The organism is Mesosutterella porci (assembly GCF_022134585.1).
GTDB classification, from domain to species: domain Bacteria; phylum Pseudomonadota; class Gammaproteobacteria; order Burkholderiales; family Burkholderiaceae_F; genus Mesosutterella; species Mesosutterella porci.
Window position 1 is genome coordinate 281,320 of sequence record NZ_JAKNCT010000001.1, and the last position, 57,671, is coordinate 338,990.

Sequence of the window (57,671 nt, forward strand, 5' to 3'; positions counted from 1 at the left end):
AGTCGGACGCCTATTTCGACGAGCCCGCGGCCTGGGACGAGAACGACGCGGAACGCGCGCTCGAGGCGGAGAAGGAATACAGCGAGGAGGACTGAAGCCATGGAAAAAGGAAAGGATCACAGCAAACCGGGCGACTTTCAGCTCGCCTACGCGCGCGAGACCGCGCGGCAGCTCATCGCCCAGCTTGAGCGGGGCACCTCGCCCTACCAGAAGAGCTGGGCCGGGGAGAGCCTGCGCCTGCCCTACAACCCGAAGACCGGCACGCGCTACCAGGGCATCAACGCGCTCAAGCTCCTGATGCAGGGCCGCTCCGACTGCCGCTGGCTCACGCTGCGGCAGATCAACGAGCTCGGGGGCCGGGTGCGCCGCGGCGAGCACGGCGTGCGCTGCTTTTACTTCGCGCAGAAGATGGTCCCGCGCGGGGAGTGGCTCCGCGCCCGCGGCAGGGACGAGGAGGCGGCCGCGGCCGACCGCTCGGAACGGGTGCGGGTGCTGATCCCCTGCCCCTTCACGGTCTTCAACGCCGAGCAGGCCGAGTCTCTCGAGCTGGGCGGCGCGGAGGAGGAAGAGCGCGCGGGCTGGACCCCGGTCGAGCGGGCCGAGCAGCTGCTTCGCAACTCCGGCGCGGTGTTTCGCTGCGAAAAAGGTGACCGCGCCTGCTACAACGCTTCCGAAGACGTCATCGTGCTGCCGCTTCGCAGTCAGTTCGCGGCGCCCTCCGAGTTCTACGACGCGGCGCTGCACGAGCTCGGGCACTGGACGGGGCACGAGAGCAGGCTCAACCGCTTCATGGACGGCAAACCGATCGTCTTCGGCTCGCCCGAATACGCAAAGGAGGAGCTGCGGGCCGAAACCGCCTCGCTCATGGTGGCCGCGCAGATAGGGCTGCCGCACCACCTGAAGAACCACGCCTCCTACATCGCCGGCTGGGTGGGGGTGCTGCGAGACGACCCGAAGGAGCTGCTGCGCGCCTGCTCGGACGCCCAGCGCATCACCGACTACCTGCTGCAGTACGACCGCGAGCAGGTCTGGGTCGTGAACTACGACCGCAGGAGCGCCTTCCGCGAGGACGCCGACCAGGCGATCCGGCGCTGCGAGGCCTTCATCAACGAGCACGCGCTGCTGCCCGAGCGCTTCCGCGCCTCGGTCGTGCGCCTGATGGGCGAAAAGTCGATTGTGAAGCGCGACGCGGAGTGGGAGGTGGCCCGACAGGCGCTCTCGCCCGACACGAACGGCCCGATCCTCGAGCGCGCGGGGCTCAAGGGGATCGCGCTCCTTCGCGAGCCCCACCGCTTCATTTCGTGCGCGAGGGCGGCGGACGCGGAGCTGGGCGAGTACGCGCTGAGGCAGGTGCGCCGCGCGCTCGGCCCCCGGAAGGCCGAGTCGGCCCTGAGGCGCTCGATGCTCCCGGAGGCGAGGACCGCGGAGGCGGGGCTCTCTGCCCGGCTGCGGCTGCACTTCGCGCGGGCCGGGCAGAACTCCCGCGACGCGCTCTCAAAGCTTCGCGAGGCACCGTCCGGGCAACAGCGCGAGGCGCTCGGGAAGGCGCGTGAAGAAGCAGGACGAAGCTTCGGGCTCGCGCTGAGAAAAGAGCGCCAGAAGGCGCCCGAAGCGCCCCGGAAGAAGGCGCCGCAGAAGGAGATTTCAAGATGAGGACCTATATCGCGGACAACGCCGCGGCCGCCGCCGCGATCGGCCGGCGGCTCGGCATCAGGGAAGAGAGGGACGGGCTACTTCTTTGCGAAGGGGGCGAGGCTGTGGGCTGGTGCGCGGGCCCCCTTTTCAGGATCGCCCCGCCCGAGCGCTTCCTCGAAGCGGGCGAACCCGAGGCGGTCCCGGGCACGGGGATCGTCTTTCCGCACCACTGGATCCTTGAGCCCGTGGAGGGCCGGGGAAGAAACATCCTGCGCGAGGCGCTCCGGTGGGCGCTCGAGCGCTCGGATGAGGCGGTCGTCGCGACCTCCTCCGGGCGCGAGGGCGCGAGAAAGGGCTGGGAGATCCTCGAGGCGTTCGGGTTCAGGGGCCGGAGGCTGAGGCTCCTGCCCGAAGAGATCGAGGCCAGCCCCGGCCCCGGGCTTCCTGCGGCCCGTCCCCTGACGGAGTCAGACCCAGAGCTTGCCGCAGGGCTCGCCCGTGCCCGCTCCGACTGGATTCTAGGCTCGGGGCTGAGCCGCGCCGCGGGGCTTGCAGCCCGGAGCTCCGACCCGGTCTTTCCCGGCCGGATCGCGGCCGGGCGGCTCACCGCACCGGTCCTCCAGGCGGTTGCAGGCCGCGACGAGGACGTCGCGCGGCAGCGCGAACATCCGCGGATCATCGTCACCGTCGCGATCAGACACGCGCGCGGCGAGTGGACGGCGGAGCTCCTCCCTCCGGGCGGAGGTTTTTCAATCGGCAGCGTGAACGACATTGAGCTGCTCTGCAGACGTGTTGAGCTGCACACGGGCGAGGTGACCGAATGGTTTTCCTGCGAGCGGGAAACCCCTCCCCCGCCTCCCGCGACCGCGGCCGAGGCCGCCCTCTGGTCGGAGAAAAAACTGCGGCTGATGCCGCAGGAGTCCCTGCGGGCGCTCTCATCCCTCGAAAAGAAGGGACTGATCACGAGGGGCAGTCCGCCCGGGAACAGGGCCCCGCGCTGGGAGGCTGCGCAGGCCGCTCTTTCGGCCGCCTCGGGGTTCGAGCCTCGGCTGCGGCCGCTCCTTGCCCTGGCCGCTTTCAGCCGCAGGCGCGCGGACTTCGCCTCCTTTCCCTGGTGCGAGGGCGGCCTTTTCCCCACGGGATTCGCTCCCGAAGAGCCGCTACCGGAGCCTGAAAAGAGCCTTTTTTTCTTCATTTCGAGGCTCGTGCTCGCGCAGTTCTGCACGGACTGCCGCTACCGCGAGAGCCGCGCTCGAGCGGTGATCCGGGGCTTCGCGTTCGAGGGGCGGACGAGGACTCTTGTCCGGGCCGGCTGGACCTCGCTTTTCGATCAGGGGCGCCTCCGCTCCGACGACCGTGGACTGCCTCCCATGGAGCGGGGCGACCGCGTCACCGCGCGGCGACTCTCGGCCCGCTTCACCCGCGGCCGGCCTTTCTACAGCTCGGCCGCCTCGGTCGCCAGAACGCTTCTCGAAACCTCGGGCGAACCCCGGCTTGCCTTCTGCGAGGCTAACCGGGCGGCCCTGCTTCTCGAGTTGCTTCGGGAGAAAAAGCTGGTCCTCAGGCTCGCTTCGGGCCGCTACCGGGCGACCGACAGAGGCCGGGCGCTCCTTGCAGCGCTCCCCGAGGAGTTCCGCGAACCCCGCTTCTGCGCGCGCTTTGAAGCGACACTGCACGGGATCGAGTCGGGAAGGCAAAGCGAAACGGAGCTCGAGCAGGAAGCAAAGGAGATGGTCCTCCTGGCCGCCGGGCAGCTTCCCCGACCCGCTCCGGCGCTTTCCTGATCCCCCTCGGGAAAAAGCCTTTTCCCGAGGGGCTCCGGACTTTCCGCTTCCGGCTTTTGCACAAGGTCTTCCCGACCCGTCGATTTTCGAGTCCGAATCAATAAGGGTTTCCCCTCCATTCTTTCGGTTACAATTTTCTTTTGCAATACCTTTTATGCCTACGATATTTCACCTAAGATATTTTATCTATTCATAATCAAATATTAAAAGAAAACAAACCGTAGCCTGAACCGCATACGTCATAAAAAATCAACTAAGGAAAACACTGTAGGCATTTATACTTAAGAATGTTGACCTAGTTCCTGGAGTCGGGAAAACTGCGCCCGGGTACCTCCACCGATGCACCCGGAGGGTTCCCCTGCTTCTTTTGTCAAACCAAAAGGAAATACTCCAATGAATAAAATCTACAAGACCATCTGGAGCGACGCCCGTCGCTGCTTCATGGTTGTGAACGAAACACAAAAGGCGCATGTCAAAACCACGAGATCGGCGGTGTTCGCGGCGGTCGCTTCCGCCGTCCTCCTTCTGCCGGGAGCGGCAACAGCCGCCTATACGGAGCCCGGGCAAGTCGCCTCAAGCGCCCAGGCCGTGAGCGAGGCCGTCGCCTCCTGGGAAACCGACGAATACAAAAAGGACTGGGGCCTTGCGGCCATGCACGCCTCCAAGGCTTATGCGCTCGGCTTCCACGGCCAGGGCACGACCGTTGGAATCATGGACTCCGGGGCACTCATCCAGATTCACCCGCAGCTCACGGGTGACCGTTTTCACGCCTCGACGGCCGACGCCGAGTACGGCTCGAGCGGCGAGCGCTATCCGCAGCACTCCGAGGAGGATGGCCGCGGGGAGTACACGCCTGGCCTGGGCGCAGGCACGACCATCAGCGGCAGCTGGGTGAAGGGCGTGAACGACAGCCACGGCACCCATGTGACGGGCACGGTGGGCGCTAACCGCGACGGCGAGGAATTCCACGGCGTCGCCTGGGGCGCCGACCTCTGGATAGGCAACACCGGCGGCACCGACGACACAAACTACGGGCCGTTCCAGGACTATAAATTCTTCAAGTCGGGCTGGAGCGCCCTGGCCGACAACGTTGTGAAGGCAAACGGCGAGGAACGCGGGGGCTTCATCAACAACTCCTTCGGAACCAACACCCGCAGGGTCGTGACTGATCCCAACGCCAAAGGCCCGGACGGCGGCAACATTGCGGCCCATAACCCGACCAACACTGTGTCGGAAACCGAATACGAGTATTTCCTCTTCAACAACCGCTACGTCGGCACGGGCGGCACGGTAAGCTGGAACCAGTCCTTCGTCGACGCGGCCTATGAGGCGGTGAAGGACAAGAACGTCGTACAGGTGATCACCACAGGCAACCGCGACTTTGACAACCCGTTCTACCGTCCGCTCTACCCCTACTTCAACCCGGACGCGGAAAGCCGCTGGGTGGCCGTGGCCGGTCTGCAGCAAAGCCAGGAGGGAGGCTACGAGCTCATCGGCCGCTTCAACGAAGCGGGCAACGCCAAGTGGTGGACCGTGGCAGCTCCCGGCAGCAAGATTTACAGCTCAACGGTGTCCGATGACGGCGAGGCAGGCTATGCGAGCTGGGGCGGCACTTCAATGGCTGCGCCCCACGTCACGGGCGCACTCACGGTGCTCATGTCGCGCTACCAGGACATGAACGCGCTGCAGGTCCGCGACGTCATGTTCACGACTGCAAACCACAAGAACCCCGATGGCTCGAACATGAAGGGATGGGACAACCATGACGGGACCACGCCCGCGGACGGGCAGGTCTCCGACCGCATGGGCTGGGGCGTTCCGGACCTTGACAAGGGCATGTACGGCCCCGGGCAGTTCCTCGGGCACTTCGACTACAACATGGCCCGCACCCCGCTCGATGTCTGGACCAATGACATTACGCAGGCAGCCCTTGATCAAAGGAAAACCGAGGACGCCGCCTGGAAGGCTGCGGCCGAGAAGTGGTTGGCCAACCCGACTCTCACTCTGGGCGAAGAATACTCCGACGCTGAAAGAAGGCTCCTTGGCGACATTCTCCTCGAGACCGATGACGACATCGTGGGCATCAGCGATGAAAACGAGAAGATTGACAAGTCCGACGCCATTGCCTGGCGCAAGGCCTACTACGGCAAGCGGCTCGAGGCAATCAAGGCGAAGATCGAGCAGGGGCTCTACAACGGCTCGCTCACGAAGCGCGGCGAGGGCACGCTGGTCATGACCGGCAACAACACCTATCGCGGCGGCACGGTCATCGAGGCGGGCACGCTGCTCGGCTTCAATGACTCGTTCGGCGTCACCGAGCTCGAGTCTGGCGCGGCAGCCGGAAGCGCCGCGGCGCCCGCGGCAGCCGCCCCCGGCTACGGCAACGGCAAAGTCACGGTCAACGGCGGCACCTTCGGTCTGCTCAGCTCCTATGACGACGGCTTCACGAAGACCGGCGTGAACACCGACACGAACAGCGACCACTCCGTCGACGTCACCGTGAACAACGGCGGCACGCTGGGCGTGGCGGCCGGCCAGAGCGTCGAGGCGGGCAGCCTCACCTTTAATAAAGGCGCCAAGGTCTCTGTTATCTCCACGGACCGCGACACGGCGGCCGAGGCTCTGCGCGGCCAGGCTCAGAGCGGCACGATCAGCGCGGACTCCATCACGGGGGCCGCGAACCTCTCTGCCGCAACGGACTACGCTCTCCTCAAGACCGACGTGAAGGTCGAGGGAAGCACCCTGACGGCCACGCTCTCGCGTGACGAAACGAAGACCCTGGGCTCGTACGCGAGCACCGGCATCGGACGCTCCATTGCGAAGCAGATTGAAAGCGCGCCCGACAGCGTTGCGTTCAACGCTCTCGGCGTTTCGACCAAGAAGGAAGTGAGCAGCGTACTCGACGCCCTGGACAGCGACTTCTATCTGTCGGCCCGCAACGCGACCGTCACCAACGCGCTCACGCTCGCGCGCACGGTGAAGGACCAGGCCAACGGCATTGGCGACGCCCGCGTGGTGGAAATGAAGGACGGAACCGCCCGGATCTGGGCGACCGGCATGGGGGCCTGGGCTGACCTCGACTACAACGCGAACTTCGATTCCGACTACTACGTCGGGCTCGTGGGCGGCGAAGTCGATGTGGGCAGCACCACCAAGCTCGGAGCCTTCTTCGGCTACGGCCAGTCGAAGTACGACAGCAGCGAGGGCAAGATCGACAGCGACGACCTGCACCTCGGGCTCTACGGCATCACGAACCTCGAGCCGGTGAAGCTCACCTACGGCGCGTCCTACACCTGGCAGGACCGCGACAACACCCGCAAGTTCCGTCTGGATGACCTTCGCGCCGACAGCAAGCACAGCACCGATGCCCATGTCTTCCAGATCTTCGGTGAGGCGGCCTACACGGGTCTGAACACCGTCGGCTACGCGCTCGAGCCCTACTTCGGTCTCGCCTACATGCAGGTCGACTCCGACCGGGTGAAGGACGAGGTAGCGGGAGTGCCGTTCGGCACCGCGGTTGACGATTCGAACATCGGCATTACCACGCTCGGACTTCGCGGAGCCGCGAACTTCAAGGCGGGCAGCGTCGACCTGCAGCTCAAGGGCGACGTCGCCTGGAATCACTTCTTCGGCGACAACCGGCCCGAGGCGAAATTCCAGGTGCTTGATGCCGGCTGGGCGAAGATCAAGGGCGAGAAGCTCTCCGACATGGCCACCGTGGGTGTGGGACTCGAGGCGAAGTTCACGAAGAACGCGACCTTCGGGATCTTCTACACGGGAGCCTTTGACGGCGACGTGACCTCGCACGGAGCTGGCGCGCATCTGCGCATCAACTTCTAAGCTCGGACGCCGGGGCTTCTCTTCTCAGAGAACTCCGACTACACCAGGCAGGGCAGGCATCGTGCACACTGCGCGATGCCTGCTTTGGCAGCTTCAGGCTGTCCCGGTTTACTGCGGCTCCTCGCCCCGGCAGCCTGCATGTTCCTGAGACTGGCGAAGGCATGAGATTTGTCATCGGTAAAGCTGCGGAGCGAAACCCTCCGAGCTCAGGGGGCTCCTGATCCTGAGGACTGCGCAAGGCTGCAAAGCGGCAGCCGGCCGACGTGGACTTTATCAAGTCTAACGGATCCACCCTCACGGGCCCTGCCGCCTGGACTGCCTTGCCCTTCGCTGCAGCATCCGTGAACCGGAATGGCGGAGTTAAATATTTTTATTTTTACACGGCCGTTTTTGCGGCAAGGAGGACACACCGGACCATTTATCTGCTGACTCATCGCTGTCCATACGCTCAAGGCTGACTGAAGCACAGACTCCTTTCTGCGCCTACTCAGCTCTTTTTTCCAGTTAAGCAAGGAGAGACAGATGAAGATTCACACTACGGTGCTTGCGGCCGCCCTCACTGGCGTGCTCGCGGCCTTTTCCCTGCAGGCCCTCGCCTGTTCAACGGTTATCGTCGGCAAGGCGGCTTCCGCGACCGGAAATATCCTCGTCGGGCACAACGAGGACAACGGCGGGCGCATCTTCAACCCTCAGTACTACGTTCCACCCGCGGCCCACAAGGCGGGTGAAATGATCACATTCGAGCCCGCGGCGGCCAAAATCCCGCAGGTTGCGAAAACACTTGGTTTCTATTGGTCGCAGACGCTTTCCTCGAAGGGCTCGTCCTTTTCAGACGGATTCGTGAACGATGCAGGCGTCATCATTGTTTCAAACGCCTGCACGGGCATTTACGACAACGACCAGAAGCTTACAGACGGGGGCATTGGCTACGGCATTCGGCGCCTCATGGCCGAACGCGCTCATTCTGCCCGTGAAGCGATCCAGATCGCGATCGACCTGCTCGGGAAATACGGCTACTTCTCCGAGGGCCGCACCTATACGGTGGCCGACGCGAAGGAAGCCTGGCAGATCGCGATACACAAGGGCGACACCTGGGTCGCGCGCCGCGTGAAGGACAACGAGGTGGTCTACATCCCCAACAACTTCATGATCGGAGTGGTGGACGCGACCGACAAAGACAACGTGATCGTCTCACCGGGACTGATCGAGCGTTCGATCAAGAACGGGCGCTATAAGCCCGCAAAGCCCGGCGTTTACTCCGACTTTAACTTCCGGCTCGCCGTGCAGCCGCCGGAGCGCCGCGCAGCACAGTACAACTTCAGCCGCAACCAGCTCGCCTGGAACTACATTCTCGGACAGAAAATCACCGATCCGGAATCCTTCCCCTATTCGGCCGCGCCTTCGCGCAAGTTCTCGCTGAACGATGTGAAGGCGATTCTGCGGCTGCACGAGGAGAAATTCGGCGCTGAGGACGACGGCTGGATGCACTACCGGGGATTTGGAACCTGCCGCGCCACTTCGCATGAATCGCTCGTACTCGAGCAGAACAAAATTCCACAGCTCATCTCGGGCTACCGTACTTTCACTCGCCCGTGCGAATCGCCCTACATCCCGTTCTTCCCTCTCGCCAGGCCTGACAGCAGCCTTTCCTACATGACGCCCGCTGAGGCGGCCGCGGAGCAGTTCCATGCGCTTGACAAGCGCTTTGACTACCGGCCCTCCTACGGCGCAACTCCCTTTGTGGACAATGCGAACGCGGTCGATTATCTCGCAGGAGACGCCTACGAGGCGAACCGCAAAATGATCGCGAAACTTGAAAGCCGCTGGGAAGGCGAGCGCGCCTCGATGATCGAAAAAGCACGGAAAGGCTTCGTGAAAAGCTCTTCGGGAACAATGAAGACGCTGCACCGCTTCAACAGCAGCAAGCTCCTTGAGGCGCAGAAAGCTGTGAAGGAACAGCTGCGCAGGATCACCCCCTGGCGCGTGAAGACCATGAGCCGAGAACTCGATCCCACAAGTGACGCCCCCGTCGTCTTCGTGCTTTTCAGCCGCAAAGGCTTCGATGCCACCAAGATCGATAAGGAGCGCACATGGGCGGGTCTGAGCCGCGAATCCATCACGAATGGCAGGACCCTATCGGAGAGCACCGGAAAAGCGGCGGGGTTTGAGGAAAAGGACATGAACGGCGACGGATTGCCCGACATGGTGATTACGTTCCGCCAGAAGGATGTTGCAAAAAACATGCTTCCGGGAGTGGAATACGACACTTATCTCTACACCCGCGCGGGTGACACCCGCATCACGGGCTTTGACGTCCTGCGGGTGAAGGGAGAGACCCGCACGAGCATCGGGAAGTAAGGCAGCGGGGAGCACGCCGTCCCGATTTTTCACCACTTCCGGGATTTCCTGATTTCATGGCCCCGGAAAGAAACAGGCAAAGCGGGCATCGTCAGCAAATCGCGATCTCCGCTTTGCCATCCGCCAGCCGCCTCATGCGCATCGAAAGCAGACCGTCCTGCACCTCGCCGTGGGCCTGCAGAACCGGAGCTCCGCCTGTCACGTCTCGCTACGCAGTGTTTATGACGCGGCCGCGCGTCCCTCGGCCCGCTTCTTTTTTCCGATACCTGGAGCCAGAGCCGCCGTTCAGTCCGGCCGCCAAAAAAAGGGGGGAGGGCCAGCCCAAGGCTTTATTCGAAGTGAGCGGCAGGTGCGGCTCTTCAGGGGATCGGGCTTGAACTCACATTGCTGCGACCCCTTTCGCGCCAGGAGGAAGCTTCATCATAGAAAGCCCCCGCACTCCCGCCCTGTCCGGACCACGTACATTCTGGCAGCAGGCTGCCGGCACTTTTTTCAGGCTGGGATTGACCATTCACAAAAAGCTATAGAATAAACAACAAATAAACGTTAAAATAATAACCAGGCAATAAATTCCATCCGGGCTCCGGCCCGCCGCCCTGTCGCGGACCACGAGGCTGAGAGCCCTCTTCAAGATTAAGGGGGTGCATCATGAGAATCCTGCTTCCGGTCGACGGCAGCCTCTACAGTTCCTATGCCGCGGATTTCATCGCTTCCCGCACTTCGCCTCTCGCCGAAAAACCCGAAGTCGAAGTCTTCAATGTCCAGAAGCTGAGCTCCGGGCTCGTCTCCGACCTCTGGAACACAAAGTCCTACGAAATGTTCTGCCGCACGGGCGCTGCCAAGGCCTTCTCTGCCGTGCGCCGGACGCTCGAGTCCAGCGGCGTGAAGATCTCCGAGAAGTACGCCAAGGGTCCGGCCGTCGAGCTGATCGCAAAGGAGATCGAGACCTACAAGCCCGACCTCGTCGTGATGGGCACCAAGGGCAAGACCAACTTCGACCGCATCGCGCTCGGGTCGGTCACCACGGGTGTCATCGCCCGCAGCTCCTGCCCGATCCTGCTCATCCGCTCCGAACCAGGCGCGATTCCCGATGCGCTCAAGGTGGGGCTGCCTGTGGACGGCTCCTCCCACAGCCTCGCCGCTGCGAAGTTCGTCGCGAAGCACGCGGTTTTCTTCGGCCGCAGCCCCGAGCTGCTGCTCATCCACGTCTCGAACCTGGGTGAGGAGTTCTTCTACTGCGACCTCGACAACCCGTTGCCCGAGACACCGGGCGAGCGCTTCGGCGCCGAGGCCTATTTCGACAAGGTGAACAAGGAGCGCATCGCCCTGGAGAGAATGGACGCCGAAAAGGCCTTCGAGTCCGTCCGCCCGGTGTTTGAGGGAAGCAGCCTGCTCGTGCGCGAAATCCCGCTCACGGGCGAAGTCGCGCCCGCGATCAGCCGCTGCGCCCGCACTGAAGGGCTGCATCTGCTCGTGATGGGCACGCGCGGCCTCGACAACACCGCCTCCGTGACGCTGGGCTCGGTCACGAGCCGCGTGCTCGCGGAGAGCACGATCCCGGTTCTGGTGGTCAAGGGCTGAAAAAGGAGGGAGCCCTCCCCTCTCTGTATATGACAAGGACAACCGAAAAAGCGGGAAAAAAGCCGCAGCGGCGGGCTCAGGGGCCCCGCCCCCAGGCCGCTTCCCGCAAGGAGTGCAAACCATGAAAATCCTGCTACCAGTCGACGGCAGTCTCTACAGCGCCTACGCGGCCTCCTTTCTCAAGGCCTGCGCGCCCTTCCTGAGCACCACGCCTGAAATCGAGGTCTTCAACGTCCAGCGCCTAAGCTCGGGCCTTTTGAGCGATTTGTGGGACACGGAGTCCTACCAGAACTTCTGCCGCGCCGGAGCGGCCCGCGCCTTCGCGGGCGTGCGCCGCGCCTTTGACAGCCTGCGCGTGCCGGTGCACGAGAAATACGCGACGGGCCCCGTGATCGAAACGATCCTCCAGGAGGCCGATTCCTTCGGACCCGATCTCATCGTGATGGGCACTAAGGGCAAGACCAGCTTCGACCGGCTCGTGATGGGCTCGGTCACCACCGGCGTCATCGCCGGGGCGAAGTGCCCGCTGCTTCTCATCCGCAGTCCCTACCTTCCCAAGGGGCGCGACCTCAAGGTAGGGCTCGCCGTGGACGGCTCCGAGTACGGCGCTCAGGCGGCCCGGTTCCTCGCCCGCAGTGCCGACCGGCTCGGCGCCCAGACCAAGATCAGCCTCATCCACGTATCCGACGACGCCGACGACGTCTTCTACTACAACCTCGTGAACCCGGACTATTTCAAGGCGGTGGAGACCGTGCCGGAAAAAGGCGGAGACTTCTTCGAGCAGTTCAACGCAAAACGCGTCGCCTTTGAAAAAGAGGAAAGCGACAGGGCCTTCGCCACGGTGCTGCCGGTGCTCGAGCCTACGGGTCTGCCGCTCGAGGAGGTGACGCTTTCGGGCGACGTGGGGCCGATCCTCGCGCGCTACGCCGAGCAGATGGGGCTCGACCTCCTTGTGATGGGCTCAAGGGGCCTTGACAACGGGGAGGCCGCGACCACGGGCTCGATCACGACCCGCGTTCTCGCCGAGGGCCGCATCCCGGTGCTTGTCGTCAAGTCCTGAAGGCACCCTGCCGGGGGCGTTCGCGTCGCGCCCGCCCCCGGCTCAGAGCCTTCGGATGTCCTCGAGCAGCTTTTCGACCTCTTCTTCCGTCGTGCTCCATGACATGCAGAAGCGCACGAGGCTTCGCCCGTCGAGCCGCGTCCCAAAATCCTCGAAGATGTATTTTTCGACCAACCGCTTTTTCTGCACCTCCCCCAGCAGGACAAACTGTTGGTTGGTGGGGCTCGAACCGGCCAATTCGATTCCGCGGGCCTCGAAGGCTCCGCGAATCCGCAGCGCAAGCTCGTCGACCCTTCGCGCGACAGAGAAATAAAGGCCCTTCTCCAGCAGTGCCCAGAACTGCAGCCCGAGCAGCCACCCTTTGGCCAGCACAGCGCCGCTTTGCTTCATGCGGGCTCTGAAGCGGTGTGCGAGTCTCGGGTTCGTGATCACGGCGCCTCCCCGAACATCGCCCCGCACTTGGTGCCGCCCAGGTAGAACGCGTCGGCAAGACGCCCGAAATCCTTCAGCGTGACGTCGCACCCGTCGGCCATGAGCCCATAGCTCATTCTTGCTCCGTCCGCGAACAGCATCATGCCGAAACGCCGGCAAACCGCCGAAAGGGCCTCGAGTTCTTCAAGGCTGCAGAGCGTCCCGCTCTCGGTCGGGAAAAAGATGCAGACAAGCGCGGGCCGGGTCAGGTATTCGGCCCCGCCGCTGTCGCGACAGCGCTGCGCACAGGCAAGCACGTCCTGCACGGACAGCTTTCCGTCCCGGCCTGGCAGGATTTCCACCTTGTGTCCGTGCACTCGGCCGATGCGCATTGATGGCAGGAAATATGCCCCGTGTCGGCCGCGAGCACACTCTCCGTGGAGGAAAGACCGGCCGAGGCAATCACGTCATTCGCCTGGGTCGCACCGGGGAAAAAGTGCACCTTGGCAGAGGGCGCGCCGGCCAATTCCCGAACAGCGCCGGCCGCCCTGGCGCACCAGTCATCCGCGCCGTAGCCCGGATCGCGCTAAGCGTTCGTCACTTCGAGCGCTTTGAGCACGGCGGGATGGACTCCGCAGCAGCAGTCGTTATTGAAGCGAATCATCTTGTCCCCTTCTTCCTGTCAGCTCCGGCGGAAACGGATCTCCGCCCGATTCGGCCAATTGTATCGGCTTTGCCTGCGGCCGAAGGCCCGGAGCGCGCGGCCCAGCCCTAAAGGAGATGCGTCAGCAGGGCGTCCACGCCAACGGCCGAGGCCACCGACATCAGGAGATTCTTTCTCGCCGCGACCAGAAGCGCCGCAGCCAGGCCTCCCAGGTCCGGAATCGAGGTCGTCATGAAACTCGGGGCGACCACGGAAACCATGACGCAGCAGGGCACCAGCTCAAAAAGCTTCTTCACGTCCGGAGAGAAATCCCGCCCGCGCAGCAGCAGGTAGGCGATGATTCGGGTGGAGTAGGTCGCCGCCGCCATTCCGAGAATCGTGAGTAGCTGAGGCAGGGTCAGTTCCATCACTTAAGACCTCCGCGGATGAAGATCCAGGCCGCGGCCAGGCCCGCGATGATGCCTAGCATGACGGCCAGAGGCGTGGAAACCACAAGAGATGAGAGCGCTGCGGCAAGGCCGCTGACCACCACGGGCATGCCCCGGCGCCGCCCCGGCCACATCATCGCCGAAAGCGTGATGAAAAGCGCGGGGAAAGCCGCCTGAAATCCCCAGCTGCGCAGGTCTCCGATCATGCCGCCCAAGGTGCATCCCACGGCAGCCGACGTCCACCAGCAGAACCAGAGCGTGCCGCCCACCCCTAGGTAAAAGGCCGGGGAAAAGGCCTCGGCAGCGGACAGTCCCGCCTTCTTTCTTTCATAGCAGTCGCGCATCGACAGCGACCAGCACTCGTCGCACATGAAGAAAAACGCCGCAAAGGCCACTGCCCGGGGCTGCTTTTCAAGCCAGGGAGTGAGCGCAGCGCTCATCACGATGTGACGGGAATTCACCAGCCAGGTCGTGAGCACGATCGCCGCAGCCGGAGGCACAGCGGCCCAAAGCGAGAGCGCCGCAAATTCCGAGCCCCCGGCAAAGTTAAACCCGCCCATCAGTCCCGCGGCAAGAGGCGAGAGCCCGACGAAAGCGCAGGTCGCGCCCATGATGAGGCCAATCGGAATCATGCCGATCATAATCGGCGTGACCGTCCGGAATCCCCGCAGAAATTCAGCGGCGGCCGAGTTCGGCTCAGCTGACAAGAAACATTCCTCCAGGCAAGGCGGGGAATCTGCGGCCCCTGTACCCGTCCGGTCCGCTTTCAGGCCGGCTGGGCAGGGGCTCTTGAGGGAAGCCACCGCCTGCAATCTTATTCTTTTTTCCTCTCCGCCCGCCTTTTAAAGAGTCTGAAGCAAGAACGCCTCTATGAGGACCGGGCCCGCGTGGAGGCGCCCATTCATTCTAAACAGGTTTGGCCGATTTTCTCAGGACGGACGGCTCACCAGCCCCCATAACCAGCAGTCAGTAGACCCAGACCAAGCCTCGGACGGCCCGCAGCCTGACCGAAGGGCTGGGATTTCCTAATGCGGCCGGCTCCATGCCCTGGAAAGAATGAACCCGAGGGAAAACCATTCCAAAATCGGCTAAACATAAGTAATATAGCTTAGTGTGACGTAATTCCAACCACCGCTGCTTCTCCGACAGATCCGCAGATATCCGGGATGTCCTTTGAGGAACGAAGGATGGATTAGATCTGCCGGAAAAACCGCCTTTCCGAGGAGATGTCATGAACATTCTGTGCTGGGTCGCCGTAGTCGCCATCCTTGCAACGATCTACGGTCTGATTAAACGCTGGGAAACACGGCTCGTGCTGATAGCTGCAGGCTTCCTGCTGTGCTGCGTGAGCCTGCAGCCCATGGCAGCGCTCAACGCCTTTGCCAAATCGATGACGAACAACTCGCTCATCATGGCAATCTGCGGATCGATGGGCTTTGCCTTCGTGGCAAGCTACACCAAGTGCGACCGCTCCCTGGTGTACTACCTGTCCTCCCCCATCAGGGGACTTGGGATTTTCCTGATTCCGATCTGCACCCTGATCACGTTCCTCGTGAATATCGCCATTCCTTCGGCGGCAGGCTGCGCTGCGGCCGTGGGCTCCACGCTGATTCCCGTCATGCTGCGCGCGAGGATCAAGCCCGCGGCAGCTGCCGCCGCAGTGCTCGCCGGCACGATCGGCTCGTACCTGTCGCCTGGCACCTCGCATAACCCCTTTGTAGCCAAAATGGCCGGCATCGGCGTGATGGACTTCATCGGCACGCACATGTGGTACTCCATCATGTGCGGCGTAATCCTCATCGTGGGCACGGCACTCGTCTGCTTCATCCTGGGCGACGGCAAGGGTGATGAAAACGCCCAGGTCGACCAGAGCAAGCTCATGAGCAACGACGGCTTCAAGCCCAACCCGCTCGGAGCCCTGGTGATGATCGTCCCGATCGCGATCCTCGTAGTCGGCAACGTCTGGGTGCCCGCCATCAAGACCGGCGTCGCACAAGCCATGCTGATCGGCGCGATCTGCGCCCTGCTTGTCGCCCGCGCCGATCCCCAGCAGTTCTCCCGGGAATTCTTCAAGGGTATGGGCAAAGGCTACGCCGACGTGCTGGGCATTATCATCGCCGCGGGCGTCTTTGCCGCGGGCCTTCGCACTTCGGGTCTCATTGACGCGGGCATCGCCGCACTCAAGGAATCCAATGAATTTGCCCGCTGGGGCGGCTCGCTCGGCCCCTGGATCATGGGCGTGCTCTCCGGCTCTGGCGACGCGGCCACGCTGGCTTTCAATGAAACCGTCACTCCGCACGCGAAGGATTTCGGCATGACGATCGAGAGCCTGGGCGGCCTCGCCTTCCTGTCGGGAGCCCTCGGGCGCACGATGTCCCCGATCGCGGGCGTCACGATCCTCGTCTCCGGCATCGCGATGGTGAACCCGCTTGAGGTCGTGAAGCGCACCTGCATCCCCTGCGTGATCGCGGTGATCGCCTGCGCGCTGCTCATGGTCTAAAACGCTCTGCGCGAAATCGCCTTACCTTCGGCAAAGCCGGCCCGGTGAATGAATCGGGCCGGCTTTACTTGATCTCAAAAAGAACATTTTTTAGTTTTATATAGGTTGCAAGCTAAAATCTAGATGACTTTAATTCGTAAAGGTCCTGTATTGAAAATTCATCTTTAAGCCAAACGCTACAGTTATAAAAAAATTGAAGAAAAACCGAGTCCATCATCGTCTGAGCTCATATCACGGCACTGCCGAAAATGAAAATGAGCGGACCAATGTCTATCAATACAGCCAGCGCTCTGAAATAAAGAGGGATATGGGAAATCAGGCAAATAAATAACGCGAGGCACCGGCGCGGACGCTTCCCTTGAAAACGCCGGCTCCCGCCTGTTCCGATGCCGCCAGGGCTCAGTCCCGAAAGGGGCTTTCTGCAGGGGAAGGGAGTGCGCATCGTTCCGAGGGCGGCTCCTGACCGCCCGGTTTTCTCTCTATCCGCCCTTTCCCCCGAGCTTCAGTCTTTCAGACTGCAAGCTCCCAGTAGCCGACATCCAGGTAACGGCCCTTCTTGAAGCCCGCCTCGGTGATGGTGCCCGCGTACCTGAAGCCGAATTTTTTATGCAGCGCGATCGAGGCTTCGTTCGTCCCCGTGATGATGGAGACCACACGGTGGGTGCGCGAGTCTTCCCTAGCAAGGTCGAGAATCGCGCTCATCAGCTCCCGGCCTACGTGTTTGCCGCGACAGGCCTGATCCACATAGATGGAGAGTTCCACCGTCGAGTCGTAGGCGGCCTTGCTGTTGAAGGAAGACAGCGTCGCGTAACCCGCCGGAACACCGTTGACTTCTGCCACGATCAACGGATGATTCGCGACATTGTGGGCATCGAACCAGGGCTGGCGCTGTGCGAGTGTGAACGGTTCAGTGTCAAAGGTCGCCACCCCGTTGATCACTTCGTAGTTGTAGATTTCAAGCAATTTCGGCAGGTCGGCCTGCACCGCGCGTCTGATATTCATTTTTTGCAGAAGAAAGCTGTGGCTGGACAAAAAAGCGGGCATTTGCTGAATCCCGTCCGGCAGCTGCCGCCTCCTGTTTCCTTCCAAAGGCTAGGCCCCGCGCATAGGAAACCGTGCGGAAAGCACCGTTACAGTCTGAACGGTAAGCCTAATCCGAAGTTGCCGCAAGCGGCCTGCCGATCACGCCCGCAGGAATTCCGGCTCCTCAGGACTTCTTCTCTCCGCGGCGTCCCGGCCGCCCTACTTGCGGCCGATCAGAAGTTCGGAGCCCGAGAGATTGAGCTTCCAGGATTCCTTTTTCGTGATGAAGAGGCCGTCGGTCGTGTCAAGGAGCTCGACCTTCTCAAAACCCGCCTTCTTCAGCTTTTCAACGTAGGCGCTCATGTCTCCGAACTTCTCCTTGCGGCCGAAGTAGTCGTGGAGCACGAAATGTCCGCCTTTTTTGAGCACCCGCATCGCCTCGTCGATCATCTTTCCCTTGTTGAGGATGGAGGAGCTGCTGTAGAGGTAGTTGCTCACGACGAGATCGAAGGACTCGTCGGGATAAGGCAGTTTCGAGGCATCGGCCTTCTCGAAAGTCACGTTGGGGACGTTCTCGGCCCGCGCGTTGGACTCGCAAAGCGCGAGGCTGCCGCTGCCGCCGGAAAATACTCGCGGCCAGGTGTCGATTCCCACCATGCTCGAGCGCGGATGGCGCCGGGCAACCTCGATCGCCAGAGCGCCGGTTCCGGTCCCGAGGTCGAGCCCCTTGCCTCCCTCGGCGAGCTTCGCTCGGGCGGCGATGTCGTCGATGATGCGGCGCGCATAAGAGCCTGAATCATTCAGGTCGAAGGCGCGGGTGAGCCTGAGCATCACCGCGCAGGCCCCTGCGAGAATCACCAGGGCGATGCCGAAAAAGAACAGGGAGAAGGTCCGGAGTGCCCCGGGCGCGAGGCTTGCGAGTGCCGTGGCCACCCCGAAAAGCGAGACCGCGGTCGCAAAGCCGGTCGCGTAAAGAAGGCGCCGAGGGATCCAGTTTTTATAGTCGGGCTTCATCGCTTGCTCCGGTCGAAAATGAACCCTTTATTATCCCTCGGCCGGGCGAAACGGTCCCGCGGCCTCGGAAAGCGGGGAAAGCCCCCGGCCAGGCCCGCCCCGGCCCCGCCTCAAGGAGAGAGTGAGACGCAGGCAGCGGGGTCGGGGCTGCCGGAACGAAAGGCCTTTTTCCGGACTTACCGGGCGGCGGAGGCGGTCCTGCCCACAATAAGCCCCGAGGCGATGACGTCGCAGAGCCTCGTGGAGATGGACCCGCAGGTGGAGCCCGCCGCATAGAGCCCGGGAATCGGAGCGTCGTCCGAGGCGCGCAGGACCTGGAAGTCGGGGTTCACTTCAAGCCCGCCTTCGGTCTTGTCAGCAAGCGGCCAGTTCGCCGCCGTGATGTAGTACGGAGGAGTCATCGCGCGAAACAGCGGATCGGTGCGGCCGAACTCGGTGTCTTTGTCCGCCTTAAAAAGCCCGTGCCCCGCAAGCGCCTTATCGAACTGCCAGCGGTCGCGGTTGGGCCCGCGGAAGGTCTTCTCGTCAAAGATCGCGTAGCCCACCTCGTTGTGCATCGACAGAAGCTTCAGCGCGCAGCCCAAATAGCGCGACTCGTGCTCGTTGGTGATGCGCCGCCCGGCCTTCGTGACGAGGAAGGCAGTGTCCACGTCGAACATAATCCAGGAAACTCCTGACGTGCCCTTCTGGGGGCCCGCGTAGAGCTTGGGCATCGACTCCATGTCCTCGATCGCAGCCCCTGCCCTGCGGCCCATCACGATGCCGTCGCCCGTGTGATCCGGCGGCACGCCGTCGCCCACGGCGGAAAAGCCCGTCTGGATCCCGGACCAGAAGCGCTTGCAGCGCTTCATCATCGCTTTGTTGTTGAGGAATCCCCCTGTCGCGATCACAATCGAGCGGGCGCGAATCGCGATCGGACTGCCGCCCGAGGCCGGGCGGGCGACGGCGCCCGGTTCCTGCTTTCCGGGGCCCTCATCGGGGCGTCGCTCGGCAGCTTCATGGCCGTCTACCTGGGGCTCGTCGTCGACCGCTTCGGGCCTGCGCACGCCGGGGTGAACTACGGCATCGTCTTCTGCGGCTTTTCCGCTGCAGGGCTGCTCGGCCCCGCCATCGCGGGAGCTTTCGGTGCGGCGGGGCCCGGCGGCCGCGCGGGAACCGCACTCGCCCTGGCCGTCACGGCGGCGGGCTTTCCCTGCCTCGCGCTGCTTCGCCGGACGATCCGGCAAAGCGGCCGTCCGCTTTAAGGAGACGAGCTCAGCTGCGGGACTTTGAAAAGTCCCGAGCGAGGGCGAGCTTCGCCTTCAGGTAGTCGGAGAGCGGCTTGTCCTCACAGTAGACCCGGGCCCCGCGGATCCCGCGCGAAAGCAGCACCCGGTAGCAGCGCCTCACGTACTTGAGGACGAGGCCGCTTCTCAGGCGGTGCTTCTCCGCAGCCGTCAGGCCGGGGCTGCTTCCAAAAAGCCCCTTCTTCCCCGCCGAGTCCCTGAAGGAGTCGTAGTCCGCGAAGACTTTCTTTTTCACCGGGTCGTAGCGAAGGTCACGCCCGATCAGGACCCCGACGTATTCGAATTCGAGCCCCTGGCAGGTGTGCACGCAGCCCACTTGGCCGCGGGTGCTGTCGAGAATGGCCCACTCGGTGGAACTTTTCCGGCTGTTCCAGGGCAGCGACACCGCCACCCGCCCCTCATGGTCGCGGACCTCCACGTCATTCGCCTGGGCGTCCGGGTTCACGTCCTCAGGAGACCAGTCCCAGGCGTAGCCCGCGAGAAGCCTCGCGCCCTCGAGTACGCCGCCTTTCTGGAGGCCGTGCCCGGCGGGCAGCTTCGCGTTGATGCCCTTGACCCAGCGCACGAGCTCCCGCGGATCGTCGAGAACGTCGAAATCAAAAGCGTTCCTGTCCCACCCCTCTTCGTTTGCGGAGGCCCCGCCCCGGTGCGGCATCTGAAGCGCGTCCGAGAGCCAGTTGAGGAACCCCTCGGAGCCCTGGCAGCGGAACTGCGCCTCAAGCCTGAGCGGTCCCACGACCTCGGCCCCGTACTGCCCCGCCACCTCGCGGATGCGTTTGACGCTGCCCTCGTCGACCGGCCGCAGGCTCTGCTCCTCGTCGAGGAAGAACACGCAGACGGCGGACCCGCGGATCACATCCTGCACCATGGAGCTGCCGCGGTACATGTTGGTCCGGGTGTTGAGCCTGTGGGCCTCATCGACCACCAGCACCGAATACTCCGGGGCGATGAGCGCGGGGTCGAACCGGGGGCCAAAGTCGCTGTGCGACTCGGGCTTGAAGAAGGTGGTCGCCCCGCGGAAGAAACAGTTCACGTCGTTCGCCCGCCTGAGGCTCTCGAGCCGTTCGGAAGGCTTCACACCCTTTAAGATCGCGAGCAGCGCGTTGCGGTACGAGGCGGTGGGCGAGACGAAGCGGATGTTGCGGGCGAAGCGGTCGATCGAGAGACTTCGCAGCAGTTCCGCGAACACGGTGAGCGCCACCACGGACTTGCCCGTTCCCGGGCCCCCTTCCACGATGATCGCCTTCCGGGCAAAGCGCCGCTGCCCCTCGGGTTTCTCGAAAGCCTCGCAGTCGCGCTCGACCGTGAGCTTTGCCTGCGTGAGGATCCGCCGGTAGGCCACGTACTGGTCCTCGATCAGGACGAAGCCCGTGCGCTTTGTCTTTAAAAAGAGACGCCCGACCTCCTCAATCAAGCGCGGAGAGGGCGAGAGGCGCCCGTTGAGGAGCTCCCAGGAGATCTCCCGACCGCTGCCGGCGCCGACGGCCCGCTTCAGATAGTCCGCAAGGTGCGACTGGTCCCGCGCGTCAAAAAGCGGGGCCTCCGACACGTAGACGTCATTGGGCGGCGCGGAAAGGCTCGCCTTGTCCGTGTAGTCGTTGTGCAGATACGCGCAGGCGCTCGGGCTGATCTTCCCTTCGTAGACCGGGGCGAGCATCGAGCGAAGGAACTGTTCGTAGGAGTAGGCCTGGTAGCTCGGGTGCGTGAGCACGCGGTTCTGGCCTCCCAGCTTCGTCTCCACGAGCCCCGGGTCCTCGGGCAGAGGGCTTGCACTGCTCCACTGCTTGAGCTCGATGATGACGAAGTTCGCCCCGCCCTTCTCGTCGTGCCCGGTCACGATCACGTCCACCCGGCGGCTCGTGCGCGGCAGCCGGTACTCGAGCAACACCCCGCAGTCGTCCGGCAGCCCGCCCATGGCGAGGGCCTTCTCGACATAGCCCAGGGAGTTGGACCAGGAGCGGAACTCGCTGGTGCGGGTGCGCAAAGCCTCCTCGGGCGAGAGCGACGCGCCTGAATGGAAGATGTCCGCGAGCATGAGCGGGATGAGGTGCGGATCCCGCATGTCGGCGCGGAATCGGCCAAGCGAATTGTGGTAGACAACGGGCATGCCGGGCTTTACGCCTCCCAAGGGGCGCTGTTTTTCGAAAAAAGAAAAAAGGAAAACAAGTTTTAATCATAGCCCGCGGAAAGCCGCTTTTCACCCACGGCCAGGCGCTTGCTTCAAATCCCCGCCCTCCCCTGGGGCCGGGGCCCTCTCCCGAGCGAAAGCACCCGCAGGATCTGCCCCGGGCGCCTTCAGGCCGCTCCACCCTTTTTCACAAGCTCCGCGCGGTCGAACTCGCGGCCGTCGGGCAGGAAGCACTTCACCGAGAGCCTTCCGCTGTCCGCCTCAAGGAAGAGGTAGTTGCCGAACTCGGGGCGCGTCCCCCGGACAATGTCAAGCTTGTGCGCAGTCGCGATGTCGTGGGGAAGGTTCCCGGCCACGCCGCAGACGAAGTAGTAAGGGCCGGAGGCCGCGCGGCGGAAATTCCGAATGTGCCCGCGACGGCGGTAGGTGTGCAGGTGGCCGGCGAGGACCAGGTCCACCCCGTAGTCCTCGAAAAGCGGCATCAATGCGCGTCCGGTCTTCGAGAAGCCACCTTGATGCTGGGCTTCTTCGCGCTCGGGTAGTGCATGATGTCCTTGTGCATGAGGACCACGGTCCAGGGGCGGTCGGTCTTCTTGCCCTTTTCGAGGAACCAGGACTTCATCGAAGCCAGGAGCCCCGGCTGGAAATCCTTCGCGTCAAGCCACTGGGTGTTGAGAACCACGAAGCGCACGGGGCCGGAATCGAACGTGTAGAACCAGCGCTCGAGCCCCGGAACGCCGTTGCCGGGGACTGTGAAGAACTCAAGGTAGGGCGCGGGGAAGGTCCGGCTGAATTGCCGCTCGCCGGGCCGCATCCGATAGCACTCGTGATTGCCCATCACGGGGGCGATCGGCTGACTCATCGCGTCGGGCCGAACCGCCGCGAATCAGTCCTCCCAGTAGCCGAGCTTCGACCCCATGTCGACTAGATCCCCGAGGACGGTCGAAAAGTCGGCCCCGGGCTGCTGCTTCAGGGCTGCGCGGTAGATCCTCTTCCAAGTTTTGAAGAGGTCCTTCGACTGGGTGTCGGTGAAGACGAGGGCCCGCACGATCGAGTCCGACGCGGTCCGAAATCCATGCCAGCGGCCGCTCTCCCCGATCCGGTACTCGTTGGCGGTCGCGCGGAGATTCCGCGGGCGACGGCAGGCCGCTCCCCGGGCGCCCATTTTAGCGTTCCGGCCAGAAAACCCCATTCAGAAAAAGCCCTCAGTTCCGGGCTGCGGTCCCGCTTTCTTTTTTGCCGCCTGCCCGCAGCGCATTTAATCTGAAGGTCTTAAGGGTTAGAGGGGTCGGCGCAGCCATCCAGGGGCAGCCGATCCGCCTTCAGCGGCCGCGGAGAAGAGGGCCGCGGCATTTCGTGAAGCGGAAGGCAGAAAATAAAAAACTGCGGGAATTCAACAGACATTGAATTCTCCCGCAGTTCCTTTTTAAAAAGGGCTACAAATCTTATTTATATTATAAAAAATATATTCGTTTTAAAAGAAAACACCCTCTTTTTATGGTATGCCTTCCTTAAATTGCTCAAAAAATAGGCAGTCCGGCAAGAGCCTGAATCCGAAACAGGATTTTCAAAAAAGACCCGAGTTGTCCAGAGGACCTGTGGAAAAATCGAAGGGATTTCTTTTAATTATAAGCTTTAATTTAATTTAATTTAATAAATAATTGATTTATTTAATATTTGTTTACTGTTTTTATTTCAGATTTACTCTAGCAGAACCGGCGTTTCCGAGACCTTCCGCGATTCTGCCGTGAAGTTCCTGATTTCCTGACGCTTTCCTGAGTCAGAGCCTCCCCGCTCCTGACCGCGGCGCAATTCCCGGACCCGGGACAGAGGATCCCGCTCCCGCCGAAGGCGAGACATTCTTCCGGTGTCACTGCCGGCACCGACGGGCCGGTCATGTTCATCCCCTCCCTGCTGACCGGACCGCGCCTTAAAAACCTCTGGGAGCCCTGAGGCGGCAAACGGGCCATAGAAAATGAATCCATCGCATCGAATTTCCTTACGAAGAATTCGTTTATTGAATTGGGCTGATTTTCAAAAACCCAAGGCAAAGAAAAGGGCTGAGCAAGTCCGGCTGCGCTTTCTCTGCGGCGTCCTTACGCCCGCGCTGGGGCCGGCACTTTTTTCCCCGGATCTGCGTCCCTACTCAAAACCAAGATTCGCAGGTTCCCCTCTCCTCTACTTCAGGCTGCCAACTTCTAGATTCTCGAGAAAACAAAAAATCCCCGGCCTTTTCCTTTTCGCGGGATCAAACCACGAAAGAGGCTCAGGCTGGGGATGGATTCAGGCGGAGAATGTCTGGCTGACGCTCAGCGCCTGATTTCCTTCACGATTACGTCACTCACGGACTTGCCCGAAGTGATGCCCCAGCCGACGTTGGCGCCGGGAGCGGAATCAGTGCCGTGGACGCTGTTGCCCACTTCGCCGGCTGCATACAGATGCGGAATGGGCTTGCCGGACTTGTCGAGGACATGCAGCGAGGTGTCAAGAACAACGCCGCCCATTGTCGTTGCAAACCGGGGTTTCTGCTCCACAATGTAGTAGGGACCCTTTTCAGACACCGTCTTTTTCATGAAGCGCGCCGAACGCTGAAAATCCTCATCCTTTCCGTTCTTCACAAAGGCGTTGTACCTGGAGACCGTCTCCGAGAGGGACTTGGAGTCAATACCGGCCCTGTCCGCTGCTTCCTTCAGCGTCTCTCCTCGAATGAATATCGGAGCCTGGCTGCCGTTGTTTTTCAGCCACTGGTCGATCTCGGTCTGGGAGATGCCGTTGTTCGCGCTCACGGACCGAAATGCCTCAAAGCTCGGCTGGTCCATCACGAGGAAAAGCGTGTGCTTCGGCTGCTTCAGAAGCACGGACAGAATTGCATGCCCTGTCCCTTTCTCATTGACGACCCTCCTGCCCTTCAGGTCGACCAGGATGCCGCTGTTGTCATAGGCAGCGTTGTTGCCCTGAAGGGTGGACTTGGCAATACCAGGAGAGCTTTCGATTCCCTGCGGATAGATCTTTCCATATTCCATCAGCTGCATGGCAGCGCCGACTTTTTCAGCCATTTTGTGGCCGTCGCCGGTAGATGAAACCGGGCCGTAATAGAGAGCGCTCTTCAGGTCGCCCTGCAACATCTCCTTGTTATAGCCATACCCCCCCGTCGCCAGGAGTACCGCCTTCGAGTGAATGGTATATGCGGCCCCGTCGGAGGATTTGGCCTTCACCCCTGTCACCGCCCCATTCCTGGTGATCAGATCCGTCGCCCTTGTGGAAAGCATGACCCTGGTCCTGGACTTTCCAAGGATCTCGCGCAGGGTCTGGGCGTATCTCGGACAGCCGCCCAAAAGCGGAATGACCCGAGGCGTCTTGTGCTCAGCCCTGAAAGCAAAACCCTTCTTCATGTCGAGCTGCACACCCTGACTCACCACCCAGTCAATGCTCTTGCCCAGATTCTCAGCGTAAAAAGTGAGGCCCGGCAGATCATTCTTCTGCTGACCGTTTGCCATAAGGTCAAAGGCAAACTTGGTCGGAGTATCTGTTTTCTCTCCCAGCGCCCTCTGGGCGGCAGATCCTTCGGTATCGACCACACCTCCGCAGATGCTAGAGGCTCCGCCCAGAAATTCCTGTTTTTCCAGCAGGATGACTTTCAGGCCCTGCTGGGAGGCATTAATGGCGGCAATCATGCCCGCAGCACCGCCCCCGATCACGACAAGGTCTGACGACAGCGTCTTCCGAGTATGAACCTGCCTGGCCCGGACGGGCTTGAGCATCGAACTGACATCGCCGCCCGCCTGCTCTACGCAGTTCGCGACGGCCTGCAGGATCGCAACGCTTGAAACCGTGGCGCCCGACACCCGGTCAACGCCCAACGACTGATACTGGCGGATCCGTCCCGGAAGCTTCTTCACAGCAGTCTGTCCGATGCCGATTGTCTCTTTGTTTTCTCCAATCTCGATTTTTTCTATTTTGTTTTTGGAGAATGTCACCGTTACAGGAACCATTCCGTTCTGCCCGGGATACTCCGCCCGATATGTGCCCGGGTTATAGGCAAGCGCGGTTCCAGCCGCAGCAAGCAAAACAGCGGGCAGTATTCGATTAAGTTTTAGCATGTCAACCTCTCCTTTAAAGTTGCTCTTCGGCTTACACAACTCTACGGGCACCATCCTAAAAAATGAGTTCTGATTTCCGCCAATTGCTTTTCCTTTATTTACGTAGCCAGACGATCCTTAACTTCTCATCACCGGAGCGGATGGAATGAGCGGAGCCGAACTTATCTCTGGTGATGGAAAAACATTGTTCTCCTCCCCCCGACATGCAATGACCGACGCGGTTTTCTTCTCCGCTGGCGCAGCCCCGAACCACCTGTCTCATCAGTCATCAAAATAGAAAAAGATGTTGCAGCTGATCAGCTTCGCGTCAAAATCGAAGCCCCGGTTAAAAGCGGAAGGCAGGAGCTCCCCGGCGTAAAAATTTTCGTAACGATCTAATTGCCAAAAAGATAAATATATTCAACGATGATTTTGGGAAGTCCGGAAGGCTGCGTTAGGTCTATCCAGGTGTATCTGCATGCAGCTTGTGCTCCTGAATCCGGTCAGAGACTCTCACAACTCTGTCAGGACTCCGGTTTGGAAAACGAAACCTGAGGCTTTTCAGAAGACCTGCATCAGATGCATCAGCGTTCAAAATGAATGCCCCGCTTGAACCTGCACGATCAGTCGCCCGCCCCAGCGGACGTCTCAAGGCTCTTCCCGATTGAGCAGAAAACGCGGGAAATGAGTCACTCAAGGAGCCGGCTTACATACGTCATCTTGGATGATTCTCGCAGGACCGATCATGTCGAACCGGGGTTAATGACCCCCAAAAGCCAGACGGCGGACTCGGAACTTGCGGGCAGGGCGGTTCCTGGAAGACCGCGTTGAGAGCGCTACAGCCGGGCCGGGGCTGAGCCGAAAGGCGAATCCTGCGCCATTAAAAGTCCTCACTCAGCCGAACCCAAGGCTGAACGCAGCCGGTCCGACAGCCCGCCTGAGCGCATCACACGCCTTCCGACCGCGGCCGCGACCGCGCCCCGGCTCGCAAAGAGCGTGAGCCTTCCCTTGTCAGCCCCCCGGTCGGCCAGTCTCGTCACCGCTGTATAAAGGAGCTCGCGCGAGCCGATTTTTTCGCCTCCCCCTTCGGGGAGGCAGACCGCGAGGTTGTGGTAGGCCGAGCCCTGGCTCTTGTGAATCGTGATCGCGAAGGCGCTTTCGTGCTGTGGAAGGAGCGCCACGGGAAGCGCCAGTCGCAGCGCCCCGAACCAGGCGATGAGGCCCTTCTCTCCGCTCGGAAGCTCCACCGCAGTGTCGCCGTTTGAGAGCCCGAGCGCGCGGCTGTTTTTCGTTACGATGATGAGCCTGCCCGGATAATGGATCGCCTCGGGTTCCGCGCCCGAGGCCGCCCGGACGATCCTTTCCATGAAGGCGTTCACGGCGTCCGTGCCGTTGTCCCCCGCATGGACAGAAGAGAGCACCCGCACGCTGTCGACCTGGGCCCAGAGCCTGTCAACGGCCTCGGCGTCCCTGGCCTGAGGGAACTGCGCCCCCTTCCTTCCCTGCTGCAGGAGAAAGCCGTAGGCGTCCCTGAGCCACGCCTGAAGCTCTCGCGAAACGCCGCCCGAGCCCCGGCCGGACGTCTTCTCCCAGTCAATCGCGTTGTCGCCCTCCTGGTTCGGAGCTTCGAGGACGTCGAAGACCGCCTTTTCGTCGACCTCGCCCGACTTGGGAGTGACCGCCCTCGCAAGGCGGTAAAGCCTGGAGCCGCCGCTGAAGCGGTGGTTCTTCGTGAACTCGCAGATCCAGGGCCCGAGCGGCCCCGCCTTGTCCGAGAGATCGGAAAAGACGGAGCCCGGGCCCACGGCCGCGAGCTGGTCCTTGTCGCCCAGGAGCAGCACCCGCGTGCGTGCGGGGTCGAGCGCGTCAAAGAGCCTTGAGGCGAGGTCGAGGTCCATCATCGAGCACTCGTCGACCACGAGCACGTCGGCCTCGATCCGGCGCTGCTCGGAAAGCCACCGCTGCAGGGTCTGGCAGCGGATGCCCGAAGAGCGCACGAGGGTTGCGAGCCGGGCGAGCTCCGCACCCCCGCTTTCCATTCCCGGCAGAGCCCCCAGAATCGAGCCCTCGAGGTTCGAGGAGGCCTTCCCCGTGGGGGCGGAGCCTGCAATGACAAGGTCCGGGTTCTCAGCGAGGAGGCAGGCGATGATTCGCACCACCACCGTGGTCTTGCCCGTGCCGGGGCCACCCGTGATGACCGTGAGGCGGCTCCCGAGCGCCTGCTCGAGCGCCCGATCGTGGTCCGGGTCGGTGCGGCCGCTCGACCGATCGCTTTCTCGGAAAGCCTCGATCGCCCGGCGCATCGCGTCCGTGACTGGGGTCTTTGCCTCGCAGGCGAAGGCGGCAACCGCGGAGGCCAGTCTCTCCTCCTCGGAAAAGCGCCTTTCAAGGTAGAGCCTTCCGCCCTTTTCATCCCAGACAAAGGGCGGGATGAGCCCCTCTTCCGCGGGCTTTGCTTCCATCGGCCGAGCGAGGCCCGAGCCGACCAAAAGTCCGATCTCTGCGGCCCGACTGTCCGGATCGCCCGGAAGCTCCGAGACCGGCAGGCACACGCCCCCCTTTCTCTGCGGGTCGGCCTCCATCGCCGCGAACCCGTCCATCAGGGCTTCAAGCGCTGCGGGAAGGCCTTGAGGGACGGGATTTTTCCTGCGCTCCAGGGGCCGCAGCAGCGCGCGCCCCAGAGCCCGCCACGCCTCGCGCTCGAAGCGCTCCTCCGCTGTTTCTTCAGTTTTCACCGCCTCAGTCATTTCGCTTTCTCCCCGCCCAGCAGCCTGCCCGATTCAAGGATGATGCGGGGGTCGGGCCTGAGCACCACCGCGGCCGGCTCCGCGGCGGGAGCGGCGGCCGAGAACCCTCTGATGAACACATAGGCCATGCCGCCGATCCTGCCCACCGCTTCTTCGGGCCCGATCCCCCAGGCTTCCGAGATCATCCGCTGTAGCGCCGTGAGATAGAAAAGCGCCTGCCAGCCGTACTTCGCCTCAAGCATCACGTCCATCATCGCAGAGGCGCAGTAAGAGCGCGCGCTGCGGTCGCCCGGCTGGTCCGTCTTCCAGTCGACAAGCCAGAAGAGCCCCGAGGCGTCCTGCGCCAAGAGGTCGATCCGGCCCTCAAGATAGCCGCGAAGAACCGTCCTTGCGGCCGAGGGCTCCAGGTCCGCAAGCGGCAGCCTCTTTTCAGCCGGCGCCTTCCGGTTGAGCTCCAGGATCTTTCGCGCGAAGCCCTCGGCCGTGACGCCCTCGCCCACCGTGAGCGCGAAGGGGAGCTCCGGAACCGCACAGCCTTCCGGCGCGTCGGCGATCCGGAAAGCATCGTCTCCGCTCCAAAGGGGCGTTGAGAAGACGCCCCGGATCCGGTCCGAGACCCACGAGACCGCGTCCTCGCGGTCTTTCTTCGGGTCGGGCTCCTCTCCCGCTTCATGCCGGACCTTGCGGGCGAGAAGCGAGGAGCCCTTCGCCGCGTCGAACACTCGTTTAAAGCCGCTCCCACTCTCGAGGAATCCCTCGCTTCTGTGCAGGTCCGAGCGGATGCTCTCTTCGAACAGGTTGTGGACGGCGTCGCCCGTGTCCTTGCCGCCCGCGAGGAAGGCCGGGTTCTGGAAGAGATCCGGCGCCGCCTGCTCTTCGCCCTCCGCCTCCTCCGCGTAGGCTTCATCCGGCTCACGCTCGTCGGGAATGCCCGGAAGCGAGAGCTCAAAGCCCCGAGCAATGCTCGAGTAGCTCGAGCTCCTCCAGGGACGGATCAGCGGTCCCGCAGCCTGGGCTCCGGCAAGGGCGTCTTCCGAGGAGGAAGGCTTCGCACAGATGGAAACGGCTCTCCCGGCCGGCTCCAGAAGCGGATCCTTCGGATAGAGCACAGCGGCGAGCGGCTCTCCCTCGGGACAGCGCTCGAGGCTCTCCGCCGCCTCTTCAACGATCGCAGAGCGCGGCCCGTCCCCGGTCTTTCCTTTCCTCAGCGCCGCTGCCATCCCGGAGCGCACTCCGGGGTCGTGCGCGAAGGAGGACTCGCTTTTCAGGCGAGCCTCAAAGTCCGAGAGGCCCTGGGTCATTTCAGCGGCCAGTAATCCATCCTCCTTCGATGCGCTGGACCGTCCTTTCCCCGTCTTCTTCCGGGCCTCGGGATTCTTAGCCTCCGGCCGCGGACCCGCCTTGAGCAGGTCGATCCAGACGGACCTGGTGCTGACGAAGTGGTAAATGCCTTCCTTTACCCTCTTGTAAACCACGGGCAGCGGCAGGACCACGCGGGCCGATCCGCGGGTCGCTCCGACGTAGGCGATCCGCACAAGCTCTTCGCGGATCCCTCGGATCGTCTCTTCCGCCCGGTCTCCCTTGCGGGGACTTTGCAGGTATTCCCAGCCGCCTTCGGCGGCGGGCAGCAGCAGCGGATCCTGCTTATTCCCCTGACAGTAGGAAAAAGCGCCCGCCAGGTAGACGACCGGGTACTCGAGCCCCTTCGATCCAAAGACAGTCTCGATCCGGACGAGCGAGGCGTCGCTCTCCACCCGCAGCTGGCGCTCAACGGGCGAATCTGGTTTCGAAGCATAAGAACTCGACCCCTTCGAAGCGAGGCCGTCCAGAGTCCGCTCGAACTCCTGCACGAGGGAGGACATGCTTTTCACGCGTTCGTACTGCGCGTGCAGGAGTTCGACCACCTGGCCCCAGTTCGTGAGGCTGCGATCGCCCCCGGGCGAAGAAAGCGCCCGTCCCACCGTTCCAAACTTTTCGAAGAGGAAGGAGAACGCCGAGGCGAACCCGTAGCGCTCGCAGCGCGCCGAGGCTTCCCGGAAAAGCTTCAGGTCCTCAAGGTAGAGGTCCTCCACCTTCTTTTCTTTTTCCGTTTTTTCCTCGCCTGCCTCCGGCTCGGACTCGATCAGCTCCGAGAGCTTCCTGCCGCAGATCGGGGTGGCCCGGGCGGCGTTGACAACCGCCCGGTCGACCGGGTCGCTCACGGCCCTCATCACGGCAAGGACGTCCCGCGCCTCGGGGGTGAGGAAGACGTCGTCCCGGGTCATGTGCAGGGTCCCGATGCCCCGCGCGGCGAGCTCCCGCTCGAGTGCGGCCGAGTTGTCGTGGTTGCGCACGAGGACCGCGATGTCGCCAGGCTTCAGGCGCGCCTCTTCAAGGCTCACTCCCGGATCGGAAAGCCTCGCGCCCACGTAGGTTTCGGAGGACAGGAGGGAGGAGATGTCGGAGGCGATGAGGCGCGCTTCATACTCGCGCGCCGTGTCGGCCTTGATGAGCCTCTCCACCCCGTCCCCCTCCTTCCAGTCCGAGGGCGCCTCCCAGCGGCCGGTCCAGAGCTCGAAGGCTCGCACGGGCTCGAGCTTCCCGCTTTCAGGATTTTTCCGGAAAAGCGGGAGCCTCGAGGCGCTGCTCTTCACAAGAGGAAAGCTGATCCCTTTGGAAAAGCGGGAAGCCCCGTCCGGGGTCGAGAAAAGGACGTTCACGGCGTCGACCGCGGGGGGCGTGCTGCGGTAGTTCGTCCCGAGGCTCCAGGGGGCGAAGCCCGATCTCGCGGCCTCGTCGCGCGCCCTGAGGTAGACCTCGATCTGGGCCCCGCGGAAGCGGTAGATCGACTGCTTCGGGTCGCCCACGAAAACGGCCGTCTCGTCATTGTCCTCCGGGTCGAGGAAGATGGTTTTGAAAATAGAGTACTGAAGCTCGTCGGTGTCCTGGAATTCATCGACCAGGACCGCCCGGAACTGCCGCCTCACCGAGTCCCGGAAGGCCTTGCTCGTCTGCGCCGACTGCAGCATGTCCTGCAGGATGTCGTCGAAGGACATGACCCCCTCGCGCCGCTTCGCCTCCCGGACGAGTCCCGGGACCTGGTCCGCAAACTCGGACAGCGTCCCTTCGAGACCCGGGCTCCAGTCCGGGAAGGAGAGGTTTTTCGTGCTGCCCGGATGCTGCCTCAGCTGATCGAGCAGCTGCCGGCCGTTGAACCCGATGAGCTTCTGCTGGTCCTCGGGGGAGTCCCTGAGGGCCTCGCCCGCGAGCCGCCCCCGCTTGAAGTCCTCGACCACACGGTTCATGATCGAAGGATCTTCATCCAGGGTCGTCTCGAAGGCCGTACCTCCGGAAAAGGCAAACGACAGGAGCATCTTCTGGCAGAAGCTGTGGATCGTGTAGACGGAGGCCTCGTCGAAGTTCTCAAGCGCGGCCGTGATCCGGCCGCGGGCCGCTTTGAAATCGATTTTCTCCTCGCCGCGCCATTTTTCGTAGAGCTGCAGAAGCCCGCGGGCCGAGGAATCCCCGAGCGTGCCCTCCGAAGGCTTGAAGCCCCCGCTCCCGTCGGGCTCGAGCACGGCCAGTGCTTCGGTCAGAATCGCGCGCAGCCGCTCCTTGAGTTCCGCGGTCGCGGCCCGGGTGAAGGTGACAATGAGGATCTGCTCGAGCGGCATCGCCTTTTCCACGAGAAGCCTCAGCACGAGCCTCTGCAGCGTGTAGGTTTTTCCGGTCCCGGCCGAGGCCTCGATGAAGTTCACGCGCTCGAGCCTGCTCCTCAGGCAGTCGAACTCCCTGCTGTCCTGCGTCATTTTCCCGCCCCTCCCTGAACCGCGCCGGCTCCGCCGCCCCGAAGAGTCTCCAGCAAGTTCTGCGCGAGGGACAGCACCACCTCGGCTCTCTGGGCCCCTCTCAAAAATTTTTCAAGCTCATTCCTGAGCTGTTCGGCCTCATCGCAGAGGACTCTGCCCTCTGCCGCCTCCGTCCTGAAAAACGGCGTGTCGGAATACTTGGATTTAAGCACTCGCCCCTCGGTGACCGCAGCCTCAAACAGGGCCGTGAGGGCGGCAAGCACCACCCGGGCCTCCTCTCCGGAGACGAAAAGCCGCCTGGCTTCCGGGGCGTCGGGGGCCTCCTTCTTTTTGGATTTGCCGCTCCCCTTTTCCCGCGCCATCGAGATCAGCGTAAGCGGCACGGGATTGTCCTGAGCGTTGAGAAAAAGGGCGCGAATCTCCGCGTCAAGCTCCTCCCTTTTGCTCAGGACAGCACAAACCGCCTCTTCCCCGCCCGATTCTCCGCGGTAGAGCTTCTGGCCCCCGGCGGTGAGCGTCCAGCTGCAGCGGAGCCCTCCGGCGCCAGCGGGAAGCGTGAGCGAGAGGGGCGGCGTGATCCGCGCCTCGCGTCCCTCCACGCATTTTTGCGCAGCATCGAGGAAATGAAAGACCGAAGCCGCCCTTTCCTCGACCTGCCAGCCGCGCACAGGCTTCGCCCCGAAGAGGGGGTCAAGTTTCCGAACCCTCAGAAACCGCTCCCGGCTCACGCCCTTTTCAAGCGATGCGCGCGCATCGCGCTTGAAAGCCCAGTAAAGGAGGCCCTGGTCTTTGAAATCCAGCTCCGGCTTCGGATCGCTTCTGGCTCCTCCCGCATCAAAACCCGCAAGCCGACAGGCCTCGCTCTCCGGGTTGTAGAGGTAGCCGCAGAGGGTGGCAAGCGGAAGCACCCGGCGCTCGAACTCCTTTCCCGCAAGCGGCGTCGGCCGGTCGGCAAAGGGTTCTGGGGCGGGAGCGGCGCCGTCTCTCCTCGCCTTCAGAGCCTTGAACGCTTCGGAGAGCGACCCCGCCTCGCAGCGCTCGAGCGCCCGGCGGGTGAAGCAGCGCTCCGAGTAGGCCGTCTGGGGGACCGAGAACCTCCAGAAGGGCCGCTCGCCTTCCCGCCCAGCGTTGAGCTTTTCAAGGAACAAGTCGAAGTCCGTCACCACTTCGGAGGGAGGCAGGCGCTTTTCCCGGTTCTCGCCCTCTTTATAAAAGACCGCGAAATAGTCCCTTGCGGCCATCACGAGATCGAAAAACACGTTCCTGTTGTCGCGGCGGCTGTCGCGGTCGCCCCGGCGCTTGAGCTTGTCAAAGCCCATGAGGTCGAACTCGTCCAGTTTCGGCGTGCCGGGGAACCCCGAGTCGGAGTCGAGCCCCAGCGCCGCGATCGCGCGAAACGGGATGCCGCGCATCTCCTCCATCGAAGTGAAGACGACCCGCCCGTCAGGCCGGGCCGCGCGCGAGGCGCTCTCCATGCGGCTCGTGAAGGCGCGGCGTAGCACCGCAAAGGGCACGGAGGCGGCGTCCTCGCCGGCCCCGGAAAGCGCCCTCGAGGCCGTGCGGCAGATACCCGAGATCTCGCGCTTGAGCTCCTCGGTGTCAGGCGAGCTCCACCAGCCCCCCTTTTCCGGGAACAGCTCCTCTTCGATCTGAAGGAGCGCCTCCTCCCAGAGCTCCGGCGACCCGCCCTGCGACTCGGTTTCGAAAATCCGCTCCTGCGCCCGGTCGAGCGCTTCGGAGAGAAGCATCAGCTTCTTGAACAGCTCGGGCCTTGCCGCGGGCGTCTGCCAGAACAGCTCCGAGCCCGAGACGGGGCGGACGTCCTCCCAAAAACCTTCGCCGCCCTCCCCCGCGTCGGCCGCAAACCCCAGCGCAAGGCGCTCCAGAGCCCGCGCGAGAGTGCCTTCGGCCCGTGCGCCCTCGCCCTCGTCGGCCGCAAGCCCGGCCTCGAGCAGCCGCCCGACATGGCTTTCTGAAATGCCGTAGCGGTAGCCCGCCCGAGACAGCCAGGAGCGAAGCAGATCCTGGTCCTCGCCCGAGAAGCCCCAGAGCCGGGAGACGAGCGGCAGCGACACGAGCGCGTAGAAAGAGTCGGCCGCGCCCCGGCCGAAGAGAAAGTCGCACAGCTCTCCGAAGGCCTCGGCCGCGCCCGAGGACTCGAGCACCGAGCGGCCCGAGACCGCGTAGTCGATGCGCTGAGGCAGGGCCGAGAAGACCGAGTCGATCACAGGCGCAGCCGCGCTGATGTTGGGAGAGGCCACGAGGATCTCGGAGGCTTTCACGCCCCGCTCGCGAAGGGCGTAAATCCAGTCGGCAAGCGCCTCGACCTCGCGCTTCAAGGACGAAGCCGCGGCGATGCGCACCGAAGGGAGCCCCTTTTCCGGCGTCCTGTAGGCCGCAGCCTCGGCAGGCGAGAGCGCCCCGTCCGTGAGAAAGTCCTCGTTGTTTCTGAACACCGCCTCGTGCACCGCGTCAAGGAGCGTCCTTCGGAGGGGATGAGCCGATCCCCCGCGGCCCGCAAGCGCCGCCGGATCGACCGAGACCCTGGTTTCCGGATCCTCGACCGAAACCACGAGGTCCTGGAGAGGCCTGGCCGGGTCCCAGCGGAATTCCTTTGCGCCGAGGCGCTCCTGCGGCGGGGACTCCTCGGAGTCATCTCCCGCCTCTTCGGGCGCCTCGGCGGTCGTGAGCCGCCAGACGCGGTCGACGAGCGCCCGGGTCTGAAGCGCGTTTCGCATGAGCCAGGAGCAGTGCGGCGAAGCGAGGCTCTGCCCCACGCCGGAGTCTTCCTGCCCCTCCTCGCTCCTTGCGGCCCTCCAGTCCGAGGGATCGAACCAGTATTCCGTCGACGGATTGAGGAGATAGAGATAGACGGGGTCCCGGAGGCTCTTTGCGTAGAGGAAGGGCAGCACCAGGGGCGGCAGCCCCGTGGGCGCGAAGATGTGCAGCGGCAGCCCCGGATCCGGAAGGTCTGCGGACAGGGGATCGTCCATCATCCGCGCGAGCCTTGCGAGATCGTCCATTCCTCTCCAGCGGGGCCCGCCGCCCTCTTCGGGAGCGCCGCCCAGCCAGCGCCAGAGCGACTGCTGCCAGCCCAGCACCGGGGCGGCCTCCTTAAAGCCCTCCTCCTCACGCCTCGCTCGCTCGGTCGGGGCCTGGCGGACGCTTTTTCCGCTCCAGCGCTCGATCCAGTCGAAGCGGTAGGTCGAGTACTTGGTGAAGGCCGCCGCGATCCGGAGCGCGAGCTCATAGCGCGCGGGGTCCGAGTCGGGCCTGCGGGAGCCGGCTCCGCCGGGGCTGAGATACGAGAGAAGCCCCGCGCACTCAGGCTCGGCGAGGAATGCCTCGTCGCGCAGCCGCTCCCAGATCAGCCACTCAAGCTCGTTCGCGCGGGAGCTGCGCCCGAGAGGGGTCCCGCTCACGGGCGAAAACCAGTCGCCGATCAGCTCGAAGGAGGCGAAGGAGGCGACCCCGCGGCGCGAGCGGTCTGCGAAATAGTGCGTGAGGTCGGCTTCGACCGCGCGAGAGGGCACGATCACCGGGATGCGGCGGAAAAAGCCCGGCGAGGGGGCCGACGGCCCCGCGCCCTCCAGGCCCTGATGCCACTGCGAGTCCGTGAGCCGCGCGAGCAGGTCGCGCAGCGCCTCGTAGCTGTTGCTGTAGAAAGTATGGAACTGAGACCCGCTGTCCTGCGCCATCGCCCGCCGCCCGAGTGAAAAGAAAAGGTTGTGGGCTTAATGATGCCCCTTTCCCCGGCTTAGCGCGAGAAGGACAAATTCGCGCTCCAGGGCCCCTTGGCCCTCAGGCGGGGACGGGCCGCCAGGGAATGCGCCCCTCGAAGAGGTCCGAGAGCTCCTTCTGGTGCGTGACCGCAATCACGCTGCAGCCCGGAAGGTTCTTTTTGAGGAGGCCGAGGATCTCCCGCGCCGAGGCTTCGTCGAGCTGGTTCGTCATCTCGTCGATAAAGAGGATCCGGGGCTTCATGAGGAGAATCCGGGCCGCGGCGACGCGCTGCTGCTCGCCGCCCGGAGCCGCCCGTCGTCCGCGCCGCCGCTTTTTGGGTAAAGCAGCACGGCGCGCAGCGTGTCGTGCGGCAGGTAGGGCTTCTGCGGCACGAAAAGCGCCTCCCCGGGTCCCAGGGCAAAGCTCCCGCGGAACGAGGGCCAGAGCCCGGACAAAGTCCTCAGCAGCGTCGACTTCCCCGTGCCGCTCGGGCCGGAGAGCATCCACCAGGCGCCCTGCGGGACGCGCATCGAGACCGGACTCGAAAGCACGCGGCCCTGCGGGGTCTCGAGCACCAGGTTCCGGACTTCAAGCGCGTCGCCGGGGGCGGCGCATCAGGCGCCAGGGCCGGTTCCGGCGGCAGCGGCGGCTCCGCCGCCCAGGCCGCCCCGCAGTCCGGACCGGAAACCCTGGTCTACGGCGAATCGAAGGATCCGTTCCTCGCCGCGATCCGCTCGTCGCTTCGCTATCCCCCGAGAGCCGCGGAAAACGGCTGGCAGGGCGTCGCCCTTATGGAGTTCTCAGTCTCGGCCGACGGCAGGATCCAGTCGCTGCGGGTCTACGAGAGCTCGGGCCGCGCGATCCTCGACCGGGCGGCGCAAAGCGCGGTCGAGAAGGCCGCCTCGCAGTGGGGCGCCCCCAGAAGGCCCGTGAAAATCCGGGTGCCGGTGCGCTTCAGCCTGAAGCGCTAGGCGCGGAGAATCCGCTGGAAAAAAGGTAAAAAGAAGCCGGTGCGCTTTCTCTTCTGGGAAAAAGCGCGCCGGCCTTTTTTCCGGGCCGCCTTTTCACGGGCGGCTTTTCCTTGCTTACGCCTTCGGCTCAGCCTTCTCCGAATCAGCGGGCTCCCCGGGGCGGACCTCCACAGAGCCCTCCTCCGGGCGGGGTCCGCGGCGCAGTCCTGCGAAGCGGCGGCGCTTTTTCTGACTGTGCAGCCGCTGCTCGGGCTCGGGCACGAACCTCACGGGATGCTCGGCGAGCTCCCCGTAGGCCGGGGTGCGGCCCATCGAGTAGTTGTTCTCGTAGTCGTCAAGCGCCTTGCCGACAAGTTTCGAGAGGCCGATCAGGGCGATGAGGTTCGGGATCACCATGAGGCCGTTGAATAAGTCGGCGAGCTCCCAGACGAGCGTCACCTGCAGGAACGAGCCCAGCATGAGGAAGGCGAGCACTATCACGCGGTAGACCGGCACGAGCCTCTGGCCGAAGAGATACTTCACGTTCTGCTCGGCAAAGAAGTACCAGCCCACGATGGTGGAGAAGGCGAAAAAGAGCAGGCACACCGCCACAAAGCCGTTGCCGATCTCGCCAAGCCCCGTGCTGAAGGCCTTCTGGGTGAGCGCGATGCCGGTGGTCGTGCCGTCGATCGAGCCCGTGCAGAGGATCACGAACGCGGTCATGTTGAGCACGACGAAGGTGTCAATGAAAAGTCCCACGATCGCGGCGAAGCCTTGCTGCACCGGGTGCTTCACCCGGGCCACGGCGTGCGCGTGCGGAGTGGAGCCCATGCCGGCCTCGTTGGAGAAAAGCCCGCGGGCGACGCCGTAGCGGATCGCCTCCTTCACGGTCGCGCCGATCACGCCGCCGGTGGCGGCGCTCGGGTTGAAGGCCCCGACGAAAATCATCTCAAAGGCCTTCGCGATCATGTCCCAGTGGCCGAAGATCACGGTAATCGAGCCGATGATGTAGACGATCGCCATGAGGGGGACCATCTTCTCGGTGACCGAGGCGATGCGGCGGATGCCGCCGATGAAGATGAAGCCCGCGAGCATGAAGACCGCGATGCCGGTCGCCCAGGTCGGGATGTTGAAGGCGGTCTTGAAGGCGTCGGCAATCGAGTTCGCCTGCACCATGTTGCCGATGAAGCCGAGCGCGATGATGATCGCCACCGAGAAAAAGGCGGCGAGCGTCTTGCTGCCCAGGCCGTAGCGGATGTAGTAGGCGGGGCCGCCGGTCACATGCCCCGAGGCGTCGCGGGTGCGGAAGAGCTGCGCGAGCACCGCCTCGGAAAAGATGGTGGCCATGCCGAAGAAGGCGGCGAGCCACATCCAGAAGATGGCGCCCGGGCCGCCCATCGCGATCGCGGTGGCGACGCCGGCGAGGTTGCCGGTGCCGATCTGCGCGGCGACCGCGGTGGCAAGCGACTGGAAGGAGGACATGCCCTCCTTGCCCGCCTTGCTGCCAAAGAGGCTAAAGGAGCCGAAGACCTGGCGGATGGCGCGGCCGAAACGGCGCACCTGAACGAACCGAAGCTTGAAGGTGAAGTAAATGCCCGTTCCGACAAGGAGCGGGATGAGGCAGTAGATGCCCCAGAGCAGGCTGTTGATGCCCTGCACGATCTGAGTGGCTTGATCCACGGGATTCTCCCAGGAAAAAGAGTATCTTCCGGCTTATCGCCGACAGGGGATGTTGCTTTTCTTGTGGCCCGGCGGCTCCGCCCCGGAGTCGAAGGCGGAAAGCGCGCTCGCGGCAAACCCCAAGGAGGGGCGGCCAGGCCCTTTGCAAAAAAGGGCGGCCCGGTGCGCGAGGGCTTGTAAATTATTGTAAGAAAATGCCCCCGGGCACCCATCACGCATCAGGGCTAGGAGAATCTGCGTAGAAAGGAAGGGAGAGGGAAACCGGGTTTGAAAGCCGGAAACGGCGGCAGGAGACCGCGCCCACGGCATAAAGCCCGGGGATCGGCTTCAGGGTCGTGCTGCGGAGCACCTGAAACATCGGGTTCACCTCGAGGCAGCCCTCGGTCCTGCAGCGGACCGGGCAGCCGCGGGCCGAGATGCAGTACGGGGCCTTGAGCGGCTTGAAGAAGTGGCCTGTGCGGCAGAACTCGGCTTCTTTGCCGGAGGCAGCGCCGCGGTTGATCCACTCGATCGTCTCGCGCACGGCCTTCGGGTCGAGCCCGGCTTTCGCCGCCCGGCTGCTCAGAGAGGAACGCAGGGACTGCTTCATTCTCGAAACCCGGGTCTTTCAGAAATTCGGCGGCTCACCGCGGGATGATCTCTGAGGCCCGGCTTTCCGTTTCCTGCAGGAAGAATTAGACTCAGCCCGCCCCGGGCGAAGGTTTTTGGACCTTCTCCCGGATTCATGAGTCCCAGACGACGAAAAGGAAACCGCCGACTTGCCCGCCTCCAAAAACAACCGCCGCAGAACCAGCCGCCGCAGACCGACCTCGGGGCCTCTGGCCGGCAGAATTCGAAAGGCGCTTGCTGCCGCCGTCATCGCTGCCGCCTGCTTTGCCGCGGGCACCCAGTTTTCAGGGACGAGCGTCGAGCGGCTCTCAGGCGCCCTGCAGACCGGAGTCTCGGCGGCCGGCCGCGTCTTGGGCCTGTCCTCCTTCCACTCCCAGGCATCAGCCCCGGATCCGGCCAGCGGCGGCGCCGAAGCGCGGAGCCTCTCGGGCAAAGTCGTCCGCGTGGCTGACGGCGACACGATCACCCTGTCCGCTCCCGGCGGCACCTTCCGCGTGCGCTTCCTCGGCATCGACGCCCCCGAACACGACCAGCAGGGAGGCCAGGAGTCTCACCTTCATCTGGTTTCGATGGTCATGGGCCGCACCGTGACGGTCCGCTACCGCACAACCGACCAGTACGGCCGGATTGTCGGCAAGGTGCTCGCGGACGGGCGGGATGTCAATCTGGAGCAGCTGCGCAGCGGCAATGCCTGGTTCTACCGCGCCTATGCGAACAGCGTATTTCCCGAGGACCGCATGCCCTACCAGAAGGCTGAGCGCGAGGCCTGTCAGGCCAGACTCGGGCTGTGGAAGGATCCGAACCCGACGCCTCCCTGGGATTTCCGCAGAAACCGAGGAAAATCGAAGCTTTCCGACTTCAGCGAGCGCGCGGCTGCGCCGCAGCCGGAAAAAGGATTTCTTCAGCGCCTGAAGGAGAAGTTCTGAGGCTGCCGCCCCTTTAATACGTGGTCAGGCGGCCATTTTCTCCGGAACCGCTTCTTTCCAGGCCAGACCGATCGCAAAGCCCGCCGCGGCGAAGGGCAGCCACCCCAGTCCGCTGGAATAAAGCGGCACTGTGGAACTCAGGATCCCTTCGAGTCCGCCCAGGGGCGCACCGGCAGCCCGAAGCAGGTAGACAAAGGCCATGAGCGAGGTGCAGCCGATCGTCCAGGCGTAGACGCAGCGCCGCCCTCCGAAAAAATCGTGCAGGAGCAGCAGCACCCCGAGCGCGACGACCAGCGGATAGATGAACATGAGGACCGGGATCGCCGCGGCGATGATCGCCCGCAGGCCCAGGAGCCCGATCAGACAGGAGGCGAGCGCGAAAACCGCGGCCCAGGCCCGGTACGGGACCTGCGGCAGCAGCGTAATCGCATAACCCGCGCAGCAGGTGATGAGCCCGATCGCAGTCGACAGGCAGGCGAGCAGGATGATCACCGAGAGAATCGCCGCTCCCGTGTGCCCGAGCAGCAGCTTTGCGCATTCGGCGAGCACCGGCGCGCCCGTGTCCTGCATCCCGATCGCCGTGACGCTTTCGGCCCCGAGCTTCGCGATGAAGACATAGACAAGCGCGAGACTGCACACCGCGATCAGCCCCGCCATGCAGACCGCGCGGGCGACCACCTTCCTGCCCGAGGCGCCGTTTTCCTTCACGATGCTCACAACAAAGGAGGCGAAAATGAAGGCGACGACGGCGTCGAGCGTGTTGTAGCCGTCAAGCAGCCCCTGCTCTGCAGCCTTCAGGGGAGTGGCGTAGAGCGGCTCGGGCGCAGTGGGCAGGCCGAGCGGGGTGAGATAGGACTGCAGGAGCAGAACCGCGAGGCCGGCCAGCAGCGCCGGGGTGAGCACCTTGCCGATCCGGTCGACGAGTTTCGAAGGCGAGGCCGCGAACCACCAGGCGGCAAGAAAAAACGCCGCCAGGAACGCGGGCTGGGCGAACGCGGAGTCGATCCCGCTCAGAAAGGGGCGGATCGCGATTTCAAAGGACACGGTTCCCGCGCGGGGCAGTGCGTAGCAGGGCCCGATCGCAAGGTAGACGAGCACCGTAAAGAAAAGCCCGTACCAGGGGTGGACGCGCGAGGCCGCCTCCTGCAGCGTCTCGCAGCCCGAACGGGCCATCGCCGCCACCCCCATGAGCGGCAGCCCCGCGCCCGTCACGCAAAAGCCGGCCACCGCGCTGTAGACATGAAGCCCGGCGCTTTGCCCCATCGCCGCGGGGAAAATCAGGTTGCCTGCGCCAAAGAAAAGAGCGAATAGCATGAAGCCGATCGCAAGAATGCGGCCACTCGTGAGCTGCATGGAAAATCCTTTTGCCTCCGCCTGCCGGTGCGAAGGGAAAGAGGCGGGGCGGCGTCCGCAGGGGTATGACGGCCCGAGATCCTGAAGGTCTCTCCTTTGACGAACGCGGCTCCGGGGCGCGATCTTTGTGCGCGCCCGTCCGGAAATGAAAAAGCTTCCCCGCCCTTCGGTCGGGCAGAGAAGCCGGGGATTATATAAGGAAAACAGCTTAGTTATTTGCTGAAGCCGCTTTCCTTTCCGAAAAGCTCCCTTTTCAGGCCGCCTTTTTCTCCGGAACGCAAGCCTTCCAGACCAGCCCAATCACGAAGCCCACAACGGCAAACGGGATCCAGCCGAGCCCGAGCGTGTGCAGAGGCACGTAGTCCCTGAGAATTGCCTCGAGACCTCCCAGCGAGATCTTCGCGGTCTCGAGCAGGTTGATCGTAGCCATGATGAAGGTGGCTCCGATCGTCCAGGCGTAGACGCACTGCCGGCCGCCGAAGAGGTTGTTCAGGAAGAGCAGGCAGCCCAGGGCCACGATGAGCGGGTAGATGAACATCAACACCGGAATCGTGGAGACGATGATGGTCTTCAGGCCGAAGAGTCCGATCAGGTAGGAGACGACGGTGAAGATCACGGTCCAGGCCTTGTAGGAGAACTTCGAGCACAGCCTCAGGGCATAGCCCGCGCAGCAGGTGATGAGCCCGATGGCGGTCGACAGGCACGCGAGCAGCACGATCACTGCGAGGATGGCCGCGCCGATGTGTCCGAAGAGAATCTTCGCGCTTTCAGCAAGCACGGGAGCGCCGGTGTCCTGCAGGCCGATCATCGGGACGCTCTCGGCCCCGAGCTTCGCAATGAAGATGTAAACAAACCCGAGGCAGACGGCGGCGATCGTTCCGGCCTTGTACACCTCGCGGGTGAGCTCGGCGCGCTGCGTGCAGCCGCTTTCGCGGACCGCCTCCACCACGAGCGTGGCGAACACGAAGGCCGCGATGGCGTCAAGCGTGTTGTAGCCGTCGAGCAGCCCCTGCACCGCGGCCGTCAGCGGCGTGGAGTAGGCCGCCGCGGGCGCGGCCGGCACCCCCATCGGGGTGATGATCGACTTCGCGATGAGAAGGAGCAGCACGAAAAGCAGCGCCGGGGTGAGCACCTTGCCGATTCGGTCGACGAGCTTCGAGGGCGAGGCCGCGAACCACCAGGAAATCAGGAAAAACGCCGCGAGAAAGATTGGAAGCGCCGCCTGACCGTCGAGCGAGCCTAAGAACGGGCGCACCGCGATCTCAAAGGCCACCGTGCCGGTTCTCGGGATGGCAAAGCAGGGTCCGATCGACAGGTAGGCGACAACGGTGTAGAAAAGGCCGTAGAGCGGATGCACGCGCGAGGCCGCGTCGTGCAGCCCTTCGCAGCCCGAATAGGCGATCGCCGCGACACCGAAAAGCGGCAGGCCGACGCCGGTTATGAGAAAGCCCGCCACCGCGTACCAGACGTCAGTGCCGGCATTCTGACCCATGGCGGCCGGGAAAATCAGGTTGCCCGCGCCGAAAAAGAGCGCGAAAAGCATGAAGCCGATCGCAAGGGTGCGATTCTTGTTCTTCTGCACTAGAACTCTCCTCTCCGTGAAAAGCCGGATCCTGAACCCGGGGCGGATGGCCGCGGGCGGTGCTGCGCCTTTTCCCTCCCGGTAGGGGGGCAAAGGGGCTCCGACGCCTTCTTTGTCAAGAAATGCACAAAACCTGTGAAAACAAAAAACTCTCCCGCCTCCGCACCAGGAGGCCGGCAGCTTTCTGCTTAAGGGAAACAGCACCATTTTAGGGCGAAGGGGAACTTTTTTGCTCTGAAAAGGGGGAAATTTTCATCCCGCCAAAGGGCGATTGTCCGAAAGAGGGAGAGAAACTGCGGGACCAAGCCCCGGCCGGAGGGCGGGACGCAGCCCGAGGAAGCGATTCAGTTTCATCCGCTTAGGTTCGAATCATGAGGCCGGGCCCTCTTCGCCCCTGCCCTCTAAAATGGATCGGTCAGCAAGCCCTGGAAATGAAGGACAACGCCATGAAAAATCTCTCGTTTTGCTCGCCTGCAGCGCGATGCTTGCCGCCGGAGCCGCAGGAGCCTCGGGGTCCCCGGAATCGGTCCAGCTTCCCGCCGCGCAGAAAAGCGGCGGGATGCCCCTCATGGAGGCTCTTTCCAAGCGGCACAGCTCCCGCAGCTTCTCCCCCGGAGACCTCTCGCCCCAGGAGCTCTCGAACCTGCTCTGGGCGGCATGGGGCGTGAACCGCGCCGACGGCAGGCGCACCATCCCGACCGCGATGAACTACCAGGAGCTCCAGGTCTACGTGAACAGGCGCGACGGCGTGTGGCGCTACGAAGCCCGCTCAGAGCGCCTGGTGCGCGTGGCCGACAGAGCTCTCCCCGCCCCGATGAACGACGCGCCCGACGTCTTGATCTTTGCGATACTCGACCATCAGGAGTACGGCCCCTACCACGCGGGACTCGCGGCCCGGAGCGCGGGGCTTTACTGCGCGAGCGCGAAGCTCGCCTGCGTGGTACGGGCGAGCCCCGTGAAGGCAGCCGAAAAAGCGGACCCGAACGCCTTCGGATTCCTTCCGAAAGGCTGGAAGCCCTCTCTCAGGCTGCATGCGGGGCACCCTGCGAAGTAGGCGAAGGGGGACTCCTCAGGGGCGGGCGGCTCCCGGCTGCCCGGAGCCGCCTGGCTCCTTTCCTTTTTCCTCTTCCGGTTTCGGCGGATCTGCAAAGTCGCGCAGCAGCGCCTCGGCCGTCCTGAAAAAACGCCGGAAAGCCCGGGGAAGCTCCGAGGCAAGGCGCGAGAGGGAGCGGGCCGCCGCGCGGCACTGCCGGGGCGCGGCCAGGCTCGCGAGCGCAAGCGCGGTCAGCGTCGCGGCAAGCGCGAACAAAAGCGCCGCGGCCGCGCCGATAAGGAGCGCGACCCCCAGCACGGCAGCCGCAGCCGCCAGTGCGAACCGCGTGAACTTACCCATGGCTTCCCCTCCGCAGGACGATCCTAGAAGACCGTCTTACGATACCGGATCATGTGCCAGAGGAGAAGGGCCGTGAAGAAAACGCCGGAGCCGACGTGCAGAGCCACCATCCTGCCTCTCATCCCCGGGAGGATCGAAAGGAGGACCGCGGCGTAGGAAACCGCCATCCCGCGGTTCACCATCCGGTTCACCGAGGCCGAGGCGTGAAAGGGGCTGAGGCCGGAGGACGCCCGGCGCGGGACGGGCTCAGAGGGCAGCGCGGGCAGAGCCGCCTGAGCGAGGGAGCGCAGCGTCCCGAGGTCGAGCTTTTCCGGGTCCCAGAGAAGCAGGAGGCTGCCCACGCGGCGATTGACGTCGGCTGCAATGACGCCGTCCATCCCGCGCAGGAACGTCTCGAGCCCCGAGGCGGCTTTTTCCCCGCGCAGCGCCGGGTGCCGCAGTCGCAGCCTCCCGGGAGCGAGGCTTCGGATATAGGGCGCAAGGGGATCGTTCTCGTTCATGGCTCGGTTCCTGAGTCGATGTAGCCGCCGCGGATCGCGTTCAGGCAGACCGCCATCGTGGTGCCGTTGTGCAGCACCGCGTTCATGGCGGGCGGGATCATGTTCATGAGGCCGCCGGCGAGGAACCCGGTGTTGAGCCCCACGCTCGCGGCGAAGTTAAAGCGGACGCGCCCGAGCGTGGCCCGCGAGAGCCGGATCGCCCGGGGAAGGTCCTCGAGGTTGTTGCTGGCGAGCACAACGTCGGCCACCTGCTGGGCGATGTCGGTGCTGTCCCTCATCGACACCCCGACATCGGCCGAAGACAGCCCCGGGGTGTCGTTGATGCCGTCGCCCACCATGATGACGCGGCGGCCTCCCGCGCGCAGCTCCTCGACCGCGCGGGCCTTGCCCTCGGGGAGCATCTGGGCGCGGAACTCGTCGACCCCGAGCCTCGCGGCGATGCTGGTCGCGGTCCGGGGATCGTCGCCGGTGAGCATCACGATTCTCCGGATGCCCATCGAGCGGAGCTCCCCGATCACCGCGCGGGCGTTCTCCTTGGGCGGATCCTCGATTCCGAAGATCCCAATCAGCTCTCCTCCCTGGGCCATGTATAGGATGCTCTTGCCCTGGGCGGCAAGCCGAGAGATCTCGGCATCCATCGCGGAGATGTCGACGCCCTCGTCCTCCTCGACGAAATGCCGGGAGCCGAGCACCACCTCCTTGCCCTTCACGCGAGAACGGATCCCGTGGGCGGCCACGTAGACCACCTCGGCGTCGTGCTCCTCGATCGCGTGGTCGAGCCCCTTGTCGCGGGCCGCGAGCACGATGCTGCGCGACACCGGGTGCGGGAAGTGCTCCTCGAGACAGGCCGCAACCTTGAGCAGGTCGTCCCGGTCCCAGCCCCCGTGCGGCACCACGTCGGTGAGCTTCGGTGCGGCGTTGGTGAGGGTCCCGGTCTTGTCAAAGACCACGGTGTCGGCCTCGGCGAGCGCCTCAAGCGCCCGCCCGCCCTTGATGAGAATGTTCGCGCGCACGCCTTCCTTCATCGCCGTAAGGACCGACAAGGGAGTGGAGAGCCGCAACGCGCAGCTGTAGTCGACGAGCAGCACCGAGGCCGTCCTCGCCAGGCTCCGCGTGAAGAAGAAGACCAGGCCCGCCAGCAGGAAGTTGAAGGGAACGATCGCGTCTGCGAGGTGCGACATCCGGGCCTCGAGCCCGGACTTGCGCCGCTCGCTTTCGTCCACGAAGCGCGCGATCTGGTTGAGCCTCGAGTCCTCCTGGGTGCCGGTCGGACGGATGTCGATCTCGCCCTCCTCCACCACGGTTCCCGCGAACACCGCGCCGCCCGCAGCCTTGCGGACGGGGAGCGGCTCGCCGGTGAGCGCGGCCTGGTTCACGAAGGCCTCGCCCGAGACCACGGCGGCGTCGACCGGAATGGCAGTGCCCGCGCGCACCACGATCGCCTCGCCGGGAGCCAGCTCCTGGATGGGCTTCTGCACGAGACCGCCGTCGGCCCCGCGCACCCAGACGCGGTCGACCCGCACCGAGAGCTCGCCCGCGAGCGAGTCGAGCGACTTCTTCTTCGTCACCCGCTCGAGCATGTCCCCCAGCCCCAGCAGGAGCACGATAAGGCCGGCCGTCCGGAAGTCCCGCATCAGCAGCGAGATGCCCACCGCCGAGGCGTCGAGCACCTCCACGTTGAGCCGCCCGCGCACGAGGCTCAGGGCCCCGCGGATGAAAAACGGCACCGCGTGGACGACCGTGTGGATCGCGTTCCAGAGGAAGGGCAGCAGCGGCCGCACGAACACGTAGCGCTCAAGCGGCCACCAGTCGTAGTCCGAGGCGGCCGCGCGGCGGCGCTGCTCCCTGGTCTGGGAGGCGGTGGGAAGGCGGCTGGCAGCCACAGGCCTCGTGCGGATCGAAGCGAGAAGCGAGGCGGCCGCATCCAGCGCCGAGGCGCTGCTGTAAACGACAAGAATCGAGCCCGAGCGCGGGCTCACGCGTACGCCCTCGACCCCTGCGACCGACTGCAGCCGGTCGGCAAGCGTCACGGCGAACGCGTCGGTGAAGCGAAAGGCCGAGCGCCAGCGGATGCGCCCGGGAATGTGATGAGCAACGGTAAGATTCATGGAACCCCGAAGCTAAAAAAGAAGACGGAGAAGCGAGCCGCAGAGGGCTGAAACACAAAAAAAGCGGGGGTTCAGGCCGCGGAGGTTCCCGGAGCCTTCTTCAGCAGCGCGGCCTCCTCCACTTCGGGAGACGCGGCGCTGCGGCGGGCCTTGGACTTCGCCTCGGCCTCGGCAAAGACGTCGGCCACGTCCTCGCGGGCTCCGTCGACCGTCTCGAGGACCTTGTCGCGGATGTCGTAGCCGTGGGAGAGAACGTCGGAGGCGAGGGGCTTCAGGCCCTTCAGCTTCCCGCGCGAGACGGCCGTGGCGCCGAGCGCTCCAATCACGATTCCGCCAAGCAGGAACAGACCGCATTTCACAGTTTCATTCGTCATTTTTGTATACCTTTTTCCTTCGTGCTTAAAGACCTGACTTCTCACCTGCCATTCACGAATGGTAATGAGAAATACTTCTATTTATTCTACCCCCGTTTGGGCCCGCCTCGAGCGCCGGATGAGCGCATCCAAGGAATAATTTAACATAAGAAAATAAAATAATCAAATGGATAGATATAACTGTTAGAGCAACGCGACTATGTCACACCAAACCAAGGGACTTTGACATAGGCTGGCAACGCGATTCTGTCACAAACCGGCAATCGGTATGGCAGTTCCCGGCAAAGCGACTTTGTCACACAATCAATTCAGAGAGTCTGTTTTTTTGGAGTCAATATGAAAAACTCGCTTCCTGAAAAAGTCCCGGGATCCAAAATCAGTGCAGAGGAGATCTTCGGGCAAGTCGTCTACGGTCTGCTTTCTCCTCCGGAGGCGGCCAAAGCGATGAAACTGAGCGTGCGGCAGTTTTATCGCAGGCTGGCCGCTTGGAAAAGTGGTGAAGCTTCCGAGCCGCCGCACGGCAACAAAGGGCGGCCTCCAAAAAATCGTCTTCCGGGCGATGTCCGTTTAAAAATCATAGAGCTGGCAGCTACGAAATATCAGGACTTCCCTCCGACGCTGCTGGCGCAGTACCTTGGAAGACACGAGGGAATCAAAGTATCCAAAGAAACAGTCCGAAAGATTCTGAGAGAGCTCAGCCCTCAGGCCTCAGAGCAGAGTCTGAGGAGCGCCGGTCATTTCCTGAGGCGGAGGCGGTCGAGATTCGGCGAGCTGGTTCAAATCGACGGCAGCCCTCACAGATGGTTCGGCTCCAGCCAGGAAGAATGCGCGTTGATTGCGTTCATCGATGACGCAACCGGCAGGATCACCGCCGCCGGCTTCTTTCCGACCGAGACCGCGACCGGCTACATGACCGTGCTGCCTCAACACATCAGGGCTTACGGCATTCCCCTTGCGCTTTACAGCGATCGGCACGGTATTTTCCGGGCTGTGGCGCATGAACGTGCCAAAAACGATGGAGGCACGCAGTTTCAAAGAGTCTGCGACAGGCTTCAGATCGAGCAGATATTTGCTCAAAGCCCGCAGGCCAAGGGGCGGATAGAACTCCTGTTCCAGACGCTGCAGGAACGCTGGCCTCATGAGTTCAGGGTTCTGGGCATCAAGGATCAGGGCACCGCAAATCAGCGCATGGACGAACTGATCAGGGATTTCAATCAGCGATTCGGCATCGACCCGAGAGAATCCCAGAGTGCAAACTGTGCGGTGGATGAAGAAAGTATGCCCGAGATTGAGCGCATCTGCGCCTGGTGGCATGAGCGTGTGCTGAGCAAATCCCTGAGTGTATCCTTCGGGGGATCAATTCTGCAGGTCAAGAATGCGGGCGATCGGAAGTTTGAACTGGTCGGCAAGAAAATCTGCGTCGTCGAGTACCAGGATGGCCGAGCGCCGGAAATGGTCTACAGAGACGGACAGGGCAAGGAGCACCTGCTCTGTTTTGAAGCACGGAAAAGAAAAACCCTCGAGCGCGCAGAATACTTTGAGTCATCAAAGACGGTGAACGCATGCCTGGACCGGATCCTTGAGAAGGAGGGCGATCGGCCCAACGGCTTCGTCACTAAGATGAACAGGGAAATTGCGGAAGCGAAGCAGCGGAGGCAGTGGCGGAAGGAACGTGACCAAAAGGCCCGTGAACTTGAAGAAAATATGAAGCAGCGGAAAAACAGATCTTGAAAATATTGGAATCCTTCTAATTCAACACTTACAGGCTCTCAGAAGATCTTTTTTCCAAACTGCCCACAGCCCGCACGGGCTACAGCCCATTTGAGGTGAGCGCCCGGCGGGCCGTGGGCAGGCTGGCTTCCTCGGAGGAAAAGCAACCTCCTGCGCGAGACGATCAAAGCCGTCAACGGCTCGCAATTTCTAGCTTTAGCAGGAAATTTTTAGTGTCATAATCGCTTTGCCAGGGGGTGTCATAGTCCCATTGTGCTGGCATGTGACATTTTCCCTTTGCTCTAACAAAATGAATAGATATAACAAAAATGAACCCCTGAGCGAGGGGCGCGTCCCTCTGTGTTAGAAACGCACCTATTAAAAACGCCCCTTTCGGCAGAACCGAAAGGGGCGCGCGAGCCCGGCCGTGGAGAGAGTGTTGGCGGGGCCCGCAGCCTACTTTTTCAGGCTCTCAGAGCCTTTTGGCGGCCTGGGCCGCGCTCTGGCCCGCGACTCGCCCATAGGTGAAGATGTCGGCCATGGCGTTGCCGCCCACGCGGTTCGTGCCGTGCACGACGCCCGTCACCTCGCCCGCGGCCCACAGGCCCGGAATCACGCGTCCCTCGCGGTCCATCACCTCGGCGTTCGTATTGATCACGACGCCGCCCATGGTGTGGTGGCGCTTCATCGTCACCTCGCCCGCGTAGAACGGGGCTTTGATGATCTTGTGCGAGAGCATGCGCGGAGCGCGCCCGAACGGATCCTTCTTGTCTTCCACCGCCTTGTTGTAGGTATCGATCGTCTCGCGCAGCACCTTGGGATCGACCTTGATCTTCGCGGCGAGCTCTTCGATCGTGTTGCCCACATACAGAGTTCCAGCCTTCCTTGCGGCTTCGTTCTCCGGCCCTTTCGAGTTCTTCTGCAGCTCGAACCCGTCTGCGTCGACGATCGTCCAGGCGAGCATCTTCGGCTGCGCGAGCATCGCGTCGCGCAACACGTCGCGGCGGGCGTCCTCGTGGACGAAGCGGCGGCCTTCGATGTTGGTGAAGACGAAGCGGTCGACGTGCGTGAAGAGGTTGGGGTAAGGCTTTCCGCCCGGCAGCCCGCCCGGGATGCACTGTATGTAGTCGAGGCACGTGGTCTCAGCCCCAAGGTTGATGAGGTCGGTGAGCACTTCGCCGGTCGCCCCCGGCTGGTTCGTGGTCCCGAGCTTTTCAAGCCTCGGGTCGTGGATGCCGCAGAGCCTCGCGTTCGCGGCGAAACCCCCGGAGCAGACCACGACGCCCGCCCGCGCCCGGATGGTGCGCGTGCCCTCGGGCCCCGAGACCCTCACGCCCAGCACCCGGCCTGAGAAGGGCTTCTCGCGGATCACGTCCTCCACCTTCGTGCTGAGGTGAACGGGAATCCCCTCCTTTTCGCACACGGCGTAGAGCGCCTGGATGTAGGCCGAGCCGCGGGGGCCGAGCGGGTTTCTCGCGCGCGGGTAGATGCCGCCGTAGATCTGGTAGATGTGATCCTGGAACTTCACGCCGTGGTCCTTGAGCCACTGGACGCTTTCCGGGGCGAGGTGCGTGAGCTTCTCCACGATCGCCGGGTTGCCGCGGTAGTCGCCCGCCGCGAGGGTCTGCTTCGCGTGCAGCTCGGGCGAGTCCTTGATGCCCGCCTTCTCGTAGTCGGCCTTAATCGCCGCGTTGAAGCCCCCGCCCGCGCGCACCGTGTTGCCGCCCGGGAAGGCCATCTTCTCAACGATCTCGACGTCCTTCACGCCGGCCTCCTTCGCGGTGATCGCGGCCGAGAGCCCCGCCCCGCCCGCGCCGATCACGAGAACGTCAACAGTTTTATCCCAGCGAGCAGGAACTCTAAAGGGATCTTCCATAGCCCAAGCCGGAACGGCACCGACGAGGCCCGCAACTCCGAGTCCAGAAACAAATCTGCGTCTTGTCAAAGGCATTTTCTTCTCTCCTCGATTTCGTAACGACAAAACGGGAGTATTGTGCCTTTCGCAAACAATAAATACAATTGATATTTTTTTATTAATTAATGAATGTTTTTCATAGACAAAAATGAAACCTCTGTCTGATGTCAACCTAGAGTTGCTGCGAGTGTTCAGGAAAACTGCGCAAGTTGGCAGCATGACGGAGGCCGCCCGGCACTTATTCATCACGCAAAGCGCGGTCTCGCACGCCGTGGCTGATCTGGAGGCCTTCACGGGCTGCCGTCTTTTCCTGCGCGCACACAGGCGGCTCACCCTCACGGCGGAAGGCCGCGCGGTGCTCGAGACGGCTGAGTCCATTTTCTCTGCACTGGAGGGAGGCGAGGAAAAGTTGAAGGTGCTAAGAGCGCAGAAAACAGGACTGCTGCGAATCGGGTGCCCCTTTCTCATCTTGCAGACGATACTTACCCCGCAGCTTGCTCGCTTTCACCGCAGGCGCCCGGAGGTCGAGGTGCGACTCACGATTGAAAACCGGATGCAGCCGATGCTGGAACTCCTTCGTTCTAACCGCATCGACCTGCTATTTCTGGCCACGCCCGCACCCGCCCTCCTCGATCCGCAGCTTGTCGAGCACTGCCTCGGTTACTACCGCTACGGCTTTTTTGCGAGCCGCGAAAATTTCGGAGCTCTCGAGGGTCGGGTCCTTTCGCTCAAAGAGCTGAGCGAGCTGCCCGTGGTGATTCTCAGGCCCGGGAACAACACGCGCGACTGCTTGGAAAAGAAATTCGCTGAAGCCGGACTGCGGCTACGAGTAAGCGTTGAAACGGACACCATGGCCTTCACGAAGGAGTACACCCGAGCGGGCTTTGGAATCGGAGCGGGGCTCATTCCCGAACCGCCTCTGCGGATTGAGGACGAGCCGGATCTGTTCAGACTACAGGTAGATCCGCCCCTGCCCTCGGGGCGCTATGTCGCGCTTTTCCGAAATGACCTGGAGCTGCCGCAAACGGCAGAGGTTTTTCTCGCTCAGTTCCAGGCCTGATCCCCAGAAAGAATTGCGCCCTCCCCTTAGGGCGGGCGCACCAAAAGCACTGCGCAGGCGAGGGCTGCCCTGCCCCCTTGCTTCACCCGCGTTTAGCCCTGAGCTCAGGGCTTAGAAGTGGTAGTCAAGCCCCATAAAGACCTGCGTAGCCTCTAGGCTATAGCCACCCTTCTTCCTCGCGAGCTTTTCGGCCTCGCCCGAAGTGAAGGACTGAGTGGCTGCGACGTAGCCGATCACCTTCTTGCTGAACCAGTACTCCCAGGCCGCCGCGAGCACGGTGCGGTCGAAGTCGACGTCATGGTCGCGAGCGAGCTTGCCGGTAAAGTACTGAGCATCGGCGATGAACTTGTTCTTGCCCATCGTGTAGGTCGCGCCAAGGAGGAAGCTCTCGCCGTTGAAGCCGCCGTTCGCCACCGAGCTCTTCACGCCCGAGAGGTTGGAGGCGGAGAGTTTGCCGCCGGTCGAGAAGTTCGACTGGTAGCCCGCGCCGGCGAAAATCTTAAGCGATGGCGTGGCCGCCCACCAGCCGCCCAGCTGATACATGCGTGCATCGGGCTTGCGGCCGTTCGCGGCGTGCAGCGAATCGACGTTTGCGAAGGTGAGCGAGAGATAGAGGTCCTTCGACTGGTAGTTGCCGGCCAGGGCGAAGGTGTGGTTCTTGTCGTTCCACTCGACCGCGTCATTGTCGGCGTCGCCCAGCGAGTAGGAGGCCCCGAGCCTGAAGCCGCCTAAGGAGGGTGAACGGTAGTGCAGACCGTTGCTCACGCGCGAGGTGTTCGCAAAGGTCGAGCCGATCGAGGCGTTGCCGTAGGACGTCCCGAACGGGTCGTAGCGCAGCAGGCCCATCGAGTAGGGGGCCACGGTGGACTGCACGGTGCCCGCGCGTCCAGCGCCCAGCTCGCCGTAGGGGCCGTCCACGGCGAGGATCGAGCGGCGGTCGAAGAGCTTGCCGTTCGTCGTGCTCGCGCCGGTATCGATGTAGTAGCCCGCCTCGAGGTAGCCCTTCACCTTCCAGCCGTTTCCGATGTCCTCGCTGATGTTGAAGCCCCAGCGCGGGGTGGAGCGGCCGTTTTTCATCTCCAGGGTGTCGTTGCCGCCCTTCACATGGGTGTAGACGAGGCCCGTGTCCGCACGGCCGTACATCTCGACCTTCGCCACGGCCTGAGCCGCCTGGGGGATCGTCAGGGCGGCCGCCGTGACGGCGGCAAGCGCCGCAGTGAGTTTTGACAGTTTCATTTACTCTCCTTCCTGTCTTCGTTTTGAGTCAAAAACGCGCAGCCATGCCGTCACCCGGCACGCCTGCCCTCTGGTTCCGCCGCCGGGGTCCCTGCGGGCGGCGCGTACTGCCTGAATGCCGAGAGCGCCTCGTCGAGCCCCTTCATCGCGATCTGCCAGAAGGCCGGATCCGAGCAGTCGGCCCCGAAATGAGCGCGCACAAGCGCGTCGACCGTCATGCGGCCAGTGTCGCGGAGCATCCGGACGTAGAAGGGATAGAAGTCCGCTCCCATGCTCTTCCACTTCTGCAACAGGATCTGCGAGAGGAGGAACCCCACGGTGTAGGGATAGTTGTAGATGAGCTGATCGGTCTTGTAGTAATGCAGCTTGTAGGCCCAGAGGCTCACGTCGGGCAGCGCGCAGTCTCCGTACCAGCTCTTCCAGGCCCCGGCCATCAGCTCGCGGCAGCGCCCGGCGCTCACCTCGCCCTCCTTGCGCTCGCGCAGGAACGCGAGCTCGAAGCTGCAGCGCGCGGGCACGTTCATCATAAAGTTCGCCCAGCTCTTCAAGTCCTGCCAGAGCATCGCAAAGCGTCCGTCGAAATCGGAGCGGCGGAAGAGGAAGTCGCGCACCACTGCCTCGTCGAAGGTGCTTGCCATCTCGGTGAGCGTCATGGGGAACTCTGTCTGCACCGCGGGCAGGTCCCGCATCACCCAGTAGTGGAAGGCGTGCCCCATCTCGTGGGACTGCTGGATCACGGAGGCGAGGCTGCCCTGATAGGTCGAGAAGACCCGCGGCATCCGAAACTCCTCGAAGCGCGAGTAGAAGGCTCCCCCGATCTTGCGGTCCGAGGGCTTCGCGTCCACCCAGCGCTTTTCTCTCATCATGCGGAAGAACGCCTCGATCTCCGGGCTCACGCCGCGGAGCGCCTCGCAGACCGTCTCAAAGCCCTCCGGGTAGGGAATCGGGGGCGGCAGGGCCCGGGTGCGTCCCTGCGGGGCGGGGGCCATGAGATCCCAGAAGGGCAGCGTCTGCCGCCCGAGCCACGGGGCCCGGAGCGTGACGCAGCTGCGAATCTCGGGCAGGCGTCCGCGGATCGCCTCGAACATCGCCTCAAACCCTTCGCGGGAGAGCCGGTTCTGGTGCAGGGAGACCTCAAGCGGGCTGACGCCCGCCTGGCCGAAGAATTCGAGCCTGAAGCCGTGCAGGGCGTTAAGGAGCTTCGCATAGGCCTCGCCCCTTGCTTCGTAGTGCCGCTCGATCCCCCGGCCCGTGGTCTCGCGCAGCACCGGATCGGGGTCCCCCTTGAGGATCGCGATCATGCGGGCCGCGCGGACCATGACCGGGGTGCCGTCCGAGCGGCGTGCTTCGATCGCCACTTCCTTCTGCAACCGCTTGAAACAGCCCCCGAGGGGCTTGAACTCCGAGGCCTCGCGCCGCTCCTCCTCGGCCCGCACCGGCGCGGAGAGCCGGTGCTTCCAGTTCCCCGCGCGGCGGGAAATCTCAAAGCGCCAGTGCGCGAGGGGCTCGCGCTCCCAGAGGGGATCCTCCGGCGCGAGGGCCTCGATCGAGGCGAAAAGCGGAGCGGAGGCCCCGGCAAGCGCCGCCTCGGCCTGGGCGAGCGCGGCGTTTTCCGGATCGATCCGCGCGTCGGTCGAATCCTTCGCCCCAAGGCACTTCACGAAGGCCTTAAGGGAAGAGAGCCGCATGCGCGCCTCCTCGTAGAGGGCGAGAGCGGAAAGGAGCGCCCCGCCCGCGGGGCGGCCCGCGGCGGAAAGCTCGTCCGTGAGCTCCCTGACCCGCCGGGCGGACGCCTTCCAGCGCTCCGATCCTATGTCGCCGTAGGCGTCCTCCATCTGCCACTCGGGAGCCTGCAGCGCGTTTTCTTCAACAGCCTCAGCCATGATTCGTTTCTCCCTCCCGGCTTAAAGCGTAAACAGGAAGACGATGATCTGGTGCGCCACCAGCGCCACGATGCAGGGCACCGAGGCGCGCTTCACGAGCTCAAGGGGATTCATCTTGAGCATCGCGGAAATCGCGACCACCACGCCCGCGACCGGGGAGAGAGGCCTGGCGATGGTCGAGGCCTGGTGCATCGGCAGCACGAGGGCTACCGGGTTCACGCCCATGTCCTTCGCGATCTTGGGCACCATCTCGACGATCGGGTAGAAGGAAGCGCCGTTGCTGCCCGCGATGATCGCAACCGCGGTCGTGATGAGCACGAAGAGGACCGACATCCCGAGCGCGCCGAAGCCCGCGGTGTTCGCAAGCCCCACGATCGCGTCGAGCATCCCGAGCGACTTGAAGCCCTGGGCAAAGACGCCCGCCGCGATCACGAGCGAGACCACACCCGACATCGAACGGCCCATCGCCTGGAGGAACACCTTGCAGCCCGCGCCGATCTTCTCAAAGTTGAACTTCCAGCGGAAGGTCTCGATCACCATGCTCACGATCACGCAGAGGAACATGAGCGTGATGATGTCGAGCTTGATGCTGCTCACCACATAGGGCGAGAAGACCACAACGAGAATCATCGGCAGGAACGGCAGCACCGCGTAGAACTTCGGGGCGTTGCCCGAGGGCTTTTTCACCTCCTCGTCGAAGACGAGCGTATCGCCCCGATGCTCGGCGCAGTTCCAGCCTTCCTTTCGGTCAAGGTAGCGCTGCCAGAAGAAGTGCGTGACCGCCATGATCGCGATCACGGGCAGCCCTGCCGGGATCTTGTAGAAGAAGACGTAGTCGAGGATCGGTATCGAACAGGCCTTGGAGGCCGCGGCGGTCGATCCCCCGATCAGCACGAGCGAGACCGCGCCCGAGGTGACGAAGATCGCGCCGATCGCCTTTTTGTTGAGCCCGATCGCGACGAGCGCCGGTCCCATGAGCGCCATGCACAGCACTCCGAGTCCCACCGCGGAGGTGATCACCATGGAGACGGCCTTGCCCAGCAAGAATCCCACTATAAGCACGATGTACGGGTTCTTGAAGAGCGAGAGCGGGCGGATCGCGATCCGCACGAACGCATCGTTCGCGCCGATGTGCGTCATGTAGGAGGCGAAGCCCACCATCGTCATGATGAGCAGTCCCAGGCTCGAGAGCCGGTTGGAGAACATGTACCGGATGAACTCCACCACGTCCAGAAGGTCGCTGCCGGTTGGCGCGGCCCCCTTTTTAGGCAGGAACGTCCCGATGTCGAACACCGCGGCGCAAAGCAGCATGAAAGCGCCGCTTGCAAAGAGCACGAGCGGGGCGTACTTGCCCTTCAAAATGGCCCAGCCCACGACAATGAGCGTGGCGCAGCCGATCAAAATGCCCAGCATGATTTCCCCTTTTGGAAGAAGACATCATCAATCCTAGGAAACGGCCTCCCCCTGCGGAAGAACCCGGGGGGTTATTGGCCTGCCGATAGGATTTAACCCTTAGATCTTTTCCCTAGAGCGATCCCGTTTTCCCGCTCGTGGTGCGTAAGGAGAAGAAACATAGCGCAAGAGAATAAGGGTTATCTCCATGATACTTAGTATTAACACCTATAACGCTTTGCCTTCTCTCCCTCGGTCGGGCCGCGGTGCGACAATTTCCCGGTCATACGGATGGCCGCAGAGCGGGTGGAAACCCTCTGCAAGGGAGCTCAAGCATGGAAAGAGGCGGCGCGGAGGCGCTTCCCGGCTGGGACAAGGACGGGATTTTCGACGTTGCTGGGAGGCAGTTCCGCGCGGGCAAGGAGCGGCTCGCGGCGCTGCTCACGATGGCCGAGGCGCTCGAGGCGGCCCCGGGCGGAGGACCGACGCTCACCGAGCTGGCGCGGGTGACGGACGAGGCGCGAAGCCTTGCCTGGACGCTGCTCACCGCCACGCGCGGCGCGCTCAGCATCTCCTCCTCCGACGTCCTCGCCTCGGCCGAGCGGCGTGAGGTGCTGCGGCTCTCGGGCCGGGTCGAGCGCGCGGCGCTCCGGCTCCGCGGAAAGCTCCTCGCCCTGCCCCCGGACACGCCCGAGCTCGCGGAGCCGGCGCTCTCTGCCCAGATGAGCCCCTTTGCCCTGCCCGATCCCTTTTACGGGGAGAAGGAGTCGCTGCGCGAGCGGGTCTACGAGCCGCTCTCGCTCCTATACCGGCAGCTTCGCAGCCGGATGCTGCTCACGCTCGACCCCGAGGCCCCGGGCGAGGCTCCGCGGCGCTTCAGCTTTTCGCAGGCGATCTCGATTCTCAAGAACTCGGACGACCCGAGGCTGCGCCGGGCGGTCTTCTGCTCGA

General features: G+C 63.4%; 44 protein-coding genes (2 of these 44 only partly in view). 15 read left to right on the forward strand and 29 right to left on the reverse strand.

The window, feature by feature from the left end; all coding sequences use genetic code 11:
• The 7 genes from MAF45_RS01310 to MAF45_RS01340 form a co-directional block, all read left to right on the forward strand.
• Positions 1 to 95: the 3' portion of a hypothetical protein gene (locus MAF45_RS01310; protein WP_237977748.1), read on the forward strand. Its footprint begins 433 nt before the window's first position; 95 of the gene's 528 nt are visible here — the last part of the coding sequence; its start codon lies off the left edge, out of view; the stop codon is at positions 93 to 95.
• Positions 96 to 99: 4 nt separating this feature from the next.
• Entirely contained in the window at positions 100 to 1,653 is a 1,554-nt protein-coding gene (locus tag MAF45_RS01315) for an ArdC family protein (protein WP_237977749.1), read from the forward strand.
• Positions 1,650 to 3,419 carry a DNA topoisomerase gene (locus MAF45_RS01320; protein WP_237977750.1) on the forward strand — a complete coding sequence of 590 codons (1,770 nt, stop codon included), beginning with the start codon at positions 1,650 to 1,652 and terminating at the stop codon, positions 3,417 to 3,419. The genes MAF45_RS01315 and MAF45_RS01320 overlap by 4 nt, the downstream gene beginning before the upstream one ends.
• A gap of 393 nt (positions 3,420 to 3,812) precedes the next feature.
• On the forward strand, positions 3,813 to 7,259 hold the full coding sequence (locus MAF45_RS01325) for an autotransporter domain-containing protein (RefSeq protein ID WP_237977751.1): 3,447 nt from the start codon (positions 3,813 to 3,815) through the stop codon (positions 7,257 to 7,259).
• Between the two features lie 522 nt (positions 7,260 to 7,781).
• Complete coding sequence (locus MAF45_RS01330; protein ID WP_237977752.1) at positions 7,782 to 9,617, forward strand: C69 family dipeptidase; 1,836 nt, start codon at positions 7,782 to 7,784, stop codon at positions 9,615 to 9,617.
• Between the two features lie 648 nt (positions 9,618 to 10,265).
• On the forward strand, positions 10,266 to 11,198 hold the full coding sequence (locus MAF45_RS01335; RefSeq protein WP_237977753.1) for a universal stress protein: 933 nt from the start codon (positions 10,266 to 10,268) through the stop codon (positions 11,196 to 11,198).
• Positions 11,199 to 11,319: 121 nt separating this feature from the next.
• Positions 11,320 to 12,258 (forward strand): universal stress protein, encoded by a 939-nt coding sequence (locus MAF45_RS01340; RefSeq protein WP_237977754.1) that lies wholly within the window; start codon positions 11,320 to 11,322, stop codon positions 12,256 to 12,258.
• Between the two features lie 42 nt (positions 12,259 to 12,300).
• On the opposite strand, the gene MAF45_RS01345 is transcribed toward MAF45_RS01340, so the two are convergent.
• From MAF45_RS01345 to MAF45_RS01360, 4 genes are all read right to left on the reverse strand, one after another.
• Positions 12,301 to 12,717 (reverse strand): PLP-dependent aminotransferase family protein, encoded by a 417-nt coding sequence (locus MAF45_RS01345; protein WP_237977755.1) that lies wholly within the window; start codon positions 12,715 to 12,717, stop codon positions 12,301 to 12,303.
• Positions 12,687 to 13,061, reverse strand: coding sequence for a beta-eliminating lyase-related protein (locus MAF45_RS01350; RefSeq protein WP_237977756.1), 375 nt, complete (start codon positions 13,059 to 13,061; stop codon positions 12,687 to 12,689). The genes MAF45_RS01345 and MAF45_RS01350 overlap by 31 nt, the downstream gene beginning before the upstream one ends.
• Before the next feature lie 379 nt (positions 13,062 to 13,440).
• On the reverse strand, positions 13,441 to 13,740 hold the full coding sequence (locus MAF45_RS01355; RefSeq protein WP_237977808.1) for an AzlD family protein: 300 nt from the start codon (positions 13,738 to 13,740) through the stop codon (positions 13,441 to 13,443).
• On the reverse strand, positions 13,740 to 14,468 hold the full coding sequence (locus tag MAF45_RS01360; RefSeq protein WP_237977757.1) for an AzlC family ABC transporter permease: 729 nt from the start codon (positions 14,466 to 14,468) through the stop codon (positions 13,740 to 13,742). Before MAF45_RS01360 ends, MAF45_RS01355 begins: the two co-directional genes overlap by 1 nt.
• Positions 14,469 to 14,992: 524 nt before the next feature.
• On the opposite strand from MAF45_RS01360, the gene dcuC (MAF45_RS01365) reads away from it, so the two are divergent.
• Positions 14,993 to 16,261, forward strand: coding sequence for a C4-dicarboxylate transporter DcuC (dcuC, locus tag MAF45_RS01365; RefSeq protein WP_237977758.1), 1,269 nt, complete (start codon positions 14,993 to 14,995; stop codon positions 16,259 to 16,261).
• Between the two features lie 510 nt (positions 16,262 to 16,771).
• On the opposite strand, the gene MAF45_RS01370 is transcribed toward dcuC (MAF45_RS01365), so the two are convergent.
• From MAF45_RS01370 to MAF45_RS01380, 3 genes are all read right to left on the reverse strand, one after another.
• Positions 16,772 to 17,263: a GNAT family N-acetyltransferase gene (locus MAF45_RS01370; protein ID WP_237977759.1), complete on the reverse strand. Its 492-nt coding sequence runs from the start codon at positions 17,261 to 17,263 to the stop codon at positions 16,772 to 16,774.
• Between the two features lie 240 nt (positions 17,264 to 17,503).
• Positions 17,504 to 18,298, reverse strand: coding sequence for a class I SAM-dependent methyltransferase (locus tag MAF45_RS01375; RefSeq protein WP_237977760.1), 795 nt, complete (start codon positions 18,296 to 18,298; stop codon positions 17,504 to 17,506).
• A gap of 176 nt (positions 18,299 to 18,474) precedes the next feature.
• Entirely contained in the window at positions 18,475 to 19,344 is an 870-nt protein-coding gene (locus MAF45_RS01380; RefSeq protein ID WP_237977761.1) for an FAD-binding protein, read from the reverse strand.
• On the opposite strand from MAF45_RS01380, the gene MAF45_RS01385 reads away from it, so the two are divergent.
• Positions 19,297 to 19,542, forward strand: coding sequence for a hypothetical protein (locus MAF45_RS01385; RefSeq protein ID WP_237977762.1), 246 nt, complete (start codon positions 19,297 to 19,299; stop codon positions 19,540 to 19,542). The two genes, MAF45_RS01380 and MAF45_RS01385, sit on opposite strands and share 48 nt — an antisense overlap.
• A gap of 10 nt (positions 19,543 to 19,552) precedes the next feature.
• On the opposite strand, the gene MAF45_RS01390 is transcribed toward MAF45_RS01385, so the two are convergent.
• The 10 genes from MAF45_RS01390 to MAF45_RS01435 form a co-directional block, all read right to left on the reverse strand.
• The gene (locus MAF45_RS01390; RefSeq protein ID WP_237977763.1) at positions 19,553 to 21,691 is read right to left on the reverse strand and encodes a DNA/RNA helicase domain-containing protein; all 2,139 of its coding nucleotides are present in this window, start codon (positions 21,689 to 21,691) and stop codon (positions 19,553 to 19,555) included.
• Positions 21,692 to 21,879: 188 nt separating this feature from the next.
• Positions 21,880 to 22,194, reverse strand: coding sequence for a hypothetical protein (locus MAF45_RS01395; RefSeq protein ID WP_237977764.1), 315 nt, complete (start codon positions 22,192 to 22,194; stop codon positions 21,880 to 21,882).
• Positions 22,194 to 22,574 (reverse strand): metallophosphoesterase family protein, encoded by a 381-nt coding sequence (locus tag MAF45_RS01400; protein ID WP_237977765.1) that lies wholly within the window; start codon positions 22,572 to 22,574, stop codon positions 22,194 to 22,196. Before MAF45_RS01400 ends, MAF45_RS01395 begins: the two co-directional genes overlap by 1 nt.
• Positions 22,575 to 22,598: 24 nt before the next feature.
• Entirely contained in the window at positions 22,599 to 22,877 is a 279-nt protein-coding gene (locus tag MAF45_RS01405) for a hypothetical protein (RefSeq protein WP_237977766.1), read from the reverse strand.
• Between the two features lie 1,144 nt (positions 22,878 to 24,021).
• Positions 24,022 to 25,812 (reverse strand): FAD-dependent oxidoreductase, encoded by a 1,791-nt coding sequence (locus MAF45_RS01410; RefSeq protein ID WP_237977767.1) that lies wholly within the window; start codon positions 25,810 to 25,812, stop codon positions 24,022 to 24,024.
• A gap of 869 nt (positions 25,813 to 26,681) precedes the next feature.
• Positions 26,682 to 28,538, reverse strand: a complete 1,857-nt coding sequence (locus MAF45_RS01415; protein ID WP_237977768.1) for an AAA family ATPase — start codon at positions 28,536 to 28,538, stop codon at positions 26,682 to 26,684.
• A complete protein-coding gene (locus tag MAF45_RS01420; RefSeq protein WP_237977769.1) occupies positions 28,535 to 32,326 on the reverse strand; it encodes a UvrD-helicase domain-containing protein in 3,792 nt (1,263 codons plus the stop codon). The genes MAF45_RS01415 and MAF45_RS01420 overlap by 4 nt, the downstream gene beginning before the upstream one ends.
• Positions 32,323 to 36,024, reverse strand: a complete 3,702-nt coding sequence (locus tag MAF45_RS01425) for an exodeoxyribonuclease V subunit gamma (protein WP_237977770.1) — start codon at positions 36,022 to 36,024, stop codon at positions 32,323 to 32,325. The genes MAF45_RS01420 and MAF45_RS01425 overlap by 4 nt, the downstream gene beginning before the upstream one ends.
• 103 nt (positions 36,025 to 36,127) lie before the next feature.
• Positions 36,128 to 36,310, reverse strand: a complete 183-nt coding sequence (locus tag MAF45_RS01430; RefSeq protein WP_237977771.1) for a hypothetical protein — start codon at positions 36,308 to 36,310, stop codon at positions 36,128 to 36,130.
• Positions 36,307 to 36,624 (reverse strand): ATP-binding cassette domain-containing protein, encoded by a 318-nt coding sequence (locus MAF45_RS01435; protein WP_237977809.1) that lies wholly within the window; start codon positions 36,622 to 36,624, stop codon positions 36,307 to 36,309. Before MAF45_RS01435 ends, MAF45_RS01430 begins: the two co-directional genes overlap by 4 nt.
• Positions 36,625 to 36,777: 153 nt before the next feature.
• On the opposite strand from MAF45_RS01435, the gene MAF45_RS01440 reads away from it, so the two are divergent.
• Entirely contained in the window at positions 36,778 to 37,020 is a 243-nt protein-coding gene (locus tag MAF45_RS01440) for an energy transducer TonB (protein WP_237977810.1), read from the forward strand.
• Positions 37,021 to 37,134: 114 nt separating this feature from the next.
• Here MAF45_RS01440 and MAF45_RS01445 read toward each other — a convergent pair whose 3' ends face one another.
• Together MAF45_RS01445 and MAF45_RS01450 are read right to left on the reverse strand one after the other, a co-directional pair.
• Entirely contained in the window at positions 37,135 to 38,679 is a 1,545-nt protein-coding gene (locus MAF45_RS01445; protein ID WP_237977772.1) for an alanine/glycine:cation symporter family protein, read from the reverse strand.
• A 211-nt stretch (positions 38,680 to 38,890) separates the two neighbouring features.
• Entirely contained in the window at positions 38,891 to 39,268 is a 378-nt protein-coding gene (locus tag MAF45_RS01450; protein WP_237977773.1) for an FAD-binding protein, read from the reverse strand.
• Between the two features lie 169 nt (positions 39,269 to 39,437).
• Between MAF45_RS01450 and MAF45_RS01455 the strand changes: the two genes are divergently transcribed.
• Positions 39,438 to 40,214: a thermonuclease family protein gene (locus tag MAF45_RS01455; protein WP_237977774.1), complete on the forward strand. Its 777-nt coding sequence runs from the start codon at positions 39,438 to 39,440 to the stop codon at positions 40,212 to 40,214.
• A gap of 24 nt (positions 40,215 to 40,238) precedes the next feature.
• Here the strand turns inward: MAF45_RS01455 and brnQ (MAF45_RS01460) are convergent, their stop codons facing one another.
• Together brnQ (MAF45_RS01460) and brnQ (MAF45_RS01465) are read right to left on the reverse strand one after the other, a co-directional pair.
• Positions 40,239 to 41,567 carry a branched-chain amino acid transport system II carrier protein gene (brnQ, locus tag MAF45_RS01460; protein ID WP_237977775.1) on the reverse strand — a complete coding sequence of 443 codons (1,329 nt, stop codon included), beginning with the start codon at positions 41,565 to 41,567 and terminating at the stop codon, positions 40,239 to 40,241.
• A gap of 253 nt (positions 41,568 to 41,820) precedes the next feature.
• Positions 41,821 to 43,149, reverse strand: a complete 1,329-nt coding sequence (gene brnQ, locus MAF45_RS01465) for a branched-chain amino acid transport system II carrier protein (protein ID WP_237977776.1) — start codon at positions 43,147 to 43,149, stop codon at positions 41,821 to 41,823.
• Between the two features lie 463 nt (positions 43,150 to 43,612).
• On the opposite strand from brnQ (MAF45_RS01465), the gene MAF45_RS01470 reads away from it, so the two are divergent.
• Positions 43,613 to 44,203, forward strand: coding sequence for a nitroreductase family protein (locus MAF45_RS01470; protein WP_237977777.1), 591 nt, complete (start codon positions 43,613 to 43,615; stop codon positions 44,201 to 44,203).
• Positions 44,204 to 44,218: 15 nt separating this feature from the next.
• Here MAF45_RS01470 and MAF45_RS01475 read toward each other — a convergent pair whose 3' ends face one another.
• The 4 genes from MAF45_RS01475 to MAF45_RS01490 all read right to left on the reverse strand — a co-directional run bounded on the left by MAF45_RS01475 (position 44,219) and on the right by MAF45_RS01490 (position 47,524).
• Positions 44,219 to 44,542: a hypothetical protein gene (locus MAF45_RS01475; RefSeq protein WP_237977778.1), complete on the reverse strand. Its 324-nt coding sequence runs from the start codon at positions 44,540 to 44,542 to the stop codon at positions 44,219 to 44,221.
• A 23-nt stretch (positions 44,543 to 44,565) separates the two neighbouring features.
• The gene (locus MAF45_RS01480; RefSeq protein WP_237977779.1) at positions 44,566 to 45,042 is read right to left on the reverse strand and encodes a hypothetical protein; all 477 of its coding nucleotides are present in this window, start codon (positions 45,040 to 45,042) and stop codon (positions 44,566 to 44,568) included.
• On the reverse strand, positions 45,039 to 47,150 hold the full coding sequence (locus MAF45_RS01485; protein ID WP_237977780.1) for a heavy metal translocating P-type ATPase: 2,112 nt from the start codon (positions 47,148 to 47,150) through the stop codon (positions 45,039 to 45,041). Before MAF45_RS01485 ends, MAF45_RS01480 begins: the two co-directional genes overlap by 4 nt.
• A 71-nt stretch (positions 47,151 to 47,221) precedes the next feature.
• Positions 47,222 to 47,524 carry a hypothetical protein gene (locus MAF45_RS01490; RefSeq protein ID WP_237977781.1) on the reverse strand — a complete coding sequence of 101 codons (303 nt, stop codon included), beginning with the start codon at positions 47,522 to 47,524 and terminating at the stop codon, positions 47,222 to 47,224.
• A 336-nt stretch (positions 47,525 to 47,860) separates the two neighbouring features.
• On the opposite strand from MAF45_RS01490, the gene MAF45_RS01495 reads away from it, so the two are divergent.
• Positions 47,861 to 49,255 carry an ISNCY family transposase gene (locus MAF45_RS01495; RefSeq protein ID WP_237977782.1) on the forward strand — a complete coding sequence of 465 codons (1,395 nt, stop codon included), beginning with the start codon at positions 47,861 to 47,863 and terminating at the stop codon, positions 49,253 to 49,255.
• Between the two features lie 451 nt (positions 49,256 to 49,706).
• Here MAF45_RS01495 and MAF45_RS01500 read toward each other — a convergent pair whose 3' ends face one another.
• A complete protein-coding gene (locus MAF45_RS01500; RefSeq protein ID WP_237977783.1) occupies positions 49,707 to 51,110 on the reverse strand; it encodes an FAD-dependent oxidoreductase in 1,404 nt (467 codons plus the stop codon).
• A 187-nt stretch (positions 51,111 to 51,297) separates the two neighbouring features.
• Here MAF45_RS01500 and MAF45_RS01505 point away from each other — a divergent pair, with 187 nt between their 5' ends.
• A complete protein-coding gene (locus MAF45_RS01505) occupies positions 51,298 to 52,209 on the forward strand; it encodes a LysR family transcriptional regulator (RefSeq protein WP_283206950.1) in 912 nt (303 codons plus the stop codon).
• 111 nt (positions 52,210 to 52,320) lie between these two features.
• Here the strand turns inward: MAF45_RS01505 and MAF45_RS01510 are convergent, their stop codons facing one another.
• From MAF45_RS01510 to dcuC (MAF45_RS01520), 3 genes are read right to left on the reverse strand one after another with little or no spacing between them, the layout of a single operon-like run.
• The gene (locus tag MAF45_RS01510; protein ID WP_237977785.1) at positions 52,321 to 53,445 is read right to left on the reverse strand and encodes a porin; all 1,125 of its coding nucleotides are present in this window, start codon (positions 53,443 to 53,445) and stop codon (positions 52,321 to 52,323) included.
• Between the two features lie 50 nt (positions 53,446 to 53,495).
• Positions 53,496 to 55,328 (reverse strand): M3 family metallopeptidase, encoded by a 1,833-nt coding sequence (locus MAF45_RS01515; protein WP_237977786.1) that lies wholly within the window; start codon positions 55,326 to 55,328, stop codon positions 53,496 to 53,498.
• A gap of 21 nt (positions 55,329 to 55,349) precedes the next feature.
• Positions 55,350 to 56,741: a C4-dicarboxylate transporter DcuC gene (dcuC, locus tag MAF45_RS01520; protein WP_237977787.1), complete on the reverse strand. Its 1,392-nt coding sequence runs from the start codon at positions 56,739 to 56,741 to the stop codon at positions 55,350 to 55,352.
• A gap of 314 nt (positions 56,742 to 57,055) precedes the next feature.
• On the opposite strand from dcuC (MAF45_RS01520), the gene MAF45_RS01525 reads away from it, so the two are divergent.
• Positions 57,056 to 57,671, forward strand: partial view of a hypothetical protein gene (locus MAF45_RS01525; protein WP_237977788.1) — the beginning only. It continues 1,187 nt past the right edge of the window; only the first 616 of its 1,803 coding nucleotides appear in the window; its start codon is at positions 57,056 to 57,058; its stop codon lies beyond the right edge, outside the window.

Coding starts and splice junctions, on each gene's coding strand:
- MAF45_RS01315 (WP_237977749.1), top strand. CDS start 100: ATGGAAAAAGGAAAGGATCACAGCAAACCGGGCGACTTTCAGCTCGCC.
- MAF45_RS01320 (WP_237977750.1), top strand. CDS start 1,650: ATGAGGACCTATATCGCGGACAACGCCGCGGCCGCCGCCGCGATCGGC.
- MAF45_RS01325 (WP_237977751.1), top strand. CDS start 3,813: ATGAATAAAATCTACAAGACCATCTGGAGCGACGCCCGTCGCTGCTTC.
- MAF45_RS01330 (WP_237977752.1), top strand. CDS start 7,782: ATGAAGATTCACACTACGGTGCTTGCGGCCGCCCTCACTGGCGTGCTC.
- MAF45_RS01335 (WP_237977753.1), top strand. CDS start 10,266: ATGAGAATCCTGCTTCCGGTCGACGGCAGCCTCTACAGTTCCTATGCC.
- MAF45_RS01340 (WP_237977754.1), top strand. CDS start 11,320: ATGAAAATCCTGCTACCAGTCGACGGCAGTCTCTACAGCGCCTACGCG.
- MAF45_RS01350 (WP_237977756.1), bottom strand. CDS start 13,061: ATGCGCATCGGCCGAGTGCACGGACACAAGGTGGAAATCCTGCCAGGC.
- MAF45_RS01355 (WP_237977808.1), bottom strand. CDS start 13,740: ATGGAACTGACCCTGCCTCAGCTACTCACGATTCTCGGAATGGCGGCG.
- dcuC (WP_237977758.1), top strand. CDS start 14,993: ATGAACATTCTGTGCTGGGTCGCCGTAGTCGCCATCCTTGCAACGATC.
- MAF45_RS01370 (WP_237977759.1), bottom strand. CDS start 17,263: ATGAATATCAGACGCGCGGTGCAGGCCGACCTGCCGAAATTGCTTGAA.
- MAF45_RS01375 (WP_237977760.1), bottom strand. CDS start 18,298: ATGAAGCCCGACTATAAAAACTGGATCCCTCGGCGCCTTCTTTACGCG.
- MAF45_RS01385 (WP_237977762.1), top strand. CDS start 19,297: ATGGCCGTCTACCTGGGGCTCGTCGTCGACCGCTTCGGGCCTGCGCAC.
- MAF45_RS01390 (WP_237977763.1), bottom strand. CDS start 21,691: ATGCCCGTTGTCTACCACAATTCGCTTGGCCGATTCCGCGCCGACATG.
- MAF45_RS01395 (WP_237977764.1), bottom strand. CDS start 22,194: ATGCCGCTTTTCGAGGACTACGGGGTGGACCTGGTCCTCGCCGGCCAC.
- MAF45_RS01400 (WP_237977765.1), bottom strand. CDS start 22,574: ATGAGTCAGCCGATCGCCCCCGTGATGGGCAATCACGAGTGCTATCGG.
- MAF45_RS01405 (WP_237977766.1), bottom strand. CDS start 22,877: ATGGGCGCCCGGGGAGCGGCCTGCCGTCGCCCGCGGAATCTCCGCGCG.
- MAF45_RS01410 (WP_237977767.1), bottom strand. CDS start 25,812: ATGCTAAAACTTAATCGAATACTGCCCGCTGTTTTGCTTGCTGCGGCT.
- MAF45_RS01415 (WP_237977768.1), bottom strand. CDS start 28,538: ATGACTGAGGCGGTGAAAACTGAAGAAACAGCGGAGGAGCGCTTCGAG.
- MAF45_RS01420 (WP_237977769.1), bottom strand. CDS start 32,326: ATGACGCAGGACAGCAGGGAGTTCGACTGCCTGAGGAGCAGGCTCGAG.
- MAF45_RS01425 (WP_237977770.1), bottom strand. CDS start 36,024: ATGGCGCAGGACAGCGGGTCTCAGTTCCATACTTTCTACAGCAACAGC.
- MAF45_RS01430 (WP_237977771.1), bottom strand. CDS start 36,310: ATGAAGCCCCGGATCCTCTTTATCGACGAGATGACGAACCAGCTCGAC.
- MAF45_RS01450 (WP_237977773.1), bottom strand. CDS start 39,268: ATGAAGCAGTCCCTGCGTTCCTCTCTGAGCAGCCGGGCGGCGAAAGCC.
- brnQ (WP_237977775.1), bottom strand. CDS start 41,567: ATGCAGCTCACGAGTGGCCGCATTCTTGCGATCGGCTTCATGCTATTC.
- MAF45_RS01475 (WP_237977778.1), bottom strand. CDS start 44,542: ATGGGTAAGTTCACGCGGTTCGCACTGGCGGCTGCGGCTGCCGTGCTG.
- MAF45_RS01480 (WP_237977779.1), bottom strand. CDS start 45,042: ATGAACGAGAACGATCCCCTTGCGCCCTATATCCGAAGCCTCGCTCCC.
- MAF45_RS01485 (WP_237977780.1), bottom strand. CDS start 47,150: ATGAATCTTACCGTTGCTCATCACATTCCCGGGCGCATCCGCTGGCGC.
- MAF45_RS01490 (WP_237977781.1), bottom strand. CDS start 47,524: ATGACGAATGAAACTGTGAAATGCGGTCTGTTCCTGCTTGGCGGAATC.
- MAF45_RS01495 (WP_237977782.1), top strand. CDS start 47,861: ATGAAAAACTCGCTTCCTGAAAAAGTCCCGGGATCCAAAATCAGTGCA.
- MAF45_RS01500 (WP_237977783.1), bottom strand. CDS start 51,110: ATGGAAGATCCCTTTAGAGTTCCTGCTCGCTGGGATAAAACTGTTGAC.
- MAF45_RS01505 (WP_283206950.1), top strand. CDS start 51,298: ATGAAACCTCTGTCTGATGTCAACCTAGAGTTGCTGCGAGTGTTCAGG.
- MAF45_RS01510 (WP_237977785.1), bottom strand. CDS start 53,445: ATGAAACTGTCAAAACTCACTGCGGCGCTTGCCGCCGTCACGGCGGCC.
- MAF45_RS01515 (WP_237977786.1), bottom strand. CDS start 55,328: ATGGCTGAGGCTGTTGAAGAAAACGCGCTGCAGGCTCCCGAGTGGCAG.
- dcuC (WP_237977787.1), bottom strand. CDS start 56,741: ATGCTGGGCATTTTGATCGGCTGCGCCACGCTCATTGTCGTGGGCTGG.